The sequence below is a fragment of the Agrobacterium leguminum genome, assembly GCF_005144435.2.
In the GTDB taxonomy this organism is placed as follows: Bacteria; Pseudomonadota; Alphaproteobacteria; order Rhizobiales; family Rhizobiaceae; genus Agrobacterium; species Agrobacterium leguminum.
In genome coordinates, this window is record NZ_CP120212.1 from 1,225,001 (window position 1) to 1,282,671 (window position 57,671).

The 57,671-nt window shown below is 58.6% G+C and carries 51 protein-coding genes, 1 tRNA gene, 2 rRNA genes, 2 pseudogenes and 1 riboswitch (2 of these 57 running past the window's edge); of the genes and pseudogenes, 24 read left to right on the forward strand and 32 right to left on the reverse strand.

The window, feature by feature from the left end:
- The 3 genes from CFBP4996_RS20250 to CFBP4996_RS20260 form a co-directional block, all read left to right on the forward strand.
- A 23S ribosomal RNA gene (locus CFBP4996_RS20250) occupies positions 1-967 on the forward strand; it begins 1,830 nt to the left of the window's first position.
- 390 nt (positions 968-1,357) lie between these two features.
- A 5S ribosomal RNA gene (gene rrf / locus CFBP4996_RS20255) occupies positions 1,358-1,472 on the forward strand.
- A 100-nt stretch (positions 1,473-1,572) separates the two neighbouring features.
- Positions 1,573-1,649, forward strand: a tRNA-Met gene (locus CFBP4996_RS20260).
- A 315-nt stretch (positions 1,650-1,964) separates the two neighbouring features.
- Here the strand turns inward: CFBP4996_RS20260 and CFBP4996_RS20265 are convergent.
- From CFBP4996_RS20265 to CFBP4996_RS20275, 3 genes are read right to left on the reverse strand one after another with little or no spacing between them, the layout of a single operon-like run.
- Positions 1,965-3,086, reverse strand: coding sequence for a siderophore-interacting protein (locus CFBP4996_RS20265; RefSeq protein WP_080854040.1), 1,122 nt, complete (start codon positions 3,084-3,086; stop codon positions 1,965-1,967).
- Positions 3,087-3,104: 18 nt separating this feature from the next.
- Entirely contained in the window at positions 3,105-4,226 is a 1,122-nt protein-coding gene (locus CFBP4996_RS20270; RefSeq protein ID WP_205529283.1) for an ABC transporter substrate-binding protein, read from the reverse strand.
- 7 nt (positions 4,227-4,233) lie between these two features.
- Positions 4,234-6,381: a TonB-dependent siderophore receptor gene (locus tag CFBP4996_RS20275; protein ID WP_080854039.1), complete on the reverse strand. Its 2,148-nt coding sequence runs from the start codon at positions 6,379-6,381 to the stop codon at positions 4,234-4,236.
- Between the two features lie 162 nt (positions 6,382-6,543).
- On the opposite strand from CFBP4996_RS20275, the gene CFBP4996_RS20280 reads away from it, so the two are divergent.
- Positions 6,544-7,188: a TetR/AcrR family transcriptional regulator gene (locus CFBP4996_RS20280; RefSeq protein WP_233283578.1), complete on the forward strand. Its 645-nt coding sequence runs from the start codon at positions 6,544-6,546 to the stop codon at positions 7,186-7,188.
- Positions 7,189-7,669: 481 nt separating this feature from the next.
- Here the strand turns inward: CFBP4996_RS20280 and CFBP4996_RS20290 are convergent, their stop codons facing one another.
- A complete protein-coding gene (locus CFBP4996_RS20290; RefSeq protein WP_080854038.1) occupies positions 7,670-8,911 on the reverse strand; it encodes a Zn-dependent hydrolase in 1,242 nt (413 codons plus the stop codon).
- A 13-nt stretch (positions 8,912-8,924) separates the two neighbouring features.
- Positions 8,925-9,767: a BtpA/SgcQ family protein gene (locus tag CFBP4996_RS20295; protein ID WP_080854037.1), complete on the reverse strand. Its 843-nt coding sequence runs from the start codon at positions 9,765-9,767 to the stop codon at positions 8,925-8,927.
- A 24-nt stretch (positions 9,768-9,791) separates the two neighbouring features.
- On the opposite strand from CFBP4996_RS20295, the gene CFBP4996_RS20300 reads away from it, so the two are divergent.
- A complete protein-coding gene (locus tag CFBP4996_RS20300; protein WP_080854036.1) occupies positions 9,792-10,688 on the forward strand; it encodes a ribokinase in 897 nt (298 codons plus the stop codon).
- Positions 10,689-10,697: 9 nt separating this feature from the next.
- Here CFBP4996_RS20300 and CFBP4996_RS20305 read toward each other — a convergent pair whose 3' ends face one another.
- The 10 genes from CFBP4996_RS20305 to CFBP4996_RS20350 form a co-directional block, all read right to left on the reverse strand.
- Positions 10,698-11,468, reverse strand: coding sequence for a glutamine amidotransferase (locus tag CFBP4996_RS20305; RefSeq protein WP_080854035.1), 771 nt, complete (start codon positions 11,466-11,468; stop codon positions 10,698-10,700).
- A 24-nt stretch (positions 11,469-11,492) separates the two neighbouring features.
- Positions 11,493-12,560 (reverse strand): phosphotriesterase family protein, encoded by a 1,068-nt coding sequence (locus CFBP4996_RS20310; protein WP_080854034.1) that lies wholly within the window; start codon positions 12,558-12,560, stop codon positions 11,493-11,495.
- A gap of 4 nt (positions 12,561-12,564) precedes the next feature.
- Complete coding sequence (locus CFBP4996_RS20315; protein WP_080854033.1) at positions 12,565-13,569, reverse strand: ABC transporter permease; 1,005 nt, start codon at positions 13,567-13,569, stop codon at positions 12,565-12,567.
- Positions 13,566-14,369 (reverse strand): ATP-binding cassette domain-containing protein, encoded by an 804-nt coding sequence (locus CFBP4996_RS20320; RefSeq protein WP_080854032.1) that lies wholly within the window; start codon positions 14,367-14,369, stop codon positions 13,566-13,568. The genes CFBP4996_RS20315 and CFBP4996_RS20320 overlap by 4 nt, the downstream gene beginning before the upstream one ends.
- Positions 14,366-15,319 (reverse strand): ABC transporter substrate-binding protein, encoded by a 954-nt coding sequence (locus CFBP4996_RS20325; protein ID WP_080854031.1) that lies wholly within the window; start codon positions 15,317-15,319, stop codon positions 14,366-14,368. The genes CFBP4996_RS20320 and CFBP4996_RS20325 overlap by 4 nt, the downstream gene beginning before the upstream one ends.
- Positions 15,320-15,351: 32 nt before the next feature.
- On the reverse strand, positions 15,352-16,380 hold the full coding sequence (locus tag CFBP4996_RS20330; RefSeq protein WP_080854030.1) for a LacI family DNA-binding transcriptional regulator: 1,029 nt from the start codon (positions 16,378-16,380) through the stop codon (positions 15,352-15,354).
- 196 nt (positions 16,381-16,576) lie between these two features.
- On the reverse strand, positions 16,577-16,969 hold the full coding sequence (locus CFBP4996_RS20335; protein WP_080854838.1) for a GFA family protein: 393 nt from the start codon (positions 16,967-16,969) through the stop codon (positions 16,577-16,579).
- A 161-nt stretch (positions 16,970-17,130) separates the two neighbouring features.
- Positions 17,131-18,306 carry a glycerate kinase family protein gene (locus CFBP4996_RS20340; RefSeq protein WP_080854029.1) on the reverse strand — a complete coding sequence of 392 codons (1,176 nt, stop codon included), beginning with the start codon at positions 18,304-18,306 and terminating at the stop codon, positions 17,131-17,133.
- Between the two features lie 142 nt (positions 18,307-18,448).
- Positions 18,449-19,930: an SLC13 family permease gene (locus tag CFBP4996_RS20345; protein WP_233283579.1), complete on the reverse strand. Its 1,482-nt coding sequence runs from the start codon at positions 19,928-19,930 to the stop codon at positions 18,449-18,451.
- 521 nt (positions 19,931-20,451) lie between these two features.
- Complete coding sequence (locus tag CFBP4996_RS20350) at positions 20,452-21,855, reverse strand: S8 family serine peptidase (RefSeq protein ID WP_233283580.1); 1,404 nt, start codon at positions 21,853-21,855, stop codon at positions 20,452-20,454.
- Between the two features lie 113 nt (positions 21,856-21,968).
- On the opposite strand from CFBP4996_RS20350, the gene CFBP4996_RS20355 reads away from it, so the two are divergent.
- The 8 genes from CFBP4996_RS20355 to CFBP4996_RS20390 all read left to right on the forward strand — a co-directional run bounded on the left by CFBP4996_RS20355 (position 21,969) and on the right by CFBP4996_RS20390 (position 29,735).
- Positions 21,969-22,511, forward strand: a complete 543-nt coding sequence (locus CFBP4996_RS20355; RefSeq protein WP_080854028.1) for an RNA polymerase sigma factor — start codon at positions 21,969-21,971, stop codon at positions 22,509-22,511.
- Positions 22,508-23,263, forward strand: coding sequence for an anti-sigma factor family protein (locus CFBP4996_RS20360; protein ID WP_080854027.1), 756 nt, complete (start codon positions 22,508-22,510; stop codon positions 23,261-23,263). Before CFBP4996_RS20355 ends, CFBP4996_RS20360 begins: the two co-directional genes overlap by 4 nt.
- 460 nt (positions 23,264-23,723) lie before the next feature.
- A riboswitch (cobalamin riboswitch) is annotated at positions 23,724-23,916 on the forward strand.
- Positions 23,917-24,007: 91 nt separating this feature from the next.
- Positions 24,008-24,799 (forward strand): (2Fe-2S) ferredoxin domain-containing protein, encoded by a 792-nt coding sequence (locus tag CFBP4996_RS20365; protein WP_233283581.1) that lies wholly within the window; start codon positions 24,008-24,010, stop codon positions 24,797-24,799.
- Between the two features lie 16 nt (positions 24,800-24,815).
- Positions 24,816-26,312, forward strand: coding sequence for an ABC transporter substrate-binding protein (locus CFBP4996_RS20370; protein ID WP_080854025.1), 1,497 nt, complete (start codon positions 24,816-24,818; stop codon positions 26,310-26,312).
- Positions 26,313-26,317: 5 nt separating this feature from the next.
- Entirely contained in the window at positions 26,318-27,232 is a 915-nt protein-coding gene (locus CFBP4996_RS20375) for an ABC transporter permease (protein WP_272868920.1), read from the forward strand.
- Positions 27,232-27,993, forward strand: a complete 762-nt coding sequence (locus tag CFBP4996_RS20380; protein ID WP_080854024.1) for an ABC transporter permease — start codon at positions 27,232-27,234, stop codon at positions 27,991-27,993. Before CFBP4996_RS20375 ends, CFBP4996_RS20380 begins: the two co-directional genes overlap by 1 nt.
- Before the next feature lie 46 nt (positions 27,994-28,039).
- Positions 28,040-28,813 carry a class I SAM-dependent methyltransferase gene (locus CFBP4996_RS20385; RefSeq protein WP_080854023.1) on the forward strand — a complete coding sequence of 258 codons (774 nt, stop codon included), beginning with the start codon at positions 28,040-28,042 and terminating at the stop codon, positions 28,811-28,813.
- A gap of 91 nt (positions 28,814-28,904) precedes the next feature.
- Positions 28,905-29,735, forward strand: coding sequence for an ABC transporter ATP-binding protein (locus CFBP4996_RS20390; RefSeq protein WP_080854835.1), 831 nt, complete (start codon positions 28,905-28,907; stop codon positions 29,733-29,735).
- 7 nt (positions 29,736-29,742) lie between these two features.
- Here the strand turns inward: CFBP4996_RS20390 and CFBP4996_RS20395 are convergent, their stop codons facing one another.
- From CFBP4996_RS20395 to CFBP4996_RS20410, 4 genes are all read right to left on the reverse strand, one after another.
- Positions 29,743-30,741: a FecCD family ABC transporter permease gene (locus CFBP4996_RS20395; protein WP_233283582.1), complete on the reverse strand. Its 999-nt coding sequence runs from the start codon at positions 30,739-30,741 to the stop codon at positions 29,743-29,745.
- Positions 30,742-30,800: 59 nt separating this feature from the next.
- Positions 30,801-31,841, reverse strand: a complete 1,041-nt coding sequence (locus CFBP4996_RS20400; protein ID WP_233283583.1) for a FecCD family ABC transporter permease — start codon at positions 31,839-31,841, stop codon at positions 30,801-30,803.
- 5 nt (positions 31,842-31,846) lie between these two features.
- Positions 31,847-32,797: a Fe2+-enterobactin ABC transporter substrate-binding protein gene (gene fepB, locus CFBP4996_RS20405; protein WP_080854021.1), complete on the reverse strand. Its 951-nt coding sequence runs from the start codon at positions 32,795-32,797 to the stop codon at positions 31,847-31,849.
- A gap of 146 nt (positions 32,798-32,943) precedes the next feature.
- Positions 32,944-33,969, reverse strand: coding sequence for an AraC family transcriptional regulator (locus tag CFBP4996_RS20410; protein ID WP_137396276.1), 1,026 nt, complete (start codon positions 33,967-33,969; stop codon positions 32,944-32,946).
- A 176-nt stretch (positions 33,970-34,145) separates the two neighbouring features.
- Here CFBP4996_RS20410 and CFBP4996_RS20415 point away from each other — a divergent pair, with 176 nt between their 5' ends.
- Positions 34,146-36,302, forward strand: a complete 2,157-nt coding sequence (locus CFBP4996_RS20415; protein ID WP_162936055.1) for a TonB-dependent siderophore receptor — start codon at positions 34,146-34,148, stop codon at positions 36,300-36,302.
- A 74-nt stretch (positions 36,303-36,376) separates the two neighbouring features.
- Here CFBP4996_RS20415 and CFBP4996_RS20420 read toward each other — a convergent pair whose 3' ends face one another.
- Both CFBP4996_RS20420 and CFBP4996_RS20425 read right to left on the reverse strand, forming a co-directional pair.
- Positions 36,377-37,216 (reverse strand): alpha/beta hydrolase, encoded by an 840-nt coding sequence (locus CFBP4996_RS20420; RefSeq protein WP_162936054.1) that lies wholly within the window; start codon positions 37,214-37,216, stop codon positions 36,377-36,379.
- Positions 37,217-37,395: 179 nt separating this feature from the next.
- Positions 37,396-37,599: pseudogene (locus CFBP4996_RS20425) on the reverse strand (N-acetyl-gamma-glutamyl-phosphate reductase); the annotation flags it as partial.
- A gap of 44 nt (positions 37,600-37,643) precedes the next feature.
- Between CFBP4996_RS20425 and CFBP4996_RS29560 the strand changes: the two are divergent.
- The 4 genes and pseudogenes from CFBP4996_RS29560 to CFBP4996_RS20440 form a co-directional block, all read left to right on the forward strand.
- A complete protein-coding gene (locus CFBP4996_RS29560; protein WP_080854017.1) occupies positions 37,644-37,856 on the forward strand; it encodes a Wadjet anti-phage system protein JetD domain-containing protein in 213 nt (70 codons plus the stop codon).
- 572 nt (positions 37,857-38,428) lie between these two features.
- Entirely contained in the window at positions 38,429-39,433 is a 1,005-nt protein-coding gene (locus CFBP4996_RS20430) for an alpha/beta fold hydrolase (RefSeq protein WP_080854016.1), read from the forward strand.
- A complete protein-coding gene (locus CFBP4996_RS20435; protein ID WP_080854015.1) occupies positions 39,417-39,833 on the forward strand; it encodes a DoxX family protein in 417 nt (138 codons plus the stop codon). The genes CFBP4996_RS20430 and CFBP4996_RS20435 overlap by 17 nt, the downstream gene beginning before the upstream one ends.
- 37 nt (positions 39,834-39,870) lie before the next feature.
- Positions 39,871-40,019, forward strand: a pseudogene (locus tag CFBP4996_RS20440) (fasciclin domain-containing protein); the annotation flags it as partial.
- Positions 40,020-40,103: 84 nt separating this feature from the next.
- Here CFBP4996_RS20440 and CFBP4996_RS20445 read toward each other — a convergent pair.
- Entirely contained in the window at positions 40,104-40,892 is a 789-nt protein-coding gene (locus CFBP4996_RS20445) for a DUF4394 domain-containing protein (protein WP_080854014.1), read from the reverse strand.
- Between the two features lie 197 nt (positions 40,893-41,089).
- Between CFBP4996_RS20445 and CFBP4996_RS20450 the strand changes: the two genes are divergently transcribed.
- A complete protein-coding gene (locus tag CFBP4996_RS20450; RefSeq protein ID WP_170988585.1) occupies positions 41,090-41,641 on the forward strand; it encodes a sigma-70 family RNA polymerase sigma factor in 552 nt (183 codons plus the stop codon).
- A complete protein-coding gene (locus CFBP4996_RS20455) occupies positions 41,638-42,342 on the forward strand; it encodes an anti-sigma factor (protein WP_020812779.1) in 705 nt (234 codons plus the stop codon). Before CFBP4996_RS20450 ends, CFBP4996_RS20455 begins: the two co-directional genes overlap by 4 nt.
- A 109-nt stretch (positions 42,343-42,451) precedes the next feature.
- On the opposite strand, the gene CFBP4996_RS20460 is transcribed toward CFBP4996_RS20455, so the two are convergent.
- The 10 genes from CFBP4996_RS20460 to CFBP4996_RS20505 form a co-directional block, all read right to left on the reverse strand.
- Entirely contained in the window at positions 42,452-43,606 is a 1,155-nt protein-coding gene (locus CFBP4996_RS20460; RefSeq protein ID WP_080854013.1) for an iron-containing alcohol dehydrogenase, read from the reverse strand.
- 12 nt (positions 43,607-43,618) lie between these two features.
- Positions 43,619-45,370, reverse strand: coding sequence for a nitrilase-related carbon-nitrogen hydrolase (locus tag CFBP4996_RS20465; protein WP_162936053.1), 1,752 nt, complete (start codon positions 45,368-45,370; stop codon positions 43,619-43,621).
- Positions 45,371-45,397: 27 nt separating this feature from the next.
- Positions 45,398-46,093 (reverse strand): urea ABC transporter ATP-binding subunit UrtE, encoded by a 696-nt coding sequence (gene urtE, locus CFBP4996_RS20470; protein ID WP_080854012.1) that lies wholly within the window; start codon positions 46,091-46,093, stop codon positions 45,398-45,400.
- Entirely contained in the window at positions 46,093-46,842 is a 750-nt protein-coding gene (gene urtD, locus CFBP4996_RS20475) for an urea ABC transporter ATP-binding protein UrtD (protein WP_080854011.1), read from the reverse strand. The genes urtE and urtD overlap by 1 nt, the downstream gene beginning before the upstream one ends.
- Position 46,843: 1 nt before the next feature.
- Positions 46,844-47,983 (reverse strand): urea ABC transporter permease subunit UrtC, encoded by a 1,140-nt coding sequence (gene urtC, locus CFBP4996_RS20480; protein WP_080854010.1) that lies wholly within the window; start codon positions 47,981-47,983, stop codon positions 46,844-46,846.
- A gap of 1 nt (position 47,984) precedes the next feature.
- On the reverse strand, positions 47,985-48,878 hold the full coding sequence (urtB, locus tag CFBP4996_RS20485; RefSeq protein WP_080854009.1) for an urea ABC transporter permease subunit UrtB: 894 nt from the start codon (positions 48,876-48,878) through the stop codon (positions 47,985-47,987).
- A gap of 150 nt (positions 48,879-49,028) precedes the next feature.
- A complete protein-coding gene (locus tag CFBP4996_RS20490) occupies positions 49,029-50,279 on the reverse strand; it encodes a transporter substrate-binding domain-containing protein (RefSeq protein ID WP_059755234.1) in 1,251 nt (416 codons plus the stop codon).
- A 248-nt stretch (positions 50,280-50,527) separates the two neighbouring features.
- A complete protein-coding gene (locus CFBP4996_RS20495) occupies positions 50,528-51,136 on the reverse strand; it encodes an ANTAR domain-containing response regulator (RefSeq protein WP_020812771.1) in 609 nt (202 codons plus the stop codon).
- 12 nt (positions 51,137-51,148) lie between these two features.
- On the reverse strand, positions 51,149-52,300 hold the full coding sequence (locus tag CFBP4996_RS20500; RefSeq protein ID WP_020812770.1) for a transporter substrate-binding domain-containing protein: 1,152 nt from the start codon (positions 52,298-52,300) through the stop codon (positions 51,149-51,151).
- A gap of 183 nt (positions 52,301-52,483) precedes the next feature.
- Positions 52,484-53,446, reverse strand: a complete 963-nt coding sequence (locus CFBP4996_RS20505; RefSeq protein WP_080854008.1) for a LysR family transcriptional regulator — start codon at positions 53,444-53,446, stop codon at positions 52,484-52,486.
- Between the two features lie 232 nt (positions 53,447-53,678).
- On the opposite strand from CFBP4996_RS20505, the gene CFBP4996_RS20510 reads away from it, so the two are divergent.
- The 4 genes from CFBP4996_RS20510 to CFBP4996_RS20525 all read left to right on the forward strand — a co-directional run.
- Complete coding sequence (locus tag CFBP4996_RS20510; protein ID WP_080854007.1) at positions 53,679-54,770, forward strand: ABC transporter ATP-binding protein; 1,092 nt, start codon at positions 53,679-53,681, stop codon at positions 54,768-54,770.
- Positions 54,771-54,807: 37 nt separating this feature from the next.
- Positions 54,808-55,539 carry an HAD-IA family hydrolase gene (locus CFBP4996_RS20515; RefSeq protein ID WP_059755226.1) on the forward strand — a complete coding sequence of 244 codons (732 nt, stop codon included), beginning with the start codon at positions 54,808-54,810 and terminating at the stop codon, positions 55,537-55,539.
- A gap of 19 nt (positions 55,540-55,558) precedes the next feature.
- Positions 55,559-56,863 carry an NAD(P)/FAD-dependent oxidoreductase gene (locus CFBP4996_RS20520; RefSeq protein ID WP_080854006.1) on the forward strand — a complete coding sequence of 435 codons (1,305 nt, stop codon included), beginning with the start codon at positions 55,559-55,561 and terminating at the stop codon, positions 56,861-56,863.
- A gap of 61 nt (positions 56,864-56,924) precedes the next feature.
- Positions 56,925-57,671: the 5' portion of an ABC transporter substrate-binding protein gene (locus CFBP4996_RS20525; RefSeq protein WP_080854005.1), read on the forward strand. The gene runs 294 nt beyond the window's last position; only the first 747 of its 1,041 coding nucleotides appear in the window; it begins with the start codon at positions 56,925-56,927; the stop codon falls past the right edge of the window.

Genomic DNA, 57,671 nt, shown 5'->3' on the forward strand with positions numbered 1-57,671 from the left:
GTCCTAAGGTAGCGAAATTCCTTGTCGGGTAAGTTCCGACCTGCACGAATGGCGTAACGACTTCCCCGCTGTCTCCAACATAGACTCAGTGAAATTGAATTCCCCGTGAAGATGCGGGGTTCCTGCGGTCAGACGGAAAGACCCCGTGCACCTTTACTATAGCTTTACACTGGCATTCGCCAAGGCATGTGTAGGATAGGTGGTAGGCTTTGAAGCAGGGACGCCAGTTTCTGTGGAGCCATCCTTGAAATACCACCCTTATCTTCGTGGATGTCTAACCGCGGTCCGTTATCCGGATCCGGGACAGTGTATGGTGGGTAGTTTGACTGGGGCGGTCGCCTCCGAAAGAGTAACGGAGGCGCGCGATGGTTAGCTCAGACCGGTCGGAAATCGGTCGTCGAGTGCAATGGCATAAGCTAGCCTGACTGCGAGACTGACAAGTCGAGCAGAGACGAAAGTCGGTCATAGTGATCCGGTGGTCCCGTGTGGAAGGGCCATCGCTCAACGGATAAAAGGTACGCCGGGGATAACAGGCTGATGACCCCCAAGAGTCCATATCGACGGGGTTGTTTGGCACCTCGATGTCGACTCATCGCATCCTGGGGCTGGAGCAGGTCCCAAGGGTATGGCTGTTCGCCATTTAAAGCGGTACGTGAGTTGGGTTCAGAACGTCGTGAGACAGTTCGGTCCCTATCTGCCGTGGGTGTAGGAATATTGACAGGATCTGTCCCTAGTACGAGAGGACCGGGATGGACGTATCTCTGGTGGATCTGTTGTCCTGCCAAGGGCATAGCAGAGTAGCTATATACGGAATGGATAACCGCTGAAGGCATCTAAGCGGGAAACCAACCTGAAAACGAGTGTTCCCTATCAGAGCCGTGGAAGACGACCACGTTGATAGGACGGGTGTGGAAGCACAGCAATGTGTGAAGCTTACCGTTACTAATAGCTCGATCGACTTCTTCGTTCCCATTGAATATGTTCATCAAGCCAAGCTTGATGATCTGTTCTGTCCTGACGCCCGAAGGGCTCCGGACGGGCCGCGCCACAGGGCGCGACGACCTCTGGTCTGTATGGCTGCCATGCTCATTGTTGAGCAAAGGTGGAATACCGACAGGTCACAGAAAGACGTGTAAATTAAATAGAGCGTTCAGCTCTCCAGCTTCTCGAAACAACAGTTTCCATGTGAAAACATGGTCTGTGATCGCTTGGATCAGACGTTGCCTCATATGCGAGGTGACCGTATGGCCAATTGGTGTCCCCTGTGAGCGTCAAGCGAACAGGATAAGGTACACCAATAAACAAGCAATCATATGATCCATGCGAAACGCATGGATCATATGTTGCGTTTTGCCGACCTGGTGGTTATCGCGGGGCGGCTGCACCCGTTCCCATTCCGAACACGGCCGTGAAACGCCCCAGCGCCAATGGTACTTCGTCTCAAGACGCGGGAGAGTAGGTCGCTGCCAGGTCTGCAAAACGCAACACAAAATCTTCTCAATCACAAAAGGGGCACAAAGCCCAAATCAAAAGGCCGCAACAGCGGCCTTTATGCTATAATAAAACCATCAACGCGGGGTGGAGCAGCCCGGTAGCTCGTCAGGCTCATAACCTGAAGGCCGCAGGTTCAAATCCTGCCCCCGCAACCAAATATCTTCAAGACTGTCAAAGGGCTCCGAAACAACGCGGAGCCCTTTTTGTGTTTTGCGGAAATTGCCATTCAGCGCGGCCGCGCCCCAGGCAACACTCACTTCCTTGAGATGGATAAAACCCTCGAGGGGGAATTTTTGCACATCCATGAATGTTCCTAACCGCTGTTGCTGACCCAATGAATCGGTAAACAGCGACGCCGGTAAGACGGACTCCAGCCCATCTGGGAAGCACTCATTAGCGCTATCTAAGAAAAACGTTCCCTGCGTGAGGCCGGCCCGGTGTGTTTAGTTTTTGAATAGCAATCCTTGTCTTCACTGAGGCAGATAGGCATCGCCTCCTCTGGCAATGATGTCTTCCTCGCTGAGGGACCGATGCCAGTGCGAATAGAGCACGACGCGGTCACGGGGAAGCCCGACCTCCTTCCTCAGATGGCGATGAATTGCGCTGAATGCTTTGTGTTCGCATCCGCCCCAGAAGAAGATGCCCGCCGGACATTCCGGCCATTGAATGGAGCGAATTGCGTCCTGAAGCAGCGTCGTTGTGCCTGCACCCTTGCTGTTGCGATACAACCATTGGATCGAAACGGCGCTGGAAGAGGAAAGTGGCAGTTTATCGGCGGGTGTGTCGATTTCGACGAAGGCATGGCCGGTAGCCGTCGGCGGCAGATATTCGAGAATTCTGGCAATGCCTGGCAATGCGGTCTCGTCGCCGGCGAGAACGTAGAAGTCTGCCGGTGCCGGGCCATTCGCCGCAGGGCCCAGAATGCCGACGACGTCGCCCGCTCGTGCATTCATCGCCCACAGGGTCGCGGGACCGGGATGGGCATGGAGCGCGAAGTCGATTGTGATTGTCTGTCTGGCCGTGTCGATGAAGCGGATCGTATAGACGCGCGTCGGAACCGCAATATTGTCCTGCCAGACGACATGCCCGCGATGGTCAAGTAGCGGCCAGCGTGGCGCGGCGATGCCGCGTGGCTGGAAAATGAGACGACAGTGAAGCTGATCTTTACGGTCGTAACGTTCGAGGTTTTCCCCCTTGAAGACGATCCTGCGAAAGCGGGGCGACATGTCCTCAATGGTCTGCACCCGCAAAATGCGCAGATCGTCGGGTAAGGCGGGGTCCGCATGGTCGCCCTCCCATTGAATATCGAGATTTTCACGGGCGGCGATGAAACCGATCGGCCCGACCAGAGCATGTTTCAGCCGGTTCAGCCCGCCGGGATCGGCGGCTTCCGCCGTCAACCGAAAACCGTTTCCGGTCGCCTCGAATGTGGCGTCGCCGAATGGCGAATGGATATGATGAATGCCACCTGCCTTTTCGACGGTCATGTCGTGCGTTGCAATCGATTCAACAATCGGTTCGATATAGTCGTCGATCTTTTCAAACTGGACCGCGGCATGGGCGCGGTATCGGTTGTTGCTGGTCGATGGCATCGGGCGTGGCTCCGTGTCTCAGATCGCCGCCCACAGCGGTCCCTTTATGGGAAACGCCGCGAAGTCGCGATTGATGGTGTCGAGAATGGCGGTTGGATCGATATCGGCACATCGATCCGGATGCAGCCATCTGGCTGCCTGGGCGATAAACAGGACGTTGAGGGGCAAGTTGGTAATCAACCCGGTCCATATCCCGTAAACACGCTTTGAACGAACGCTCGGCAGATGTTCGAAACCCGGGCGCTCGATCAGGCGCTGCAATCCCTGTCGGCCAAGTTCAGTGTCGATTCCGGGGCCGATGGGCGGACGACCGCCCGAAGCCCAGCCACCGCCGGAGGCGATATAGACCTCATGCGGCGTTGCAACAAGATATTCGAGCGACAGCTTCTCGAACCACGGCGCGACCACGCCTGGAAGCGGCTGACCACCGGCCAGAGCCAGCAATTCGCCCCAGTTCTTTCTGCCCGCCGCCCAGCAGCAGTCGTCAAGCGTCGACTGGACCTCGAGATAGGTCGTGACGGGCTTCGCACCCGAAACGCGCCTGGCAATGCCCGCCAGTTCCCGCTCAACAAAGGCGATGTAGGCCTCGGCTTTGTCTGAAGCATCCAGAAGTGTTCCCCACATGCGCAGGGACGCTTTCATCGCATCAACCGGGCCGGTTGCCCGCTCCTCATCGGCCGCGTTTGAGGAGGCGTCGCTGAACACCACCGGAATGCCGATCTCCTTCAGCCTCTGCAGCAGGGAATTCTCATCACCCTGCGGCGTCATGAAGGCGGTGGTCACGATCAGGTCGGTAGACAGGGCGATCAGCCCTTCAAGGGAAAGCGTGTCCGGGCTCAGCGTCCCGACCGTGCTGACGGAATGGCCGTTCAGCAGGATCGTCTGCAATTCACCGCTGTCGAGCCGATCGACGGCTGCCCAGCCCACGACCAGCGAAGCAGGATCGCGATGCAGGAGCGACATCGTCAGCAGGTCATGCGCCTCCAGCAGAACGATCCTTTTCGGCAGGGCAGGGAGGTGCACCTCGCGCCCCGCCATATCCCTCACGGTAACCGGCTGCTCGGCTTCAGCGGGCTGAATGCCGGAAAGAATGCCGGCTGCCGCAAAGGAGATGCAAAAACCTCGTCTCGTTATGATCACAGCGACATCACCATTTGTATCTGAGGCCGGCGAGCACCGTGCGGCCGTTGCCGTACTGGCAATAATATTCGGAACTGCAGGAGGAGTAATAGTCCTTGTCGAGCAGGTTGGTGACGTTCAGTGTCGCCTGCAGCCCCTTGAGTTTCGGGTTCGTTGCTCCAAAATCATAACGAAGTGCAGCGTCAAGCAGGGTATAGCCATCGGCTTTCACCGTATTGGTATCGTTACTATAGCTGGAGCCGACGAAACGCATGCCGCCGCCGATGCTTAAGCCCTCCAGCGCACCGGATGAGACGGTGTAGTTCGCCCAGAGCGAACCGTAATAGCGCGGCACGGCCTGCGGCCGGTTGCCTATGATCGATGTGATGCCGGATTCGGAAACGTCCGTGTCGAGCAGGGAAACCGCAGCGATCAGTTCGAGATTGCTGGTGAGGTTTCCTCTCGCCTCGAACTCCAGCCCGCGGGAGTGGATTTCTCCCTGCTGTTCGTTGAAGCCTGATGAGGCGTTGTAATAGACCACATTCTGCTGGCGAATATCGAAAGCAGAGAGCGTGAAGATGGCGTCCAGCCCTGTAGGCTGGTATTTGACGCCCACTTCATATTGCTGTGCTTCCGTCGGCTTGAACGGACTGCCATTGGCGCCCACGCTGGTGGAAGGCTCGAACGAGGTGGAATAACTGACATAGGGCGCAATGCCGTTATCGAAAAGATAAAGCAGGCCGGCGCGATAGCTTGTTGCGCTGTCGGACCGTTTTACGGATGTTCCGGCGAGGAGATTGTCAGTGTCCTGACGGGCCCAATCGTGCCGCACTCCGAAAACACCGCGCAGCCCGCCGATCTCGATCTGATCCTGAAGATAGATGCCGGTCTGGCGAAGCGACTGATCACTGTCGATTGCCGTCATGAACGGGCCGATCGGTTGGCCGTAGACGGGATTCGCCACATCAAGCGGCGTTGCACCGCCCAGCAGATATTCCCAGCTGCTGCTTGAGTGCTGAATGTCGAGGCCGGTAAGAAGCGTATGACCGATGGCACCGGTTTCGAACTTGAATTCAGCCTGGTTGTCGAAGGAAAAGCCTTCGACGTCCTCGATGGAATGGACAGCCCAACGGGGAATAATACCCGTCGCGGACATTGGCCCGTTCATCTGGAGCGAACGCATATCGGTATCCACGCCGGAATATCGGAAGTTGGAGCGAACAGTCACCTGGTCATCGAACCTGTGCTCGAACTCGTAACCGGCGCCATACTGGGTACGCCTGAACGTGTCGTAGTTCGGGTCCCCGACATTCAGGTCCCGACTGAGGAAACCGGCATAGCCTGCGGGCGCCAGAAACTTCGGATAAAGCGAGTTGAAATAGCCGCCTTCCGGATCGCGCTGATAATAGCCGGAAACAACAAGCGAGGTATCCTCGTCCGGCTGCCACTTGAGGGATGGCGCAATGCCGAGACGCTTTTCATCCACATCGTCATAGCGTGTGCCGGAGGAGCGGCCAATAATGCCAATGCCATATTGCCATGTTCCATCCGTAGTGATGGGGCCGGTGGAGTAAAGACCGCTCTGAACCCTTCCATCGGTCCCGACTTCAAGTCTTGCCTCGTTCGACTGCACGCTCGATGGTTTCCGACTGACCTGATTGACAAGGCCGCCGGGGCTCACCTGGCCATAAAGAAGTGCTGCCGGCCCCTTCAGGACGTCGATGCGCTCAAGGAGAAACGGATCAATGGAAGGTGTTGCAAAGGCCTGACCACGTTGAAGTTTCAAGCCATCCAGATAATTCACATAATTGGTCGCCGTGCCGAACGCGCCGAAGCCACGCAGAAATACGGAATCGTAACGCGAGTTCGAGTCCCGATCTGATAACACACCGGCCGTGTAACGCAGCGCCTCACTGACCGTTTGCGGGTTTTGGTCGTCGATCTGTTTGCGCGTTACGACCGTAACGGATTGCGGCGTTTCCGCTAAAGGTGTTCCGGTCTTTGTTGCCGACCGAGTGGACTTGGCGACAATCGCTGCGGATGTCCCAGCGGCGCCGGCATTGCCCTGCACAACGATTGTTTCCAGTTGTGTGCCCTGCTCTTGAGCCAGGGCATGGGTTGCCGCCAGAAAGGTTGTGGCTGTCAGAATGTTTTTAAAGGAGAGACCTTGCTTCACTATTCGCCCCCATGGTCGAAGCTTGGGAAATCTGCTAGAGTGAATAAATCAAACGGGACCGTCCTGTCCAGTTAATATGAAGATCTTGGTCAACTTTTATGTTGGCAATCCTGCTTGACGTCTGCAAACAGGCCGGGCACGGGCAAGTGCGGAGGAAATCTGGTGTCGGAAAGAACAAACGTGACAGCGCGGGTGGGTCGTCCCTTGAAGGCGGAACAGAACGCCGCAGCCGAAAGGATAATCGACGCGGCAACCACGCTTTTTGCGACGCGGGGTTTTGCCGGCACGTCCATGGAGCAGGTCGCTTCGCAGTGCGGCGCAGGCAAGGATACTGTCTATCGCCGCTTTCCCTCGAAAGTCGCCCTGTTCGAAGCCGTGGTGGAACACGCACACGCCCGAGCGGTGGCGCGGCTGAAAGACTTGCCGATGGCACAGGGCAACGCTCTTGAGCGCCTGCGGACCCTGATGCGCGAACTGCTGCATATCAACATGGAGCCGGACCTCATTGCGCTGAAGCGCATTACCTTCAGTGAAGCTGTCGTGTTCGAAAAGAAAGCACCGATCCCGCCGCAACCCGATCCGATCATGAACCGGCTCGTCGATGCCGTGGGGGCAGCGCAGGATGCGGGTATGGTTGCAGCCGGGGATGTGAGCCTGATCGCCAATCATCTCATCCACTGTCTTGTCGCATTGCCCACCTCATCGGCGATGATGGGCAGCGCCGAATTTGATACAAGACAATCTGTCGATCTATATTTCGACAGGACCTGGAACTGGCTCTATAGAGGGATATCGATAGAAAGCTAATGGTCTTGCAATCGAGTTGCTATCGCAAACACCGCGAAGCAGCCTGCTGTTGATAAGTAACCGCAATTCCAGTCCGGTTCGTGAAAAAGGTCAGTTCGGTCCGGATCAAACCAAATGATACGTTTAAGCTAAGTTCCTGGTTGGCGTGAGGATCGCCTGCTTACGGAACTTTGTAGTAACAGGGTCACAGGTTCGAGTCCGCTCAAGTTGAATATCATCCGAGATTTGTCCGCCCTACGGAGTCGGCCCGTAAGGCGGAGGGGTACCTTTCAATCTTCTGAAGCGAGAGAGGATACGCCGCAGGATCTACCGTTCACGCGATGAAGCTCGCCAGGACGTGTTCGACCACAGCTGTCGCCCGTCGAGTTCGAGAAGCAGCAGAAAATCTAACCCGAGGGTGTCTACGAAAATCGGGGCTATTCAGAGGGTGTTGTCGTAACCTGTATTAACACGGCAATCTGTATGGTCTTCGGCGGCAGATCTAAGGCAATATTTGAAGAACGGAAGCTAAAAGCATGTTGCATCCCGCTATGCTATGTTCAGGTTCAACATGCTCTGCCTCGTTGTGACTGAGACCGTCGCGGCACGGAACAAAAATCATGGCTGACGGTGCGACCCTGTTCATGAAAAGCGCATCGTGAAATGCGCCCGACAACATGCGTTCGGTCGAAAAATCGCGCTCCTGTGCGGCGCGGCCCAATGCCGAGACGATGTCATCCTGGAAATTCGCCGGCGGCATGTCGAATATCTGTTCAATCGTCGCTTCGCATTTTTGGTCCATCGCAGCTTCGTGCACGATTGCGCGGATTTTACTCTCCATTTCGTCGAGTGTTTCTAATGATGGATGTCTGATATCGACGGTAAAAGTCACGGATTGTGGAATGGCGTTGACGGCACCGGGCTGCAACGCCGTTCGGCCGACGGTGAACCGGGCCGCAGGATCCAGCGGCATCATGGCGGGGAAAAGCGATCCCAGCGCATTGACCGCGGCATGAAAAGGATCACGTCTGTATGCTAGGGCTGTTGTGCCGGCATGAGCGGTCTGGCCGGTGATTGACACCTCCAGCCAGCGTGTACCCTGTATGCCCGTCACAATCCCGATGGGCACGCCTTGTTTTTCAAGGGATGGACCCTGCTCGATGTGAACCTCGATATAAGCGAATACCGGAAAACTGAGATCGCGCATGGTGGCTTCCGGCAGGCTTTTAAGGGTGGCGTCGAGCTCATCTGCAAAACCGGCTCCATCATCCGTTGCCACAAGATGAAGCCAGTTGTCCGGGATACTGCGAGAAGCAAAAGCCATGGACCCCATGCATCCGGGAGCGAAGCGGCAGCCTTCCTCATTGGTGAAGGCGACCACCTCAATGGGACGCTCTGTCTCAATTCCGAAATCTTCAAGTGTTTCGAGAACCTCGAACGCCGAAAGCGTCCCCAGCGCTCCATCAAACCTGCCACCTGAGGGCTGGCTATCCAGATGGCTGCCGATCAGAAGCGGTGCAAGGCGCTCGTCGCGGCCGCTCCTGCGGATGAAAAGATTGGCGACGGGATCCTGAAACACGGAAAATCCCCTATCAATGGCGAGTTTCGCCAACAGCCCTCTTGCCTCGCGATCCAGTCCGGTCAGGGCCTGCCGGTTGACGCCGCCCTTTTCAGTCGCGCCGATCGCCGCAAATCGATCAAGATTTGCCAGAAGTCTTTCGCCGTTGATCGAAAGTTTTGCCATTGCTGTCTCCTCTTCAGCCATCGAGGCCGGGCTGAGCCGCTGCAACGAAAGAACGTACCCGGGACAGTTCGACGGGGTTCCACCAGACGCCGCCTTCCTTCAACGATGACGCCACGATTACGCCATTGGTGCGTTTGAGGATTTCGATAATATTGCCTTCGTTGACCCCTGAGCCGACCAGAAGCGGCAGATGCGTGGCCGCGCCGATCTCCTCGATCTCTTCAAGAGGCGCGCTGTTTCCGGTGCGCTGGCCTGTCGCTATGACGGCATCGGCGTCGAAGAAGGCGAGATCGCGCGTCAGTTCATCGATGGTGCGATCCGCCGTGATGGCGTGGGCGCCGTGCTTGACATGGCTGTCGGCAAAAACCTTGATGTGCTCCGCCCTTAGCAATGAACGGTAGCGCATCGCCTCGGCTGCACGTCCCTCCATGAAACCCTCATTGGCCACATAGGCGTTTGCCCACTGATTGACGCGGATAAATTTTGCGCCGCCCGCCATGGCGATTGCAAGGGCAGGGATGGGAGCATTGGCCAGCACATTGATACCAACGGGCACGCCGGCGGCGCGAACGATGCGGTCCGTCACCACGCTCATGAAGGCTGAGGTTTCCGCTCCGATATCGTCTGGTTTGGAGAAGGGAACGTCACCGTGGTTTTCGACGATCAGACCGTGCATGCCGCCTTCAACAAGGCGTTCGGCGTCGCGCATGCACGCATCGTAGATCGCATCCATGCTTGCGTTCCGATAACGCGGCGCTCCGGGAAAGGCCGGGCAATGTATCATGCCGATCAGCGCCTTGTTGCGACCGAAAATTTCCTTGATAGCATTGGCCGCGTTGTCGGATATGGTCTGCATTTCAGTCCCTTTCGAAAGTTTTCCATGCGTGCCTTTGTTATCGGCAATATCGCACTTGATGAAACCTATTCCATTGCCGCACTGCCTGAGGCAGGCGCTTCAATCTTTGGCGAGCAGGCCTCGCGCAGTCTCGGTGGCAAAGGCTGCAACCAGGCCATTGTTCTTTCGAGATGCGGTGTCGAAACGACGCTCGTCGCCGCCGTCGGCAGCGATGAGCGTGCGATTGCGATCGAAAAGGCACTCACCCGCGAGCGCCTGACACCGAAGCTCATTTCCGTCGATAGCCCCACCAGCGATATCTCCATCATCCTGACCACCCCCGACGGTGAAAACTCGATCATCACTACCCGTTCGGCAGCGGCAGCGCTCGATCAAAAAGCTGCCTTGGACGCCCTTGCCGTCGCCGTCTCCGGTGACCTTCTCGTTTTGCAGGGCAATCTTTCGGAAGAAACGACCCTTGCCATTCTCAATGCGGCGAGATCGAAGGGACTAAAGACGGCTTTCAATCCGTCGCCGCTTCAGCCCTGGTTTGCAAGCGTCCTGCCGTTCATCGATATCGCCGTCCTCAACCGCCTCGAGGCCGAGGCGCTGACGGGTGAGAGAGGGTCCGATGCCGGAGCGTCCCTGCTGTGCGCCGGTGTCGGCCTCGTCATCGTCACACTCGGCGGACAAGGCTGTGCGCTCGTTTCCGCAGAAGGCGCTATCGAGGTGCCAGCTGCGCCCGCCACAATCGTCGACACTACGGGCGCCGGCGATTGCTTCACGGGTGTTGCGCTCGCCTCCGCCATGCTTCGCGGCGTCGCCGTGGATGCGCGTGCCCTTGAGGATGCCGCGAGGGCCGCAGCCATCACGGTTGGCCGTCGGGGCACACAGGATGCCTTTCCCAGCCGTCAAGAACTGATGACCATTTTGCAGGCGTAGCCGCTCTGGTCACGGCTTTTCCGTCAGCCAGCCGAGAATGTTCTTCCACAGCCGCCCATAGCCATCCCATTCGCAGAAGGCTGGAGAAAGCCAGTGCGGACCAATGTCGGATGTCCATGCGGCCGTGCGGCCCTTGCCGAACCGACCGGTGATGAGCAGCGGATGGGAACCCTGATCTTCCGGCAGACGGGCAACCACCTCGACATCGGCGCGGTCACGCACCTCAACCTCGTTCACCCCCAGCAGAAGTGGCCATTCGCCGGAAAGGCCCGCCACGGTCGGATGGTCGGGTTTCAGAATATCGGCCGTCGAGCCCTCAGGAATTTCCACGCGGTCGTCCCATGGAAGGCAGGTGACGGGCAACGTATCTTCCACCGGCGTGCGGCGCCAGCGGGCCTTGCCATCGATGCCCTGGAAAGAGAAGTAGCCGCCGACCATCAGCACGCCGCCGCCCTTTTCCACCCATGCCTTGATGAGCTTCAACCGGTTCGGCACGGTTTTGGACTGCAGCCAGACGGCCGGCGGCAGCAGGAGCGAATTCGCACCGATATCCGAGAGGATGATGGCGTCATAGACGTCAAGCCCTGCCATCTCGAAGGGAAACTTCTCCACCGCATCGTGGGCGGTCATGTAAGTCAGCTCATATTCGCTGCCGTCGAGCGCCTTCACCAGCGGTTCTGCACCGAGATGAAACGTCACGCTGCCAAATTGATCGAAGCCCTTGTAGTGGGTGGCGGAGCTGACCCAGCTTTCACCGACGAGGAGCACTTTTTTAGTCATGATCTTTCCATTTCCATAGGTTCGTCAGGTCTTTGCCTGGAAGGCCGAGCGCGGATTATCCCGCATGAGGGTTTGAAGAGTGGCGTCGTCGAGGCCATGCCGTTTCAGACGCGGCAGGAAATGCTTGAGAATGTAGGCGTAGCCATTTCCGCCATACCGCGTCAGCATCATTTTCAGGAAGACGTCATGAGAGAGCAGAATGCGGTCGAGGTAACCGCCCTCCACCAGCGTGACAATCGAACGGGCAGCATCCTCGTCGCTGGGGCACTGGACCTGCTGGTCGGCGTAGAAAAAATCCATGCCGATCATGTCGTATTCGATAAAGGCGCGGCGGTCTGCGAGTTCGCTCTGGTAGGCGATATCCGCATGGGACGGGTTCATATGGCAAAGAACCGTATGGTTTAGATCAGCACCTTCGTCCGCGACGATGTCGAGAACCCTGTGTCCCAGCCGAAGCCATCCTGGCAAATGAACCATCAGGGGAAGGCCGGTGCGAACCTGCGCCTGCGCCGCTCCCCGCAGGGACTTTTCCTCCGCTGCCGTGAAATCCGCAGAAACGCCGATTTCGCCTATCAGCCCTATGCGGACATCGGTTCCGTCAACACCATGGAGCGCCTCATGCACGATCTCGTCGGCTATGGCGCGGACCGTGAGCCCGGTCACCTTTTCAGGGTGAGACGAGGCAAGGTAATAACCCGCTCCCATGACGATGTTGAGCCCGGTTGCCTCTGAAATCCTCCGAAGCGCCAGAGGATTTCTGCCGATGCCCTGGCAGGTCGGTTCCACGATCGTATGCCCGCCGGCTGCAGCGAAATCCTTCAGTTCCAAAATGGCCAGCGGCTCGTCATCCAGCGTGATATTGTGCCTGTTGACGAAAGGGTCCTGACGCAGTTCGCCGAGGATCTCCATACAGACGAAGCCTTCGGCAAGATATTGCCGCTCCGGTGTCGTGGGAGCATGCCACCAGCAACGGCAATCGTTTAGAATATGCTCGTGCATCAGCGTGACGCCGAGTTGATCCGCAGCGATGGGGCCGCGCACGGTCATGATTTTCCCCGACCGGATATGCCCTTCAGACAGTTCCGAACTCATCGCATCAGCCCTTTCTCTTCGCGCCGAGGCGGAAGTTCGCGGTGAAGATGCGCGTATTGAGCCAGATGGCGGCAAGGATGATGGCGCCCGTCACGATCTGGGTGAAAAACGGCGAGATGTGCATGAGAATAAGACCGTTGCCGATAACGGCGATGGTCATGGTTCCAAGCACCGTGCCGAGGATGGTGCCTCGCCCCCCCATCAGCGATGTGCCTCCGAGAACCACGGCCGCAACCACCTGAAGTTCGAAACCGACAGCGGCATTCGACGAGCCGGATCCTAGTCTGGCGGCAATCATGAGGCCGGCAATTGCCGAAGCCATACCCGCGGCCAGATAAACCGAAGCGAGAATCCATTTTGCTGGCATTCCCACACGGCGCGCGGCTTCCAGATTGGAGCCGACGGCCACCACACGACGGCCATATCGCGTGCTTGAAAGGACGATATAGGCGATGATCGTGACGAGGATTCCGATCAGTGCCGGAACCGGCATTCCGAGAAGATCGCCTCGACCGAGGTAAAAGAACCCCGGCGCTTCAGGTATGGGAATCGAATACCCCTGTGTAATATACAGCGCCACACCACGCAGGATGGAAAGACCGGCGAGCGTTACGATGAACGCAGGAATACCCTGATAGGCGATGAACCACCCCTGCACCAGTCCGAGCCCTCCGCCGAGAACCAGCATAGCGACGATAACCAGCGGCCAGGGGTAACCGGCTGCGAGCAGGATGGCGCCGACGGCGTTGATCAGGGCGACCATCGAGCCGACCGACAGGTCTATGCCGCCCGTTATGATGACGAATGTCATGGCGACCGAGACGATCAGGATGGGAGCGGCCTGGCGGACGACATTCAAAAGGTTACCGGCGGTCAGAAACGTATCCGTCGTAACGGAGAAAAACACCATGCACAGGACAAAAAATGCCGTGATGGACAGGACTTGCGCGTTTTCGGCGAAGAAATCCGAAAGCGGCGAGCCTTTGGCGCGTTCAGTATAGACGGTCAATGGCGCTGTCCTCCCACGATCAGCCTGACGAGATCCTCGAGGCTGGTTTCGTTGATCTGCCGTTCCGCCACCTTGGTGCCCTCATACATGACGGCGATGCGGTCGCAGACGCGAAACAGATCCTGAAGGCGATGTGTGATGAGGATGACCGAGACGCCCTTCGCCTTGACGCGATTGATGAGCGAAAGCACCGCTTCCACCTCCGCAACGGCAAGTGCTGACGTCGGCTCGTCCATGATCAGGACTTTCGGATTAAAGGATGCCGCCCGCGCGATGGCGATCGCCTGGCGCTGACCGCCGGAAAGTTTCTCGACTTTGGCGGTGAGACGCGGAATGCGGATTTCCAGCGCGTCCAGCATCTTGCGGGCTTCCGAAAGCATTGTCGGACGGTCGAGAAACGGACCTTTGGTAATTTCTCGCCCGAGAAAGAGATTGCCCACCACATCGATATGATCGCACAGGCTGAGATCCTGAAAAACCATTTCGATGTTGCGGTTGCGCGCGTCTGCGGGACCTGAAAAGCGAATGGCCTCGCCGTCCATTGTGATCGTACCGTCGTCAGGCAGGTAGGTTCCGGAAATCACCTTGGTAAGGGTCGATTTACCCGCCGCATTGTCTCCGACGAGACCCAGGCATTCGCCGGGGAAGATATCGAGATCGACGCCGCGAAGCGCCTGATGCGAGCCGAATGTCTTGCGGATATTGCGCAGTGAGATACGCGCTTCACGATCGGGTTGCCGGGAGAGAACGTCTCCCCCGGCGCCGTCGACAGCGCCTGTGTGCTGTCCGGCCATCATCATTTGAAAACCGCGCGGTAGGGTTCGACATTGGCCTTGGTCACGATCGTTACTGGCACGGCAATGGTCTTTTCGACGGCGCCGCCGTCGGCAACCGTCTTGAGCGCCTTGACCGCAGCGGCCCCCATTGCAGAAGGATCCTGCTGGATGACACCTGCGACATAACCTGCATCGATGCCGGCGATCGCCTGTTTGGTCAGGTCCCAACCGAAGACCTTGATGTCTTTCTGCTTGCTCTGGCTTTCAACGGCAGCGACGGCGCCCAGAAGTGCCGGCTCACCGGTGGCGTAGATAGCAGTCATGTCCGGATTGCCGGTGATCAGGTTTTCCGCGGCCGAAAGTGCGGTATCCTGAACATTCTGACCATCGACGACGCCGGCGGCCGTGACACCGGCCTTGTCCTTGATGGTGTCTTCAAAACCCTTCTGACGGATGTTCTGGATGAAGGAGTTCAGCGCGCCGACGACGCCGATCTTCGCCTTGCCACCCATGTCCGACTTCACGTAGTCGAGGAAAAATTGCCCCATGTCGGCGCCTGCCTTGCCATTGTCGACGCCGATCTGCGCTTTTTGCGGGCCTTCCGGCAGAATGGCGTCGATCGCGACGACGGGAATGTTGGCGGCGTCCGCCTGTTTTACGGCCGGCATGATGCCGTTGACATCGATGGCGACGACAGCGATGCCGTCCACCTTCTGCTGGATATAGGTTTCGATCGCGCTGTTTTGGGCTGCGGGATCGTTATTGGCATTGAAGATCACCAGCTTGACGCCGGCTTCCTTGGCCGCTTTTTCTGCGCCCTCGTTCATCTGGTTAAAAAACAGCGCCTGCTGGTTGATCTGCACCAGGGCGATGGTTTTTTCGGCGGCGTTGGCAAGCCCGGCAGACAAGGTCGCACCGGCAAGAACGGTCGCAGCGAGCGCTGCAGAAAAATGTCGACGTTTAAAATTCAGCATTATCGTTCTTCCTCTTTTGGTTTCGTTGCTTTTTATTTGATCGCGGGCGGCGCAACGGATTCTCGCACGACGATTTCGACGGGTAACAACTCCTCCGATAGCGACGGAGGCTCCTGATCCCAATTGGTTTCAAGCAAAAGCGACAGGGCGCGCTGGCCGATGGCGCTGACGGGCTGGCGAATGGCGGTAAGCGGCGGCGCAAAGAGATGCAGCGGCCCGACGTCGTCGAAACCGATCATCGACACATCCTGTGGGATACGCACGCCTTCGCAACGCAGAACCTCGACAAACCCGATGGCGATTTCGTCCGAGCTGGCGAAAACCGCCGTTGCCGGGCGCCCCTCATCCAGAAAGCGGCGCGCGGCAGCCCGGCCGAACTCCACCGTATATGCGCCGCAATATCTGGAAATCGAAAGCTCTGCCTCCGCCACCCGCTCGGTGAGAGCAGATTTGAGGCCGTGAAAACGACGCTCCGTACTGATCATCTCCTCTGGTCCACCGACGTAAAGGACACGTTTATGCCCATGTGTCGCCAGATGCGCGCCGGCCAGGCGGCCGCCCTGCTCATTGTCGCAGAAGAGTTTCGGCACGGTGGCGCCAGGAACATCTTCATCGACCACCACGACCTTGCCGGTGGTGTTGATCAGTTCTGCCAGTTCATCGGTATTGGGGTGGTTCGTGATGAAAACGAGGCCGTCGACATGATTGCGGGCAAGCAGGCGAAGATAGGACAATTCCCGGCCTGTACGGTTCAACGTGGCGAAAAGCGAAAGGGCAAGTCCGCGCCTGTCGGCTTCTTCTTCGACGGCCGCAACGAGCATGCCGAAAAACGGGTTTCCAATATCAGGAACGACAAGGCCGATCGTGTCCGAGCGTCCCCGGCTCAAACGTCTGGCATGAGGATTGGGCACGTAACTGAGTTCGCGGATAGCGGCCTCGATGCGCGCTTTCGTTTCTGGCGGCAGCTCCAGCGTACCGTTCAGAAGCCGCGATACGGTCGCAACTGAAACGCCTGCCGCCCGGGCAACGTCTTTCAGACTGGTCGCATGGTTTCGCGCCATCACACTCCCGCTTTCTGTTCCACTTTATCGGGCCTTTCCGACCTCTGCTTGGCTTGTAAATCGATTTACTAAACCGCTTTACAAAGAAGTCTAAAAGCCCGGCCGAGTCAACATGGTTTTAACGCCTCTTTAAATTTGTCTGTTTCACCGGAGCCAGATCAAGGGGCCTGAAAGCCCGCGCCGGAGCCTCGAAGCTTCATCTCTCTCCAGGATCTCGAAAAGATAAGGAAACCCAAGTATGGCGGGTCTCCTCATAAACGCTCTGACTTGGTTCCATGGCACCTGAATCCTCAAAACAGCCCAGGGCGATGGCGACGAGATTGGGCCGAAATTCCGGCATCCAATAGACGGTCGATCCACAGGCGGGGCAGAAGCGGAACTCCAGGCTCTTTCCGCTATCTCCAGGGCGCATGTAGGTTTGGTATTCTCCCGACGCAGTAACTTGATCGGCTTCATAAAACACCGCGACACCGAACGCTGAGCCGGTACGATGCTGGCATGCACGGCAGTGACAAACGGAGACCTTGCGGGGTTCTCCGTTTGTCACCACAGTTAGCTGACGACATGAGCAAAGGGCCAAGCGCACAATATTGCTCCCAGTTCTAAATCCGGATTTTTCGACTCTTGATATGCCCGACCACAACCGTATCGGGGCAGTTGACTTTGATAAAGGTAACATTCGGGATGGATATTGAAACTTCTTCGCCGACGATTTTGGTCGTTGCTTACAGTTTTCCATAGGTTCCAGTATTAGCCCACCTTTCCCGTCGGTGTTCGCAGGGTTGTCCCGATCATGATCATCCTGACGGCATCTTCCGCTGCGCGCGCCAGAAGCTTCGGTGCCGATGAGATCGCGTCCTCCAGCGAGCAGGGTCGGGTCAATATTGAGGCGAAAGCATCGATCCCGCAATCGAAATTGAGCCTGACACCCTTGCCGATCGTGCCTGCAAGGGCAACGACGGGAACGCCGGCCGTCTTGGCACGGCGGGCAATTTCAGCCGGAACCTTGCCGAAAGGTGTCTGCCCGTCGAGGCTTCCTTCCGCCGTGATTACGAGGTCGGCATCGTGGAGATAATCGTCAATGGTGAGATATCGCATGACGATATCGTAGCGGGGATGAAGTTTGCCGCCGAGTAGTCCAAGAACGGCTGCCCCCAGTCCGCCCGATGCGCCGGCGCCGGGTGCGGAGCCGACATCGAGGCCGGTGGCGTTTTCGATGCAGGCAGCATAGGTTTCCATCGCCGCGGCAAGCTCTTCCACCTGCTCCGGCGTTGCGCCTTTCTGCGGGCCGAAAACGCGCGCGACGCCACGCTCGCCGAGAAGCTGGTTGTGCCAGTTGACCGCGGCATCGATGCGGACGTCAGACAGGCGCGGATCGCGTTTGCTGAGATCGATGCGTTGAAGTTTCGTCAATGCCGCACCGCCGCGGTCGATCTCTTTGCCGGAGGCATCGAGCAGTCGAACACCCAGCGCCTGGGCCATGCCGGCGCCGCCATCATTGATGCCGCTGTCGCCGCAGCCGAGCAATATCCGTCTTGCGCCGCCGTCGAGTGCCGCGCGCACGAGTTCGCCGACACCATAGCTCGTCGTCAGGCAGGGATTGCGGCGGTCGCGCGGAACAAGGCTGAGACCGGCAGCAGCAGCCATCTCGATGACCGCCGTCGGCTCAGTGCAGCCGCCGAGAAAGCCGACAAAGGCCGGGACGGGTTGTCCGACCGGGCCAGTCACCGTTACGGGGTGGATCGTGCCATTGGTGGCGCCGATCAGTGCCCGGGTGAAACCTTCGCCGCCGTCGGCCATGGGCGCCTTAATAACGACAGATCCGGGGAATGCGCGCAGAACACCTTTTTCAATGCAGTCGGCGGCCTGCTCCGCCGAGAGACTTTCCTTGAAGCCGGAGGGTGCAACAACAACGTGGAAGGGCATGGGACGATCCTTTCATGACAGGTATGTGACATTGGGGAAACGTGTTGGCCCGACGGTTATTCCGGTGATTATAAAATTTAGTCGGATAAATAAAAAAGGCCGCATTTCGCGGCCTTTCGTTTGTTGTAAGCCATTGCCTGTGTTAATTTTTCTGGAAGATTTCCAGCATCGGCCACAGCAATGTGGCCGACAGGATGAGCAGGAATATGAAGGGTGGCAGGAGGAAATAACCGAGCTTGCGCAGATCGGTGTGGGTGAAGGCCGCGGGCTCCATGCCACCGAACAGCACCACCGGTTTTGCCGATACCATCGTCATCTGGCAAAAGCCGCTTGCCAGTGTCACCACCATCACGAGGGTGGCCGGATCAACGCCGAGGCCGGACAAGGGCAAGGCAAAGGCCGGAACGAGAACCGTGACCCGCGCCGTGCGTGAAGTGATTATCAGGTGGGAAAAGGTAGCCGCGATCACGGCAAACGAGATGATGACTATTGGTGCGGTGATCAGGCTCTGGCGGAAAACCGCCACCAGCCGATCCGCCAGCATCTGCGCCGTACCCGTTTCGATCAATGCCTCGCCGATGACAAGCGTGCCGGCCATGAAAAGAAGCAGGTTCCACTCGACGGTTTTCAAGGCTGCCTTTAACGCCATGCCGGAAACATTCGGCATGCAAAGGACAAGGGTCGCCACCATGCCGATCAGCGCCATCCCGATGCCGTGAATGGACTGGGTGGCGAACATCAGGACGGTGCAGAAAACCACACAGGCGACGGCGATCTGTTGCCGTGAGAAGGGTGCAACACGGTCCGGTCCGGCTTTGCCGCCGGGGGCCATGTCGCGTTCCTCTTTCGTCAGAAATACGTGTAACAGTATGGCGCAGGCAATCAGGCAGGTGGCAAGCGAAAACGGGCCGGCCAGCACCAGCCAGCCGATGAAATCCGGTTGAGCCCCGGTGAGGCGGGACAAAAACCCTGCTGCGACCAGATGCGCGCCGGCGCCGATCAGCGATGCGCCGGCCGAGAGGAGGATGATTGTGGGAAAGAGCAAACCGAGGGCGCGTGCGATCCGGCTATTGTCGATCGCGGCGGAGAGCCCGAGATAGACCGGCATAAGGATCGCGGCCCTCGCAGAGGTGGAGGGAATGATGAACGCCGTGGCGAAAGTGAGGAGCGTCAGCATCCAGAACATGCGGCGTATGCTGCGCATGCCTGGCATCAGACGGGCTGTCACCTGCTCGATAAGGCCCACGTTCCGCAATACGCCGGCAATCACGAAGGCTGACAGAAGAAGCCAGATGATGTCATTGCCCAGCGACCGGTAAACCACATCCTCCGTTATGGCGCCAACGACGGCGAGCGCGATGGCTCCGGTCAGGGCAACCGGTGTTTCGGGCAATTCCAGGACCGTCCAGGCGACGATGGCGGAGAAGAAGATGAAAAGCGTTGCCCGCATCGGCATTGTCAGGCCATCGATTGCCAGAAAGATCAGCACGGCCGCAAAGGCAACCAGCAGCGCCGCAACAACCTGTTTGAGGCGTCGGACGGAAACCGTGGCCTCGGTTACAGCAACTGTCGTTAGTTCCTTCTTCGAATTTGTCATTGGCAGGGACATGAGGTGCACCACCACTTGGCCTCCTTTGAATTGCGCCGTCATCAGAGGGCAGTTTCGGATCGGGAGGCGGGCGGGCGGCCCGGATCTCCCCGTGTCCGGTTATGAACGTTCGATGACGATGGATATTCCCGGACGAGGTAAGTTTTTGGAATTGAGGAGGTGATCACTCAATAAATTCTCTTCATCCGGAATAAATCCGCACTGGCTGCGTTCTTCGGCAGGTATCGACGTTGAAACATGGAAGGAGAACAGCCGTGAGCCAGGTTTTTACCCCGGGCAAAGTGGCCTTACTTGCAAGCCTTACATTGACGGTCGCTGCGTCTCAGGCGCATGCCATACCCGTGCAGCCGCCGCTATCGCGGTGACAATGAGAGCTGGCCGAGGTTTCGAGGCAGTTCCCGCGACGACGATGATGGTGACGATGACGATGATTGATATCGCGTCGGCAAATTCGGATTGTCATGCCCGGCCTTGCGCCGGGCATTTTCATTGCAGGCATAGATGAACGGCGTCAGGGATGACCGATGCCGGCTCACTCAACTCTGACATAGCGCCCGGGCATTCAGGAGACCCCAGCCGAAAATCGCGTCCTTGCCCGGTGCGCCCATGTCGCTTGCCGACTGCGCCAGAGCATCTGCCACATCCTTCGGCAGCATGCCGGGATTGGCGCCCAGTATCAACGAGGCCGCTGCCGTTACGAAGGGGGCGGCGAAGGACGTGCCGTTCTTCTGTCTGCCGCCGGAAACGGAGGCGGCCGTCCACACGCCGACACCGGGGGCGGCGATGTCGATATGGTCACCGCGCACCGCGCGGCGATATGGTTTCATGTCTCTGTCCACGGCTGTAACCGCAATGACATCCGCATAGGCGGCGGGGTAGACCGGCCTGGCGTTCGGACCATCATTGCCGGCTGCGGCGACGAGGATCGTGCCCTTGCCTATTGTCGCGCCCACCGCCTTTTCGAACAGGATGTTGGGCGGTCCGCTCAGGCTGAGGTTGATGATCCGGATGTTGCGGGTGGCCAGCACGTCGAGCGCCCGAATAAGATCGTATGTTTCGGCAATATCGGCTGTCTTGCGATAACGCTGGAAGGCATCGATCGCGATCAGGTGGCCGCGGGGAAGGAGGCCCGGCGCACGGCTGCCTGCGGCTCCGACAAGAAGGGCGGCGACCGCCGTTCCATGCTGGACGCCGGATGGCGGTCCCGCACCGTCTTCAAGCTGCACGACCTCGATCATGGCGCCAGCGAGGGAGGCGTGTCCGGCGTTTATGGCGGTATCGATGAGGCCGATCGGCAATGGCGCTGCACAGCTTGCCGCCTGATCCCGGCCGCCATTGAGAGGCCAGCCGACAATATGTCTGACGAGCCTGCAGCCGTCACCCGAACAGGAAGAGGCTTCCCGTTGTTCCGGCCGATAAAAATGATTGAAATCCACGGATGCGGAAGGTGCTGTCGCGATCACGGCCTGTCGGGCAGCATCCAGCGTCATGCCCCGTGGTATCGTCAGCTTGACCAATTCGCTGCCGGTGAGCGCAATGGTCGTTCGTTCATCAACAACAAACCCGTCCTGCGTCAGGTTTGTAATCGATGCGTCATCGAGGCCGAGCGCCAGGATTTTGTCGGGTGCGTGATCCGGAATGGCCACGGCCCTTCGCTGCTGCGGCCTGCGCTCCGCACGCTGGAATGGCCAGCCGAAAAGCGAACGCAGATCGCCACGGGGGCGCCGGTCGTCGCTGCCGCGGTCTCCGCCACCAGACGAGCCATTATACCCGCCACCACCGTCGTCATCGCCGCCGCCATCGTTATCATCGTCGGCAAATGCCGCGGCGACGCCGGGCGCCATGCCCGCCGATTGCAGCAGCGGCAATGCGGTCAGTGAACCGGCGGCTACGAGGATGATGATGCAAAACCCGAAACGAAGCGGTGCAATCTTCGACAAATGGCTATCTCCGGTAGAAAATACACTCGAAACATTCCGAACATGTGTGGGGATGTTACCTCAGGTAGACGTTTGTCTCGACAGATTATTCCGTTCCATGTCAAACAAATGGCATGACGAATGATACGTTCACAGTGCCGCAGCGGCTGGTCGGGTTCCTGCCGAACCTGCGCCGATTTGCGATTTCGCTCTGCCATTCGCGTGAATTGGCCGATGACCTGGTGCAGGCTGCCTGCGAGCGGGCGATCATCGCCGCCGACAGTTTTGCGCCCGATACCCGCTTCGACGCGTGGATGTTCCGCATCCTGCGCAATCTCTGGATCGATCACCTCCGCCGCGTCCGGACCGCCGGCCCACAGGAGGAGATTGAGAAGGCTTATGACGTATCGGTCCCTTCGGGGGAGGCCGCAACCCATGCGCGGATGGAGCTGATGGAGGTGGTAACGGCCCTGCAGCAGCTTCCGGAAGAGCAGCGCGAAGTGCTGGTTCTGGTCTGTATCGAAGAACTGAGTTACCGCGATGCGGCCAATGTTCTGTCCATTCCCATCGGCACTGTCATGAGCAGGCTGGCGCGGGCACGCAAACATCTGGCGGAACTGACAGGAATAAGTCTCGGGGAGAAACGTTCGTCCGACAAGAAAGGCAGCGTTGCATGACTATGGAACATTTTGACGACGAGACATTGATGGCGTTTGCCGATGGTGAACTCGACGAGGCGACCAGTCTGCGTCTGGAGACGGCGCTTGAAACGGATGAAGCGCTTGCTGAACGGCTTGTGGTTTTCCTCGAAACCCGGGTCGCGCTTGCCGCCGCCATGAAACCGCTGATCGATGAGCCTGTGCCGGATGCGCTTGCTGCGTCGGTGCGCCGCATGGTCGAAAAAGCCGAAGCCGGTCCTTCCCGTGCGGAAGACGACAACATCATTGGGTTCCGGAGACGGGAAAAGCCGGAGGCTCCTCGTCCGGAGCAGCACTGGTTGATGCCTGTTGCGGCATCCATACTCGCTATCGTTACGGGTGTCGGCGGTTTCATGGCCGGGCGCAGCAGTGTCGAGCCCGGCTCATCTTTCGAGAGCGCACTATCTGCCGCACTCGACCGTCAACCTTCCGGTAGCGATATCGTACTCGGTCAATCCGAAGGGCTGCGCATCGTCGCGAGCTTTGTCGACAGACAGGGCGAACTTTGCCGCGAATACGAGTTGAAACGGCAGCAGGAGAGCACGGTAACCGTTGCCTGCAGATCCGGCGGCACGTGGGTCACGCGTCTCGCACTGTCGTCTCCAAGGACTGACGGTTACGTTCCAGCGTCTTCGCAAGAGACGATCGACACCTATCTGGCATCGATCGAAGCCGGCACACCGCTGTCCGCTGAGGAAGAACAACGCGTGCTGGCGCGCAGGCCCGAATAGCTTTCCTTGAAACGACGGATGTCAAAAACACGGCAAAATAAAGCCATCCCAGCGAAGCTGAGGAAGCTTGACGACCAGCCGTGCTCTAGCAAATTTGCTTGAATCTTGACTAAGTCTTACAAGTTTTTGGGCAGACAGAAAACGGATCGAAAACGCCAAAAGATATATCAGAAAACAAATGCTTGGATGCAGGGAACAAATATCTTCATTTGACGGAGAAAATTCCCATTCCGCTCAGCTCCCCGCTACCTCGCGGGTACGGCGCACCCCGACCCCTCCGCCGCCAAATATTATGCTGCTCCGGGGCTACAGGTTTTGATGCGGTCCGATAATCAGATTTTCTGTGACTGACCTATTGACCCCTTCTCCATAAATGATTTATCGTTATGTAATAACGTAACGAAAGGCTTCTTGCAGAGTTTTTACACCCGTGAGGGTAGTTGACAGTGACCGGCGGCAGTGTAGGGTCCATCCGTCATGGTTCTTCCGCCACCCGGCGGAGCTAAGAGGGAATCCGGTTAAAGTCCGGAGCTGTCCCGCAACTGTAAGCGGTGAGCCGATCGCCCACGATGTCACTGGCAGCGATGCCGGGAAGACGGGTGAGACGGCCTCGACCCGCAAGCCAGGAGACCTGCCTGACATCATGTAATTCCGTGGTCGGGGGGTGCCATGGGAATGATGGCTGTTTCCGGTCTTTCGCCGGAGACCCTGTCATTTTCGACGCCGCCTCGTGAATGAGGCAATGTGACAGACAGTATCCAACCAACCCAATACGAGCCGTCCGCGCCCGACGCCGTGCTGCTGGTCGCGAAGTCGGCCTTTGCCGCCGCGCCTCATCAGGACATGCAGCGTCTGGCAATGCAGGCTGAGGGGCTTTGCGGCGCAAGGACCGTTCGCATCGCCTTCACGGAACAGGGAACACCGTCACTCCGCGAAGCGCTGTTTAATCTGATCGATGAGGATGTCAGCCATATCCTGATCATTCCACTGATGCTGCCGCTGGAGCCCAGTTTTCACAACTGGATGACGAAGACACTGAAACGATGGCGGGCAGGCGACGTCAGGCCGTGGCCGTCCCTTTCCATAACAGCAAGCCCCACAGCGAGCAGCCTGATGGCGCGCCTGCTTGAAGATCTTACCGAAACGGCGCAGCCACTTGATCTTCCGGCGTCACTCCGGTCCGCCGGCGAGGGCTCTCTGGTGCCGGCACAGAAACGCCGCGTGCTCGTCTGCCAGGGTGGTCCATGCAATTCGGCGGGTGCGGATGCGATCTGGGGCCATCTGCGCAACCAGCAGGAGCGGCAGAAGCTTCGGATTGCGGGTGAGGGCACCATGACCGCCAAGTCCACCTGTCTTGGCCCCTGCAACCTTGCGCCCGTCCTGCAGGTCTTTCCCGAGGGCACCTATTATGGCGGCGTCACGGAAGAGGCAGTCGATCGCATCGTTGCCGAACATCTGCTGGGTGGCCGCGTCGTTGACGATTTCGCCTACCACCCGACCGGCCGCAAACAGCGGCTTCGTAATCTGTCCGAATAGCATGAGAGGAAATAGAATGTCGGCAAAGAGCTTTTCACGTCTGGCCGCGGCCGGGCTTGCGGCCTTGATAGCGGGTGTGGGCGCCAGTGCTCTCGCCACCGAGCCATTGCGCGTTGGCGCCACATACATCACGAGCGGTCTCGACCCGGCAAAGGGATCGAACGGCTGGGCGCTTGTCAGCCATGGCGTGGGTGAAAACCTCTTCACCGTGGACCGGGAAGGGCGACTTGTGCCCGGTCTTGCCGAAAAAGCGGAACGCACCGGCGATCTCAGCTGGACAGTGACGCTGAAACCGGGCCGCGCCTTTTCCGATGGTTCGCCTGTAACGGCGGCTGCGCTTGCCGCCGGTTTCGACCATACATTTGCAACCAACAAGGCGGCGCTGGCAACGGGTGGAAAGCTGGATTTCAAGGCGGCCGACGACCTGACACTGATGATTACCACGGAAAAGCCGGTGGCTTTTCTTCAGGCACTTTTCGCGGAATGGCCGCTGATCGCCTACAAGCCCGCCACCGACGGGAAGGCGCTGTTCACCGGTCCGTATCAGATTGCGGATTTCAAGGCGGATACATCACTGACGCTCACGCCGAACACCCATTTTGCCGATGCGGATGCCCGTTCTACAGTTGATTTCCGCAGGTTCGGCGATGCGCAAAGCATGACATTGGCGCTGGAAGCGGGGGAACTGGACCTTGCCTTTGGATTGCCTTCAGAAGTCGTAAGCCGTCTGAAAACCAATCCGGATCTGACGATCAAGTCTTTCCCTGTCGGTTATCAATATCTCGCTTTCCTGAACACAACGAGGCCGGTTACCGCCGATATCAAGGTGCGCCAGGCGCTCGATCTCGGCTTCGACCGCAGGGAACTCGCCGCTGCGATCAATGGCGGTGAACCCGCGACCGGCGCCTATGCCGCCTATTTCCCCTTTGCCGGGAAAGAGCAGCGACAGACCGATCTTGCGAAAGCCGAAGCGCTTCTCGACGAAGCTGGCTGGACGAAGAACGGGGCAGGGAAGCGTGAGAAGGACGGCACGCCGTTGCGCCTTCTCGCCATTACCTATCCGCAGCGCCCCGACCTCGTCACCATGCTGCCGGTGGTCAAGGCGCAGCTTGCCAGAATAGGCATCGAACTCGATACGAAGGTCGTGGAAAATATCCAGGACGTGGCGGCTGCCGGTGAGTTCGACATCGCGCTCTGGGCGCAGCACACCGCGCCGAACGGGGACCCCGCCTTTTTCCTCAATTCGATGCTGCGCAGTGGTGCCTCGCTCAATTATGCGAAATACGCCTCGCCTGACTTCGATGCCATTCTCGACCGTTTCGCGACGGCGGGCGACGCCGGCGAACGCGCCACGATCGCGCTCGATGCACAGACGAAGCTGTTTGCGGATGTTCCCGCATCCTTCCTGGTCTCACCCGTCTGGTATGTCGGACTTTCGAAGCGGCTGCAGAACTACGAGCCCTGGGGCTCCGACTATTACGTCCTGCGGGCCGATATCGGCGAGGTGAAATAGGCCTGATGCAATTGCTCCGGTTCGGCATATATTCCGTGTTGGGAATGGTTGCGCTTTCATTCGCATCCTTCACGCTCATTGCATGGATGCCAGCCGATCCGGTGCAGATTGCCATTCGGGTCTGGAACCTGGCGGCCACGAGTGAAACCGTCGCGGCGCTGCGGGAAGGGTGGGGCCTCGATCGTCCCCTCGTCCTGCGCTATCTGCATTGGCTTGCGGATTTTGTCGCTGGCGACTGGGGGCGATCCTTCCGCACCGGTGAAGCCGTTTTTGCCGAGTTTCGTGATCGCCTGCCCGTATCGCTTCTTCTTGGCGTTTCCGGTTTGCTCGTTGCCATTGCCATTGCCGTGCCGCTCGGATTCAGCGCTGCGGCGCGACCGGGCGGTATTGCCGATCGTACCAGCCGGGCATTGTCGGTCTTCGTGCAGGCCGTTCCCGGTTTCTGGCTGGGCCTTGTCCTGCTCTGGGTCCTCGGCGTCCAGTTGCGCTGGATTCGTCCCTTCGGAACGGACATGACAGCGATCGTCCTGCCCGTCATTCTGATCGCTTCACATTCGGCTGCCGTCTTCGCGCGCGTCTATCGCCGGGATATGATCGAAACCACGCGGCAGCCGTATTTTCGCACCGCTCTCGCCAAGGGACTTTCGTACCGGCAGGCGCTCTGGCGCCACGCGCATCGCGGCGCACTTTATGCGCTGCTTTCGGCGGTGCGCTCGGAAGCGGGGTGGGTGATCGGCTCGACGGCAACCATGGAAATCCTCTTCAATCTTCCCGGCATCAGCCAGTTCCTGGTACAGAGCATCGCGGTGCGCGACCAGATGGTGCTGCAGGCCTATGTGATGGTCATCGCGCTGTGGCTGCTTTTAATGAACCTGATCGTGCAGCTGTTTCAGCGCCTTCTGGATCCGCGGCTCGCCTGATGGTCCGGTATATCGCACTCGCCATCCTGGCCCTTTTACTGCTTCTGAGCGCCGTCTGGCAGCCACGTGATCCGGACGCCGTGGATATGCTCGTGCGCCACTCCGGTATAACGGTGCAGCATCTGCTGGGCACCGACCATCTCGGTCGCGATCTTCTTTCGCGCCTCATGGCGGGCGGATGGCGCACAGCGCTTGTGGTTTTGTCGGTCGGCGTCATCGCATTTACCGGCGGCACCTTGCTCGGCGCCGGCGCTGCGGTGCTGGGCGGCTGGCAGGAAAGGGCGGCGTTGCGCTGTTGCGAATTCTTCATCACCGTTCCGACGCTCATCATCGCCCTGACGGCGGCCGCGATTTTTGGCCTGACGCCCATCACGGCCGGGGTGGCTCTTGGTCTTGCCGGCATCGGTCCGACGGCTCTACTTGCCCATTCACTCAGCCGCCGCGTGCTTGAACAACCTTTTATCCACGCGGCCCAGGCACTGGGCGTTCGGCCTTTGCGGATGGTTCTGCGTCATCTTCTGCCGAATATCCTGCCATTGATGGCGACCCATACCGGCAATCAGGCTGGTTTTGCCGTCACCGCCTACGCCTCGCTGGCCTTCATCGGGCTTGGCGCAGACCCCTCGAAACCGGACTGGGGCTCCATGCTGTTCGAATATCGCGTTTTCATCTTCGATCATCCAAGCCCGATGATCTGGCCCGGAATCGCGATTGCCGTGACGGTTGCAACGCTAAACACCGTATTCGACGCGCCGGATTGAATCATTTCGTCGGCGCTTATACAGGGAACAGACGAAGGACGACGCAATGGATGGCGGCAATTTCGATCTCAAGGAGGAAATCCGGGATTATTGGTCTAAAAGATCGGAGACCTTCGATCTGGCATTCGGACACAGGATCGCCGCCGGTCCGGAAGCCGAGGCTTGGCAGAAACCGATCAGGGAGCTGATCGGTCCGGGGCCGAAACGGGTTCTTGAGCTTGCCTGCGGCACCGGCGAGGTGACGCGCCTGATCCATGATCTGGGTCACGATGTTACGGCGCTCGACTTTTCGGAGGCGATGCTGGCGGTGGCGCGCGCCAAACACGCCGGCAAACCGCGGCTGCGCTTCATCATGGCGGATGCCGAAAACACCATGGAGCCCGATGCATCCTATGACGCGATCGTCTGCAGGCATCTGGTCTGGACTTTAACGCAGCCCGAACAGACGTTCTCCGAATGGTTCAGGCTTCTTCGTCCGGGCGGCCGGCTTCTGTTTTTCGATGGCGACTGGGCGACGCCGAAACCGACCGGACGCCTTGCGAGCGTGCTGATTTCGCTTATTGATCATGTGATGGGTGCTGACAGGAATTATGACGGCGCTCTGGGCAGTCGCCATGCGGCGATCATGAAGGAGCTTCCATTCGGCCGGGGGCTACAGCCCCAGATGCTGACGCCGCTGCTGATCGCTGCGGGCTTTGATAAGATAGAACTCCATTCCCATCACCCGATAGCGAAAGCGCAGCGGAAAAATGCCAACCTGCGCAACCGGCTGCGCACCTTCGTCTACAGGCGCTTTATTCTGACCTGCAGCCGGTCTTGAAGACGTGCCGAGCAGTTTTGAGCTGCCGCATTTGAGGTTGACGTTACATCCTGTTCTCGGCCACAAGGTGCCAAGCAACGGTTATATGCAAATGAAAAAGTCGATTCCCGGCCCCCTAGATTTGGCAAACGCCCGGCTTGAAGCCCGCACCGTCAAGCTGACCTATGGCGATCGGGTAATTTCTGAGAATTTGAGTTTTAAAGTCCCTGACGGCCTTTTCACGGTGATCGTTGGCCCCAATGCCTGTGGCAAGTCCACGCTACTGCGCGCGCTCGCTCGCATCATCCGGCCCGAAGCCGGGAGCGTCGTCCTTGACGGCAGGGAAATCGAACGTCTGCCCGCGCGCGACGTCGCACGCACACTCGGCCTTTTGCCACAAAGTTCGGTTGCTCCCGACGGCATCACAGTAGCCGATCTCGTCGCCCGTGGACGTTATCCGCACCAGTCTTTTCTTCAACGCTGGAGTCGGGCGGACGAGGAGGCCGTCAACCGGGCGATGCAGACAGCGCGGGTCCAGGAACTGGCCAACCGTGCGGTTGACGAACTTTCCGGCGGGCAGCGGCAGCGTGTGTGGATCGCCATGGTCCTGGCTCAGGAGACACCGCTTCTGCTGCTCGATGAACCGACGACGTTCCTTGACATCGCTCACCAGATCGAACTTCTCAATCTTTTGCGCGATCTCAACAGGCGCCAGGGCAACACGGTTGTGGCGGTTCTGCACGATCTCAATCAGGCATGTCGCTACGCTGATCACATCGTCGCGATGCGCGATGGGCGCGTCATCGTGGAGGGTGATCCGCGCAGCGTGATGACAGCCGATCTCGTACAGACCGTCTTCGGGCTGGCTGCTGTCGTTATCGACGATCCGGTGACCGGCGATCCAATGGTCGTGCCGCTCGACGACCCTTCGCCAGTCGCTTGAGGTCGAATTAACTCCGCTTCGATCGGGTCAGAAGCCACAGAAGATAAATACCACCGACAAGTCCGGTCATGCGGCCAATCGGCAGCACCAGGTTGGTGGCGAAGAGCTGCGTCAGCAAATCTGCAGATACCAGCAGGAACGCACCCATCATGGCGGAACCGATAACCGGTATGCCGCGGCTTGCTGTCAGTCTGGTCGCAAGCTGCGGTGCGGCAAGGGCCAAGAATGCGATCGGTCCCGCAGCACCTGTTGCCACGCCCACAAGAAGGACCGCACATGCGATCATGCCGAACCGTGTCCGTTCGACGTGGACACCGAGCTGGCGGGCGATATCATCACCCATCTCGATCATGCGAAGTCTGTTTGCGGCAAGGGCGGCAATCGGTATCAGCAGCAAGGCGCCTGCCACGACGGTTAAGGCATGATCCCAGTTGCGTGCATCAAGCGAACCGGCGAGCCAGAGATTGGCGGCGATGGCATTGTCAAGGCTGCCCTTGACGAGCATCAGCCCGTTGAGAGCGTTGAGTGTCGCTCCCGTACCGATACCGGTTAACACCAGCCGGTAGCCACCCGTAACCCCCTGCTTGAAAGACAGAAGGTAGACGAGTGTTGCAGTCACCAGCCCGCCAAGGACTGCCGACAATGCCACGGCAAGCGGTCCGCCGCCAAAGATCACGATCTGTGCCAGTGCGCCCGTTGCCGCGCCGGTGGTAAAACCAATGACGTCGGGAGAGCCAAGCGGATTACGCGACACTGACTGGAACACGGCGCCTGAGACACCAAGCGAGGCTCCCGCGAAGACCGCAACGAGTACGCGCGGCAGACGCAGGTTGAAGACGATCTGCTCTCGCATGCCGCCCTCTCCATCTCCGAGCACCGCTGCGATGACGTCAATGAAAGGTACCGGGACACGGCCAAGCGTCATGGTAAAGAGTGCCGCGAGTACGGTGGCTGTTGCAAGTAGAAGAGAGATGGCGACCGGACGCATCTCGACGGCGAACGACACGCGCCGGCTTCGCCAGACAAATCGCCGAGGGGTCGAGGACCGAGGGTGTGCGGGGCGGGTCACAGCTTTGATATCCGGTGGCGACGAACAAGGGCGATAAAGAACGGCCCGCCTATCAGCGCCAGCATGATGCCGACGCTCACTTCGCCGGGTGGGGCAATCACCCGCCCCAGCGCATCGGCACTTACCGTCAGCAAGGCGGCGATCATCATCGCATAGGGTAACAGCCAGCGATGGCCAGGACCCGTGATCAGCCGGGCAATGTGCGGTGCCGTCAGCCCGACGAAACCGATCGGTCCAGCACCTGCCGTCGCCGCCCCTGAAAGGATAATGACCGCAAGTGCCGAAAGTCCCCAGATGCGCAGCGGATTGCCACCGAGTGCCTTGGCAAGATCGGCCCCGAGGGCTGCCGTATCGAGCGCCTTCGTAAGTGTGAACGCAATTGCGGCCCCGATGGATGAAAGAGCAAGGACGGGAAGCAAGACTCCATACCCTCGTCCCTGCAAGGAGCCGACGGACCAGTTGCGGAACTCGTCGAAGACCTGTTCGTCGCTGTTTACCAGAACGATCTGCGTCAGCGACATCAGGACGACGGAGAGTGCGGCGCCTGCGAGGACAACTCGAACGGGATTGCCGCCGCGCGATAGATTGCCGAGGAGATAGACAGCTGCGCCGGCAAGAGCAGCACCTGCCATGCCAAGCGCCATATAGGCCGTGACGGAGCTGATCCCGAAAAGGGCGATGGCGCAGGTGATTGCCACCGCCGCTCCCGCGTTGATGCCAAGGATGCCAGGATCCGACAGTGGATTTCGCGTCAGCGCCTGCATGATGGTGCCCGCGACACCAAGTGATGCTCCGACCACGATGGCGAGCAGCGTGCGCGGGATGCGCAGCAGGCGCACCAGGAGATGATCGCTGTTTGCCGGATCAAAATCGACGATCGCATCCCAGGAGGTCGAGAGAGGTATCGGTCGCGCTCCGGCGACGATGCCAAAGATGACAGTCACAGCAAGCAGAAAGGTAAGCGCCCCGAGCCCGATCAACCGGTTACGGTCGATCCTGCGTGTTGGCGTCGCTGTGCCATCCAGCCGGTTCCGCAAGGGTGTCAGTGTCCAAAATTGGCAACGATGCCATCGACGATTTCCTTGCCGCTGTAATAGTCGATGCGGAAGGAATTGACGCCAAGCCCATAGACATGACTGCTCTTTACAGAGGGAACGTTGGCGAGAACCGGATCGTTGCGGAAGGCTGCTGCCTTGCGGTCATCCACCCGCAGGATGAAGGTGGTGCCCGCTTTAAGGTCGACCAGATGCTCGTAATTTGCCCAGACGAAGTCGTCGCGGCTTTCCGCCTGGGTGTGCCAGGCCGGATCGGGATCTTCGATATCGAAACCGAGCGCGGACAGAAGGGCGGCATGCGGGCCTGTTGCGCGGCCAATGGGGTTGCTTTGGCCCGCGCCATTGAAACTGATGATGTTGGCCTTCCCGTCAGGGATTTTGATTTTTGCGCGTGCTGCCGCAACGTAAGCATCGAAATCCTTGATCGATGCGGCCGCCTCCGACTCAAGGCCGGTTGCACGGCCAAGTTCTGTCGCCAGGCCCTGCCAGGAAAGTGCTCCATCGTCGACAAGAATGGTCGGGGCGATCTGGCGGAAGGCGCCGAGCTGATCCTTGACCGAACCGGCCCCGCTTGTCGTCACGACGATCAAATCGGGTTGTGCTGCATAGACGGCTTCGAGATCGACCTTGCCGGCTGGCCAGGCGTTTTCAACCTTGCGTTCGCTGGCCACTGCCGCCCATTGCGCGAAGAACTGGCCATTCGCTGCCGAACCGCTGGCAACAACCGGTGCATTGATTGCGAGAAGCGTGCCGGTCAGCGATACCGAAGTTGAAAGGATTTTTCGGGGCTTGGCGGGTATTTCCGTTTGGCTGCCATCGACATTGGTAAAGCTGCGCGGCCAGTTCTCCTCGGCGTTGGCGGCGGACCAGAACAGCAGGAAAGCAATCGCCGCTGTGATGATTCTCGCTGCGAATCGGCCGATTATCCCAATGCTCATGGCTGAATTCTCCGCTGACGACGTGGAAAAAGCAGGGGCTTCACCGTCTGCTTCTTGCCCGTGCGGGCGGCAGCATTAGCATCGCTGACTGGCGCTCGCCACCAAAAATATGAGTGCAGCGCACAGGATAATTCTGGTGGCCCCGTTCAGCCTCCGGCTGGACCGGCATGTCTTCGAAGCGAAGACGGTGGATAACCGAACCGCTTGCGAAAGGCTGCCGTGAAGTTAGAAAGGTGCACATATCCGGCTTCGAAGGCAATCTCGGAGATGCTGCGATTGCTGAAGAGAAGCGCCTGACGGGCCTCATCCAGCCAGCGGTTTCGGATGAACTCGTTCAGGGAGCAATTGTGCGCTTTGCGCACCAGGCGCTGCAGTGTTGCCTGGCTGGCGCCAAGCTCGCTCGCCATGGCGGTCACGGCAAGCTCCTGAGCCGAGTGGCGATCGATATAACGGACCAGTGCATAAATCCGCTGCTGTTCGGCCGCAGTCAGGTTGGTCGGCGGCATCACCGCCTCAGGGCTCGTACCGAATGCGGTCGTCAGCGCCTCATAGACGATGGCAAGCGTGTGGCTCTCCAGCAGCACGGACGAAAACGGCGGCTTGCGGGCAGCGATATCGAACATCTGCCTGGCCAGAAACTCGACCTTGCAATTGGGTCGCCATTGCCAGAAGCCCGGCTCCCCGCCCAGAAGCGCCCGGAAATTCGCTGGGGTTTCCGCACTTTCGGAAAACCGCTGCAGCCATTCGCGAGACATGCCGATGACCATTTTATCGAGATATTGGCCCTTGCGTGCCCGCCGGCGCAGGCGTGCACCACTCCCGTGCGAAACGATAATGGCCGATGACTGCCAACGCCCCTGTTCGGTCCGTTGCGGCATTGGCATCGGCACGCCGTTCAACGACGCTTCAACAAAGCCTTCGAGGAAAATCTTGATGCATACCTGCGCATCAAGCGCCACTTCCATATCGAGGTCATCGACCTGCATGCGGCGGCCGAAATTGGCGTGAATGCCGTCCATCCTAACCTTTCCGACGAGGCCGCAGGCAACGACTGCGTCGCCCTGATCACCACCGTCGAGCACGCGCACGCCGTTTTTGCGTAACTCGCGTCGGGTCAGGATGGGGTTCGGATCTGCTGCCACGGGCGGAAGAGGGGCGATGGCTCTGTTCACAGAGGTCTCCTACATAAGTTTATGCGCGGTTAACGAAAGCAGGCGCTTTCAAAACCTCTTATACGAATACATGAAATAAGCACTCAAGAATAGCCGCGACGGGGGACGTCCGGCACTGTTTGGCGCGTAACGAGCGACAATCGTGTGGAAATAGCCAGTCGTCCGGGGGTATGGAAATGAACGGAACTGAGATCAACCTGCAACGGCCGGCGATGAAGCGGCTGGCTCATATTCTGCTGGCAACCACCGTGCTGACGGGTATGGCGGCAAGTGCCAGGGCTCAGGATGCCACAAGCACCCGGAGCGATACCACGGAACTTGCGCCGATCGTGCTTGAGGGCGCGACCTACGAGACCGAAGGCACGAACAGCTATACGACCAGGCAGATAAGCGTTGGCGACAAAGACACGCGCGCGCTGCGCGAAGTACCGCAATCGACCACGGTAGTCACCCGCGAACGCCTTGAAGACGGAAATTTCTCTTCCCTCGATACGGTTATGCGCAAGACGCCCGGCATCGTTGTCCTCACCAACGATGACGGTCGTTCCAGCCTCTATTCCCGCGGCTTCGAATTCGACACGCTTTATATGAACGGTCTGTCGACGCCGGTTTCCTCGATTTACGGCACGCAGCCGGACATGGCTGTTGTCGACCACATCGAGATACTGCGTGGCCCCTCCGGCCTGTTCGGCGGTGCGGGCGAACCGGCCGGTGCCGTCAATATGCGCCTGAAGCAGGCGTCGGACGAATACAAGGCAAGCATCAATACGATCATGAGTTCGTGGGATGGCAAGCGCGTCGAGGGTGACGTTACCGGGCCGCTGACCAAGTCTGGCCGTGTTCGCGGTCGCCTTGTTGGCGTTCTCTCGGGCAAGGACAGCTTTGTCGATGGCGTCGACAACAAGGTTGGTGTTGTCTACGGGACGATTCAGGCCGATTTGACGGAAAACACGACCGCAACGGTCAGCATCAACCATACAAAGCGCGATATCTCACCGTTCAACGGTTTGCCGACGCTTGCAAACGGCACGCTGCTCGACCTGCCCACCTCGACATATACCGGCGCTGACTGGAACACCTTCGAAAACAATGTCACGCAATATATTGCCGAACTCGAGCACCGCTTCGAAGATGGCGGTCACGCCAAGATCTCGGCCCTTTATTCACATGTCGACGTTGATTTTCTGTATGCATATGCTGCCGGCGCGGCAAACGCGTCAGGCGTGGTCACAAGTGGAACACGGTGGCTTGCACGAGACTATGAGCAGGATTCGGTATCGCTCGACGCTCACATCAGCCGACCGTTCGAAATCTACGGCCTGGAAAACAACATTATTGCGGGCGTCGACTATCGCGGCAGCGATGACAGCCTGCGATCGGCAACAGGCGTGATTTCCGGCGCTCAAAGCCTATACAACTGGAATACACACCTCGCCAGGCCAACTGTGACTTTCGGCAGTGCGACGGAAACCGAGTCCGACCAGTACGGTATCTACGGTCAGTGGCGCATCAAACCATTCGATAAGCTGACCTTGATCGGTGGCGGGCGTTTCACCTGGTATGACGCCCAGTCCGGCAGCAGCGAAGTGAAGGTCAACGGCGAATTCACGCCTTATGCCGGCATTATCTACGATCTGACAGACCGTTTGTCCGCTTATGCCAGCTACACCCAGATTTTCCAGCCGCAATCGGCGGTCGATTCCTCGGGTGCGATCATCGATCCGCGCACCGGCGAGCAGTATGAGGTTGGCCTGAAGGCGGAACTGACCGATGGCCTGAATGCTTCGCTTGCGTGGTTCGATCTGACCGACGAAAACCGTGCTGTCACCGACCCGAACAATACCAGCTATTATCTCGCGCTTGGCAAGGCGCACATGCGTGGCATTGAATTTGAGGTCAATGGCGAAATCCTGCCCAACTGGGAAGCAACGGCCGGTTACACCTATACGGACACGGAATACAAGAACACGACCCGTGCGGCAGGATCGGAATATTACACGCCTGAGCATATGGTGCAGCTCTTCACCAAATACACGTTCGAAGATACTGGAAACTGGACCGATGGCTTCTTTGTCGGCGGTGGTGTGAAGCTATTCTCGTCATTCAAGAATGTTTCCCGTACTGCAGCAGGTGGCGCCACCACCATCAATGCGCCGGGCTACGGTGTGGTTGATCTGCAGGCCGGATACAAGTTCAACGAACATGTAACGGCCAGCCTTACGGTCAACAACGTCTTCAACAAGACCTATTACGAACGCGTCGGCGGTACTTCGGTCTTTAACTTCTACGGCGAACCACGCAGCTTTGTCTTCAAGATCGGCACGACGTTCTGACTTGATCAAATATGGGCTTGAATGAACGCGACCCGGAGCATCTGCTTCGGGTCGCTGGCATTTCAGTCGGCTTGTCAGTCACATGGTTCCAGTTCGTCGAAGGCCATCGCCCGTACGCGCCTGGCGCCATGCATGAGCATGTCAAGATGGTCATGGTCGGCCGCAACGGTCAGATCGACCCGCAGGTCTGGATTGGCGCGCGCGATAAGTCCGGCCGCTTCCACTGCATTGTCCACCATCGCCCGCCGCGAAAGGTGCTCCTGCCGTCCTGCCGGCAATGCATGCTCAGCGTATTGTTCGTCCTTACCGACAGTAATGACCAAACGCTCGGCTGAACCGGTCACCGCGTTACCCCGCATCTGGCGCATCATCATGAAATCACTGAACCACAGTGACGGGCTTGCTGCCCAGTAGCGCTGGAAATATTTCGGACAGGAAAGCAGTGTATGGACGGCAAAAAGGCCGCCATAAGAAAAACCGAACAATGTTTGTCTTGTGGGATCAAGGGGGTAGAGTTCGGACAGGCTCGCACGGAGTTCCTCGGCAATGAAATGAAGGAAATCCTCCGAGCCACCGAAATCGACCGATACCATGTCGCCGGTCTCGCGATCCGGCCGCGGCGTGTAGTTGCGTGCACGGGCAGGTGCATCGAAAGGCGAGCCGCCGGGAAAACCTATCGCGATCGTCAGCCCCGCGCTGCTCGCCGCCGGCACCTGAAAAAGCCCGTGTGCGGGCTGGCTGAAAATGAGCGGAAAGCTGGCGTCTCCATCCAGCATCCACAGCGCAGGATAACCTGCTTTGGGGGGTGGTCCGGGAGGAAGTCGGATCAATATCCTGTAGTTTTCACCGGTACGCCGGGACTGAATTTCGAAAGTCCGCGCAGCCGGAAGTTCTACCGGTTGCCATTCGCTCATTCGCTTTTCCATCATGTGATCTTCAACCGGCGGCTCATTATGAGGTCATCCGGCAGCCTGTAGCCGAACTGACATAGATTCTCGCCGAAAACTATCAGATATCAGTGGGTTATGATACTGGGCCAGTTCATCGCAATAATTGTCTTGTCGGCAAACCCTGTCGCCGCCGCCCGCCTTCGTCAAGGCCAAACAGGTGCGCCGTCCAATCCCGCGGTTTCTGGCAGGCCGCAGATCAGGTTCGCATTCTGCACCGCCTGGCCTGCCGCGCCTTTGCCGAGATTGTCGACCACGCCCATCGCGATTACCAAGTTGCGCTCCGGGTCGGCCGCATAGCTGACGAATGCGAGGTTCGATCCGGTAGCCCATTTGGTCTGTGGCGGCTTGTGGCGGTTTCCCGTCGCGACCCGTGTTGTACACGATAGTAAATATGGCAAGGCAGGCAGGTGCGCCGGCCTACCATTGGGGAGACATGGATGGGGGCGGGGTGTGCATCTTTCGCTACATTGAGCAACATCTTGAATGGATCGGAGTAAGCTTGCAGCCGCATATGATGAATGTAGATCTTCTTCGGCAAATCGCTTTGTCAGCGACATGGCGGAGAGCGCGATCGCAGAGCTTGCTTCGTTTATTGAGCAGGTAGGTCTCGTACACGAACAGGAGGAATTTGATCCCAAAAGTCCCCTTGCAACTTCACGGCAGGTCCGGCCGTAATATTCTTGGCGACATCAACTATGGCGAACGCCATCCCTTGGTGCGCTCTTTTTCTTGAAGAACTGTTGTGAGGGAGGGATAGACGATTCGTAGATTGGCGATGGCCCTGAATTTACCAGTCTCTGTTTGCTCAGCCCCCCGCAACCAAAATCTTCAAGACTGTCAAAGGGCTCCGAGGAAACTCGGAGCCCTTTTTGCATTCGCTGTGGTTGCTCACAAAATCAATCGCGCTACCTACGCCACGACCAACTCCATCTTCGGCATTGCCATGAACCGCAAAACCGTGATGATGCACAATCATTCCACTTCGGACAAAAAACCGCCGTGACCACTGATCCTTTGCATATCCTCAAGACCGTCTATGGCTACGATGCGTTTCGCGGAAGGCAGGCCGACATTATTCGGCACGTAATGGCGGGATACAATGCCTTCGTTTTGATGCCGACGGGCCTTCCGACAGGCCCGATCTATGCCAGTGGCACCGCGGGGCAGCTCTAGGATATGCCGGATCGAACTCTTTGCTTGACCGCCGTGTTTCTGATGATCGGCTGCTTCGCGTTGATTGCTTCTAAAGCGGTTGCTGCGCCAAAGCGGGACGATCAAGTCCGTACCGATGTCGGTGGATTCAAGCTCAATAGCGTCCTGGTCGAGAATGGTCGGAAGCCAGACTTGCCACCAATCGTCTTTATTCATGGCGCCAGCGCCAGCCTTTACGATCCGATGTTCTCGTTTCGGAAAAAGCTCCAGGAACGGGCCAAGCTGTTGTTCGTCGATCGCCCGGGTCACGGCAATTCCGACGTCGGTGGTGAGCAGAACATTTTGCCCGACGGTCAAGCCGACTCCATTGCCGCCCTCATGCAGAAGCGAGGCATAAACCGCGCTATTATTGTCGGTCACTCCTTCGGGGGAGCAATTGCCGCGTCCTTCGCCGTTCGCCATCCGGATATGGTCTTAGGCCTCGTCTTCCTGTCTCCGGCGGTCTACCCATGGAATAGCGGGATCGCCTGGTACTACGAGGCCGCCAGCGCCCCGATCACAGGCACTCTATTCAGCACTCTTATCGTGCCACCTATCGGGCTTATGGCGATCGATAATGCCACGAAAGGCGTCTTTGCTCCGAACCCGGTTCCCGCCGACTACATCGACAAGACACGTGCCCTGCAAGCGTTGCGGCCGCTCGCATTTCGGCACAACGCGAGAGAGGTTGCGGCTTTGAGCGATTGGGCCAGAGCGGCTTCGGTGAATTACCACAAAATCAAAGTGCCTACGGTCATCATCACTGGTGATACTGATAGTATCGTCTCCCCTGAGGTCCACTCCCGTCATCTCGCCCGCGATATTCGTGGTGCTCGTCTGATCGTCGTGCACAATCTCGGGCACAAGTCGGATTTCGTCGCCAGCGATCTGGCAATCGCGGCGATCGAGACGGTTGCGGGCCGCAAGTCGGACCTCAACGCCGTAAAAAGGGATGTCGAGCAGAGGATAGCACGTGACGGCAAGGATTGATGTCTGGCAGCGGCGCTGCCAGTGGGGACTATCCGGCGTCTATGGTCTCGCGGGCATTCTGCATCTCGTCCTGCCCAAACCTTTCCTCGGTATCACGCCTGCCTGGGTTCCTGAGCCGGAGGCCGTTATTTTCCTGACCGGTCTGTGTGAGATTGCCGGTGCGGTCGGACTTCTGGTGCCACGGCTGCGGAAAGCCGCCGGCATTGGCCTGGCACTCTATGCAATCTGCGTATTCCCGGCCAATATCAAGCATGCCATCGACAGCCTTGGTGCAGCGACTGTTTCGCCATGGCAATGGTCCTACCATCTCATCCGATTGCCTTTGCAGCCTTACCTGGTGTGGTTGGCGCTCTTCGCGGGAAACATCGTCGTCTGGCCATTCAGGCGTGGCGAAAAATAACTTTGATATCGTCTGACGAAATTCGCAAAGTTTCATCGTCGGCGGATGCCTTCTGAAGGCCAGGGAAAGCATGGGCACGATCACGCTCACCGACGAAATGGGTGTGTTGCGCACGTGACGATCGCCGACGTCAAACAATCCAACGGCGTCATTTATGTCATCGACAAGGTTCTTCTGCGCAAGATGTGGTCCGGGGCCATTCCATCATCAGAAAGGCCGGCGACACTTGAGGGCCGGCCGTTTCAGTTTCATCGTTGAACGTCTGCCGAATTACATGTTCGGCAGAACGGCGATGTCTCGCACTTCGTTGTCGAGCCCTGTGATCGGGCCGACTTCGGTTGCCGCGCCGGTTGCGAGGTTAACCGTGTAGAGCGTCTTGGATGCGGCGAGATAGGCCACGTTCTTGCCGTCCGCCATGCCCTGAATATCAAAGGCATAGGTCGCAGGCTTATCTTTGAGGCCGAGCTTGCCGATTGCTTTCAGCGTGCCGTCATTCGGCTTGGTCTGCTGGATCAGCGCGCCGATCGTGGCATCGATATTATACATGGCGGTCTTTTCAGGCTTGCCGACGGAGTTGGTATAGGCAGCAGCGACGATGTTCGGGGTCTCGCCCTTGTGCATGTCGCCCTCCTCGAAGGCAAGCACACCGTCAACCGTTACAGCGCCAGTATCCGGGTGGACGCGATGGTTGGTCGTTCCGGTCATGAAGCGCAGCCGATCGGCCATAGGGTTGAAGTCGACCACGACAGGGGCTTGCGTCATGGTCAGCATCTTGTCCATCTTGGCAACATCGGTGGCGACGCCTGTTTCGAGATTGATCGAGACGATGCGATGATCCGGGGTGATGCCGATCACCGTCTTGTTGCCGGGGCGGAAGTCGATGCCGACAAGCTTGTCGACGCCAGTCACGTCCATCTTTTTCGTCACCGCCGGTTTCTCCGTATCGAAGATGACGAGCGTCCTGTCGCCGGTCAGGCCGAGGACGGGGGCCGCGAATGCGGTCGATGCCACTGCGATGGAAGCAGCGGAGGCAATCAGTGCGAAACGAATGATCTTCATGTCTTTCTCCCGTGTTGAACCGTTCGGAGGTCGTGTAGCGCTCGGCTCTCGACGCTTCCTGAACTGAAGACACGCCAGCCATGCCGTTTGGATGCAGCCTGCGAAAAAATAATTTCGACTTGCATCCATTCGTCGATCCAGCGGGTATAGCTTTCAAAGCCGACAGTCTTCTTCGTCGGTGTTGGGAGAAGGTATTGATGCTGATGGACTCTACGCCGGACGATCTCGATACGGCACTCGCTGCCTGCGCCAAGGGTGATCGCAACGCCCTGCGTCTGATCTTTGATCGGGAGGCGGAACGCCTGATCGCGGTCGCCGAGCGCATTGTCCGGCGTCGTGAGCTTGCCGAAGAGGTGGTGCAGGACGCCTTCATCCGGATCTGGACCCATGCGCATCAGTACAGGGCCGATCACGGCTCCGCCCGAGGCTGGATCTATGCCATCGTCCGCAACCGGGCACTTAATCTCCTGCGGGACGGAAAACGCGAGCATACAGTCGAGGAGGTGGAGGCCCTGCGCGAAAGCGAGCAGGCGGATGAGGTCATGGCGGCGTGGCACAGGCTGGACCGCAATTCCCGGCTCTACGCTTGCCTCGGCGGTCTCGATGAGCGCAAGCGGAGCGGCATTCTTATGGCCTATATCGGCGGCTACTCGCATGGCGAGATCGCCGGGAGGCTGCGCATTCCGCTCGGTACGACCAAATCCTGGATCAGGCGTGGCCTTGCAGCTCTCCGGGAGTGCATGGCATGATCTACGATCGCAAGGATATCCCTGCTATTGCCGATGAATATGTCCTGGGCCTGATAGAGGCCACGGATGCTGCGGAGCTTGAGGTTGTCATGGAAAGCGATGCTGAACTGCGTGCCGCAATTGCTGCCAGCCGCGAGCGCTTTCTGCCACTCGACATGAGCGTGGCACCTGCTACCGTCACCGAGCAGCTTTGGCAGCGCATCGAAGCGGCCTTGCCGCTCCAGGATCATACCGGCGTTATGCCTCTGATCTCAAATGCCAATGATAACCGCAGGAACGGTTGGCGAATGGCCGCGATCTCGGCCGTCGCCGCCGCCTTTTTGCTCGCGATCGGTCTCGCTTACAGCCTGACCCGGACGGTGGAGCCGCTAGTCGTTGCGGTTCTAATCAATGATGCTGGGGAGGTGCAGGCCGTCGTCGAGGATTTCGGCAACGCGCAGGCGACGATCCGTATACTGGCCGATTTCAACATCCCCGGGGACAAGACGATCCAGGTTTGGACCCTGCCGTCCAAAGACACAGGGCCCGTATCGCTTGGCCTGATCGACGGTGCGCGCTCGGCGCATCTGGCTGTTCCGGAATTGCCAACACCAAGGGGGGACCAGCTCTACGAGATCACCCTGGAAGACGCTGGCGGATCTCCAACCGGGCGTCCGACTGGACCGATCCTCGCTAAGGGCCTCGCGAAGTTGCTGCGATAACAATCGCGCCAGATATCTCCGTTTGGTGCCTGTATGGTAGCTTAATATTTTGATGATGTGAGTTATAGAAAGGATGGCTATAACTCATGTGACGTGTGTACTGGCATGCTTACCAGGCAACCTCGTAGATACTGGCGGCATCCGATAGCGACATGGTACGCGGGTTGTTGACCAGCAGGCGGGTTTGCTCCATCGCACTTTCCGCGAGCAGAGGAATTCCCTCCTTTGGAATTCCGACATGCCTCAGCCTCACGGGAAGATTAAGGCGCACTGGCAGCATCGTTAGTCCGTCGATGAAACCGGAAAGCCGTCCGTTCTGATCAGCAGGCTCAAGGTGAGGAAAGAGACACGGTGCCAGTTCCGCGTAGGCATCACCACACACCGTCGCGTTGAAGCGCAAGACGTGCGGCAGTACCAGACTGTTGGAAAGACCGTGGGGAACGCCGTAGCGGCCTCCGATCGGATAGGCGAGAGCATGAACGGCGGCGACAGGCGAATTAGCAAAGGCCTGCCCCGCCAACATTGCACCCAGCAGCATCGACTGTCTGGCGGCAAGGTCGGTTCCATCCTCGACGGCGATCGCGATATTCGCTCCGAGAAGCCGCAGGGCTTCTTTGGCAAGGGCACGGGAAACGGGATTGTTGTTTGCACTGGCGGACGTGAATGCCTCGATGGTGTGGACCATTGCGTCAATTCCCGTCGCCGCGGTCACGGCGGGAGGAAGTCCGATGGTCAGGTTCGCGTCGAGAAGCGCCACGTCTGGCAGAAGTACGGGTGATACTACGCCCTTTTTCTGGTGTTCGCCCGTGGTGATGATCGAAATCGGTGTGACTTCCGATCCGGTACCGGCCGTTGTCGGCACGAGCGCCAGCGGCAGACGCTCCCCCGTCACCTTGCCAACGCCGTAGATAGTGTCGAGCGCTTCGCCGCTTTTGGCAATAAGCGCCACAAGCTTTGCGACATCGAGCGACGAGCCGCCGCCGATGCCCAGCACACCGGTTGCGCCAAACGTCACCGCCTGTGCCGCAGCCGTATGGATGATGGCTTCCGGTGGATCAGCGACAACGCCGGTGAAGATCGATGTTTCGGCGCCGGCTTCTGTAAGACTGGCAAGCGCCGGCTGAACGAGCCCTGCCTTGACGACCCCATCGTCCGAAATCACCAGAACGCGCGGACCGAGCATGCTCCTCAGCTCCGAAAGCTTTGCGATACAGCCCGGTCCCGCAATGATCTGCGGGACGGTTGCGAATGTGAATGCGGACATCCTGCCGACCTTTTACTGATGCCATTTGACGAGAGGCTGATAATGATGCGGCTGACGCATGACAACAAGGTCTTTTCGCCGGACGATGTTCGTTGGATAGGGCGTATCGAGATTGGTGGTGTTGACGGTCGCACCGGCAATCCCTTCCTCGTCCAGTATCACCGATTCCTGACGCGGAAAGGCAAAGGAGTCCGGCCCGAACACGGCACTCTTGCCCAGATATCCCCGTGGCTCATCAAGTACATTGGCGAAGGCGAAATAGACGTTGTTCTCGCCGCCGCGAACCCGCAGAGCGTGCCAATGAAAGGGGTCTGCTCCCTTCGGGATGGGATAGTTATGCGGGATTTTTGTTCCCCCGTGGCTGCCGGTGAAGGTACCGGCAATAGCTGAAGGGCAGGCCACCAGATCGCACCCCATAAGCGAGAGCGAACGAATGGCTTCCGGATATAGCGCGTCGTGGCCAATCGCCAGGCCCACTCGGCCGATGGCAAGATCGTATATTTTCCATTCGTCGCCGGCCGTCGCCCAGCTATCGGCCATACCGAGATGCGTCTTGCGATAGCTGCCCACCAGCCCCTCGGGACCGGCGAGCACTGCTGTGTTATAGACTTTGTCTCCGTCCGCCTCGGCAAATCCGGCGACGAGATAGAAGCCGAGCTTCATTGCCAGGCGCACGAAGGCGGAGACCGTTGGGCCTGAAAGCGGTTCCGCCCGGGTGTGGGGAGCCTCAAGCCCGGTCAGCGACAGTTCCGGGAAAACCAGAATGTCCGGCGCTGTCGTCGCCTTTGCTTCTGTGGCCAGTGCGGTGATGCGGGCGATGTCGTCTGCGATCACGGAGGAGGGGGCGAACTGGGCAACGGCCGCGCGCGATTTGCGCCCGCGCGGGATGGGCTGATAGCCATAGAGGCGGAAGTAGTCGCCCGGATTCCAGGTGAAGCTGTTGGTCATCATGTTCATGTAAAGCTCGGGCCGGCGCGATTTGAAGACCGGTTCGCTCAAGACTTCGCGACGGCGTGCGCGGGCAAGATCGACCTTGCCATAGGCAATTCCGTCGCCTGTATCGATGGATGCGGCAACCGTTCCGTCGGGCTCGATCAGGCAGCTTCCCCCGGAAAACTGCACGGTTCTCTCCAGCCCCCACCGGTTGCTTTCGATGAGATAGCATGCGTTTTCGAAGGCACGGTTGATCCAGTAGGGCGCCGGCGCGCGTTCCTGCAGCCAGTTGGAGATGTGGCAGATGATGTCCGCACCGGCCAGAGCCTCCAGCCGTGCCGTCTCGAAGAAGTGCAAATCCATGCAGACCAGCATCGAAATCCGGCCGATCTCCGTTTCGAAGACCTCATGGACGATATCGCCATTGGCGGCCCATTTGGGCTCGGCGATATAGGGATGCGACTTGCGATGCCGACCGATAACGCCATCGGGACCGATCAGAACGGCGGTGTTGTAATAGAGATCGCTCGCCGGTTCGACTTCCGGCATGCCGATGACGATATAGCAGCGGTGTCTGCTGGCAATGGCCTGAAAAACATCGGTTGTCGGTCCGGGAATGGCTTCCACGAAAGGCTTTACTTCGGCCCTGTCAAACCAGCAATAACCTGTCGTGCCCATTTCCGGCGTGACGATCAGGCGCGCACCTGCTTCTGCCGCTTCCTCGCAAAGGGCGGCCAGCCGCGCGATATTGCGCGCCTTTTCGAACATGGTCGGCTCGAACTGGATGGCGGCAGCGGTGTAGCTCTGTGTCGATGTCATGATGGTCCCCATTTTCTTTACCAAGGATTTCAGTCCGTTTCAGACAGCCATATGCCGATGAACAAGTGCATCGGAGAGCGTGTCGATGGCGCCCGCCGCGACCACGGTTCCCTTCTCCAGCATGGCGAACTGGTGAGATGCGTGCCGTGCAAATGCGACGTTTTGCTCAACGAGAATGATCGTCATGCCGATCTCGCGATTGAGCCGTATAATGATCTTTTCGATCTCCTCGACGATGGAGGGCTGAATACCTTCGTTTGGCTCATCGAGAAGCAGCACTTTCGGATCTGCGGCCAGCGCACGTGCGATGGCGAGTTGCTGTTGCTGGCCGCCTGAAAGCACGCCACCCGGTCGATCGAGATTGGCCATCAGATACGGAAAAAGTTCGGGCACCAGCGCTGGAATTTCGCGTTTGCGATCGGCACGCGCAAAAGCGCCCATCAGGATGTTTTCGCGGATGGTAAAATCGGGAATGATCTCCCTGCCCTGGGGGACATAGGCGATCCCCGCCCGTGCTCTCATATGCGTCGGGGCGGTGGCGATATCTTTTCCCTGCAGATGTATTTCACCCGTCACCCGGTCGGTCAGCGCCATCAGGGTTTTCAAAAGGGTCGTCTTGCCGGTGCCGTTCCGGCCGAGGATGCTCGTCACCTTGCCGGCCGGTACATCGAGGGTGATGCCGTGCAAGATGTGGCTGCGGCCGTAATAGCTGTGCACGTCTTTCAATGTCAGCATCAGGATATTCCTTTCGAGCCGAGATAGGCTTCCCGGACTTTCGGATTGCGCTCTATATCCCCGACGCTTCCTTCGGCCAGAACCTCTCCCAGATGAAGGACAGTGATGCGTTCGGCGATTTCACGCACGAACCCCATATCGTGTTCGACGACGAGGATCGTATGTCGGCCCTTGAGATTGTTGATGATCTGCGCCGTCTTGTGGGTTTCGGCCTGGGTCATTCCCGCTGTTGGTTCATCCAGCAAAACCACCTTCGGGTCCTGCACGATGAGCATGCCCAGTTCCAGCCATTGCGTCTGGCCATGACTGAGATAGGCGGCTGTCGTCTGCTGTTCCGTTTCAAGCGCTGTGAGAGCAAGCACGTCATCGACGCGCCTTGCTTCCACCCGCGAAAATCCGAAACGGAGATTTGCAAGCACCGATGGATTGCGGCAATTGGCCACCTCCAGATTCTGCCGCACGGTGAGATCGCGAAAAATGCTGGGAATCTGGAATTTTCTGCCGATTCCGGCGCGTGCGATCTTATGTTCGGGCCAGTTTGTGATGTCGGTATCGTAGACGAAGACCTTGCCCTGCGTACTGCGCGTCTTGCCGCTGACCAGATCCATCAGGGTCGTCTTGCCGGCGCCGTTCGCGCCAAGCAACACACGCAACTCACCATCGCAGACGGTGATGCTGACATTGTTTACAGCTCTGAACCCGCCGAAATCGACACCGAGACCGTCGAGGGTCAATGCGATTGCACTCATATCACGATGCCTCGCTCTGTTGTTGCAATGATGAAGACGCCGCACCCGGTTTGAGCCTGCGGATAAGCTGTCGCAGCACATCATGCGCGACGCCGCCGAGACCGCGCGGCATGAACAGGACGACGAGCACAAAGATGAGACCGATGATTGCTTTCCATGCTTCGACAAGGGCTTCGGTCTCGCTGACCTGAGCTTCGATCATGTTGATCAGGATCGCGCCGATGCAGGCGCCGAGCAGGGAGGAACGGCCGCCGACGGCCGCCCAGACGACCATCGTCACCGAGAAAGACAAATCCATGAAGGTCGGAGAGGCGAACTCGGCGACGACGACGTAGAGCATGCCGGCAACGCCGGCGATGCCTGCCGAAAGAGCGAAGAAGAACACCTGGTAGAGCGAGACGTCGAAACCGAGATATCGGGCGCGAACATGATCGTCACGGATCGCTTGCAGGATCATGCCCGCGCGGGTTTCCACGACAAGACGGGCGGCGATGAGTGACAGCGACAGGCATATGGCGCACAGATAATAGGTCGCCCTGCTGTAGGGATCGAACTCTATGCCGCCAATCGTCAGCCAGCCAATATCTGTCAGGCCGTTAAAACCGTTTGTCACCGGTTGAGCATCGACCACGACGAGACGTACGAGCAGAACAAGCGCCAGAGTGATGATCGAAACGAATACGCCGGAAATACGCTTGCGGAAAACCAGCATGCCGAGCGCGCCGGCGATCGCCACGGGAAGCACGAGGCCGAATACGAGACCGACAGACTGGCTTTGAAACGGAAGCCAGAGGAAAGAGCCCTTGTTGATACAGCACAGTTCCGTGGGTGCACCGGGTTCGGCGTTCCAGAGCATGAAATCAGGAACGGGCTTGTCGGAGCCCTGTTGCAGACTGGTCAGGCTCGACAGTTTAAGAGACATGGCGAGCATGTAGGCGCCGAGACCGAAAAACAGTCCCTGGCCAAGGTTGAGAATGCCGGCATATCCCCATGTCAGCGCGATGGCGACGCCCAGCATGCCGTAGACAAGATATTTTGAAATACGGTTCAGCCAGAATTCGTCACCGAAAACGGGCGCCGCAAAAAGTAATGCTATGAAAATGACGTAAGCGGCGATCTGGAATTTTCGTTGGATACTCATGTCAGCGCCCCTTGAACGAAAACAGCCCGCTGGGCTTGACGAGAATGACGAGGATGACGACGCCGAAAACAACCGCGCGCGCCAGAATGTCGTTCGTGCCGATGGCCACCAGCGCATTGACCTCCCCCAATAACCCCGAAGACAGGATGGTGCCGAACAGGCTGCCGACGCCGCCCGTGACCACGACCATGAAGCCGTCAACGACCATCGTCGTGCCCATGTCCGGGAAAACGGTCTTAAAACCGGACATCATGACGCCGGCGACGCCCGCAAGACCGGACCCGAAGGCGAAAGTCATGGCGTTGACGCGTTTCACGTCGATACCGCAGGCTGCGGCCATTTTCGGATTGCGGATGATCGCGCGAACCTGCATGCCTGCCGTCGTGCGATAGAGAATGAACCATGTCACCAGCGTCAGCGCGGCGGTAACCGCGATGATGAAAGCGCGGTAAGCATTGATCTCCGCGCCCGCCAGGCTGAATGTACCCTGCAGATACGAAGGCACGCCGACGTTTTGCAGGCCGGCTCCAAGGCCTTCGATATGAATGCCGAAAAAGGAAAGGCCGAATTCGAGCCTCACGGCCTGCTGCAGAAGGATGGCGATGCCCCAGGTAGCGAGAAGCGTATCCAGCAAACGACCATAAAGTCGCCGCACGACCAGCCGTTCGATCATCAGGCCGAGCAACGCGGTCACGATGAACGCCAGCGGTATCGCGAGCAGCAGGCTTGTCTTGAGCCATATGCCGGAGAGGACGGCGACATAGGCGCCGATCATGACCATCTCGCCATGGGCCATGTTGATGACGCCCATGGCGCCGTAGGTTATGGCGAGACCGAGCGCCACCAGGAGAAGGATAGAGCCGAGACTGAGGCCGATAAAAAGAATGTCGAGCATGAAGCCACCGTTCGTGAGAAGGGCGGGTCGGGTTTTCCTGCTTCTTGCCAATCCGAAAGCGGATTGGCGTCGCGCAGAAGAAAGCGCAGATCCGCCTTGCCGAGACATGGTCCCGCCAGGCATGGCTGGCGGGACAACGCGGAGGATGGGTCAGCCCTTGAGTTTTGCTGCGTCGAGACCCTTGACGGTGCAGAACAGGTTGCTCTCCGTTTCGCCATAAGCCGAATAGGGAAGCGGCTTGATCGGTGCCGGATAGGCGTTGACCACCTTGCTCTGGCCGTCCGGCTGCCACTGTCCGATGCGTGGCGTCAGCCAGCAATGCAGGTTGTCGGGGTCGGTCGTCACCTTGCCGCCGGGCGCGTCATAGGTCTGGCCGCGAATGCCGGCCCGGATCGCGTCGGCTGACAGATCACCGGACTTCTCAACTGCCTGCTTCCACAGAAACACCTGAAAATAGGCGGCCTCCAGCGAATGGTATGTCACGGCCTTGGGATCGTTGACGAAGGTTCTGAAACGGTCGATGAAGCTTTTGTTCGCCGGCGTTTCAATCGACATGAAATATGGGAAAGAGGTGTAGCTGCCTGCCGCGTATTCAGCCCCCATGGCCGCGATCTCGATTTCGGAAGTTACTGTCGCGCAGATTGGGATAACGTCCTGCGAAAGGCCCTGGTTCTTGAATTCGCGGTAAAAGGCGATGATCGAATCGCCGACCACGTTGGAAAGAACCACGTCCGCGCCCGATTCCTTGATCTTGCTGACCATCACGGCCCATTCCGAGTGGCCGAGTTCCAGATATTCGTCCGCCACCCATTCCGCGCCGGCTGCCTCGATCAGTTTTTTGGAAACCTTGGCCATCTCGCGCGGATAGACGTAGTTCGAGCCGACGATGAAGAACTTCTTCTTGCCCAGTTTCTCGACGATCCAGGGAATGTAGTTGGAGAGCTGCTGGTTCGGAACGGCGCCGGAATAGACGACGTTGCGCGAGCACTCGAAGCCTTCATAATGCGTCTGATAGAACAGCATCGCGCCGCGCCGTTCGAAGATCGGCAGCACGGCCTTGCGGCTGGCGGATGTGTGGCAGCCGAATACGGTTGAAATCTTGTCCTTGAGGATCAGCTTCGAAGCTTTCTCGCTGAAGATCTTCGGATCGGAGGCTCCGTCTTCAACGACAACTTCGACCGGACGGCCGAGAACGCCGCCGGCCGCATTGATCTCTGCCACGGCCATCATGACACCGTTGGCGAGAAGTTTTTCGGCGACGGAAAGCCCACCCGTCTGGGAGTAGAGCGCACCGACCTTGATTGCGTCGGCTGCAAAGGCCCGGCCGCCCAGCGCCGGCAGCGTGAGTGCGGCAGAAGCGGTGGCTGCGGTTTTCAGAAATTCACGTCTGTTGAACACCATCTTGGTTCCCCTTTTTTGATTGGCGCACGCAGTGGCACTGCCCGGTTCAACAGCCAGGCTTTCATGCCGACAAAATGTTGGAAGGCTGACGACACTGTCAGCAGACAACAAAAAACCCGCTAGGCCTGTCACAGCCTGCGGGCACCTTTGCCATCACAGCATCACGGCCTCGCCGCGTGCAACAGCGGCACATGGCTTCGCAAAAGGAAGGGATGTGCCGGAGGTGTTCCTTTGAAACACATGAAAAACTAATCATGTTTTTGGGGGCGGCGCAAGAGCTGTTCGGCATTGATAATCGAATTGGCGATTTCATCGATCGGTACGCGCCGGGCCATCGCCTGCTCCCGCATTTCGCGGTACGCCTCGTTTTCGCTGGTGCCGAGATTGGCCATCAAAATCGCCTTGGCGCGGGCGAGCTTCTGGTCTCCCAATACCTTGCGTTTATATTTGCGCGCTTCTTTCACGAGCTTTTGGCGCTCCAGCCACAGGCTGCGGGCGATGGCGAGATTGGTCAGCAGACCGAACGGCTTGATCGGCCTCTCGACAATGGCGAGCGCGCCGCTTTCCAGAACGATCTGCAACGTCGAGGGATTTTCGTAACCGACGATGGCAAGCATGGTCGGAGCGGGGTTTGGAAAACACTTCAGCAGACGTTCGATTTCCGGTCGCGCCTCGTCTTCCATGGCAAGAAAGACGACGTCTGTGCCATGCGGCAATTCGGCAGGCACCGGCCAGAGGCAACTGACCGTGCAGCCGATACGGCGCAGGTGATCGACGAGGAACTCTCCCTCCGATGTCCGGGGATGAATAACCAGGACCTTGAGATCCCGCAAATCTCTGAGAAGGGCGAATGACATCGTCGCTCCTTCTCAGACCCGGACGCGATGCGGGAAAGTTTGCGTCAGATCCGGTCGATATTCGCGCATGAACGGATCGGGCGCCACCCGCAGTGACGGATCATAGACAATATCGTAGCCGCCCTGCGCATTCACCTTTGCCACTCTTGGCCACAGATGCGTGTGGTTTGTCAGCCGGTCTATCTTCACCGCGCCCTGTGGAGCATCGTATTCGACCTCATAGAGTGCCGGCAGAAGCTGCTCAAGCCCGTCGCCGCCGGCAAGCTTTAAAGCCGCCGCATAGAGATATACCTGAAAATAAGCCGCTTCGGCTGGCGCAGTTGGCAGCATCTGCTGGCCGTACCGTTGTTGATACGCCGAAACGAAGGCGCGGGCGCGGGGAGTGTCGAGAGAAGCGAAAAAGGGAGCAGCGGTTATGTGCCCTTCCGCCACCTCCGGGCGCATGCGTATCACGTCGGCCTCGCTTGTCGATTGACTGGCGATCGGCATCTTCTGTGCGTTGAAGCCCGCTTCCTTGAACGCCGTGTAGAAAGGAATGATACCGTTGCCAACGATCGTTGAATAAATAACGTCCGGCTGCGCTGCGCGAATGTGTCGGATGATCTTGGCGACGTCCTCGTCTTTGAGGTTCAGCGGAACATATATCTCGTCCAGGACCTGTCCCCCCACCTGAAGAAAAAGGTCGCTGATCGTCCGGTTCGATTCGTAAGGATAGACGTAATTCGACCCCACAAGAAAAACCCGCTTTCCATAGTGCTTGGTAAGGAAATCGACCAATTGGACGGAGTTCTGATTGGGAGCTGCACCTGTGTAGATGCAATGCCGGGAGTATTCGAACCCCTCGTATAAAGTCGGGTAAAACAGCAAAGCATCACGGGCCTCAATGACGGGAAGAGCGGCTTTGCGGGTGCTCGACATGTGGCAGCCGAAAACGACACGGACCCGATCTTCGTCGCAAAGTTTGACCGCGAGCTCCTTATAGAGACTGGGAGTTGATTGCGGATCGTAGGCCACCGGCTCTATCTCTCGGCCGAGCACGCCACCGGCTGCGTTAATTTCATCGATCGCCAGCAAGGTAGCAGCTCTCTGGGTTGTTTCCACGGCTCCGGTCACGCCCGTTTCGGAGAACAGCACACCGACCCGCCAGCTTTCTGAATGCATCATCGCCCACCAAAAAATAAAAAAAGCCCCCGCCCGTTTCCGGTCGAGAGCTACCCTGCTCATGGAATATCAGCGGCTCATTTTGAGCCTGCCAGTCAATGATGTCAGTTTCTTTATCTGGTGACAATAGCGGAACGACGGGCCGTTATGGCTATTTCGGTTCGAGCGTGTTCAAAATTTCAGTTTTTAGTTGATGGTATCGCTTCCCACGCAGCCGATGTTCAGGGATGGATAAAGCGCGCTCACCGCATCGACATCCGCCTTCAATTCACGGATCATCCATTCCTTGACCTGCGTGACGATTGGTCGGGCGGGTTTAGTTCGCAGCCGGATAAGATGGCAGCGCCGGCCGGTGACCATCAAATGTTCGCTTGCTGGAACCAGTGTCCGCGTCCGTAGCCAATGGGCGACGACGTTGAGCCAGCCAAGCGCCACGCCCTGGCCCAGGAGAGCAGCCTGCACGACGATGGCGTAATCGGAGAAGATCATCGAATTCTGTGGGTCGCTACCGCTGGCCGGTGTGAACAGTGTCGACCAGTTGGGCTGCGCATCGCTTAAATTGATGGTCGTATCCGGCACGCGATCAATATCGTTGCCGGCAATGGCATGGCTTTCCCTGTAACCCGGACTGCAGATCGGCAGCAGGATTTCGGGCATGACGAAAGCTGCCTCGTGATGCCTGTCCGGTCCATCGACGAAGCGCATCCCAAGATCGACGTCATTGACCGGCCCCGACAGGGCGCCCATCATGAGCTGAAACCGAAGATCGACATTGGGAAATTCCCTTTTGAATTCGGCCATTCTCGGCATCATCCAGTGCGTAGTGAAGCCGGTCGAGACGGAAAGGGACACGGTTTCGATACCGGTTCGGCGATCCTCGATTTCCCGCAGGGCGCTTTCTATTCCGGCGAAGCCTCTGGCGATCGCATCGAACAGCAGCTGGCCGGGTTCCGTCAGCATCACGCCACCGGGCTGCCGAAGAAACAATGTCGTATCAAGATGTTCCTCCAGCCGGGACATCATGCGGCTCACAGCCGCCGGCGTCACGTTCAATTCGTCTGCTGCCCTCGAAAAACTGCCGCAGCGTGCAGCCGCCTCGAAAGTAAAGAGGCCATTCATGGAGGGCAGGGAACGGCGAAGGAATGTCATTACATTTTGTAACATCGCATAGATTTTTTTTCAATTGCTTATCCGCCTTTTGTTTGGTCTCTTTGCTGTCAACGAAGGCGAGAGACCTTCCATGAATTGAGGGGAACGCGACAGATTGGTTTCAGGCCGGCGCTGGGCGTCACAGGCTGAAAACCTGCTCTTCGTTCCGCAAAAACGCGCTGCCATACGTCGGAGCACCACCGAACGTACTGGGATTTTTTAGTGGAATCATATGATTGAGCAGCCAAATACAGAGCGGGTAGGCGTTTCCATCAAAGAGGCGGTCAAGTGCTACGGAACGTTTCGTGCGCTGGACGATGTCAATCTCGATGTCGCTCCCGGCGAATTCGTTTCCATTCTCGGGCCTTCGGGGTCAGGCAAGACCACGTTGCTGGGAATTCTCGGCGGCTTTGTCCAGCCGACATCGGGGTCAATTTGGTTAGGCGATCGGGATATTACATTTGAGCCGCCGCATAAGCGGGATATCGGTATCGTCTTTCAGAACTACGCGTTGTTTCCGCATATGAGTGTAGGCGAAAACATTACCTTTCCGCTAAGGGCGCGGCGGCTACCGAAGGCGAGCTGGCCGGCGAAACTCAAGGCCGCGCTCGAGATGGTCGAACTCACCGGCTATGAGAACAGGCGTATCCACGAATTGTCGGGCGGCCAACGTCAGCGCGTGGCGCTGGCGCGCGCCATGATCTTCGAGCCGGGCCTCATTCTCATGGACGAGCCGCTTTCGGCGCTCGACAAGCAGCTGCGCGAGACCATGCAGATCGAACTCAAACGGCTGCATAAGCGGCTCGGCGCCACGATCGTCTATGTGACGCATGATCAGCGCGAGGCGCTGACGATGAGCGACCGCGTGGCGATCATGCACAGGGGACGTCTGGTGCAGGTCGATACGCCGGAGCGCCTGCATGACCGTCCCGTCAACGCCTTTGTCGCCCGTTTCATAGGCGAGGCGACCCTGCTTGCGGTTCGGCGCGAAAGCGAAACGGCGGTGCGGCTGGGAGACCGGCTGCTGCACACGGCGCATCGCGTGCCGGAAGGCGAAAACCTGCATCTCGTGGTTCATTCGGAAAAACTCGTGGTGGTGGATGGCGCTCAAGCAGATGGCGGCAACAGGCTGACAGGCACCGTCACGGATACGCTTTATCAGGGCGAAAGCATTCGGGTTTTCGTGCGGCTGGACAGCGGCGACGATCTGAGTTTTCGGCTTCCCAGCAACCATGCCGGCCGCGCGCTCATGAAGTCGTCGGGTGAGGCGATCGCGCTTTCACTTCACCCCGAAGACACGGTGATCGTTCCCGAAGCGGGTTGAGACATTCCATTCCATGCAGTCAACAAGGATAAAGACTATGCAGCTTACGCAATTCAAGGTCATGACCTTCGATGTGGTCGGCACTTTGATCGATTTCGAAACGGGTGTGCTCAATGCGGTGCGTGCGCTCGGCGGCGAAAAGGCGGCCAGGGCCACCGACGACGAGATTTTCGAACCGTACAAGCGCGGCCGCGACAAGTTCTATGGACGGTCTTCCTTCGCCATGAAAGACGTCTATCTTTCTCTCGCCAACGAACTCGGTTTCAACAATGATGACGCCACGGCGGAAGCCTTCCAGCTTGCCGTGCTGCGCTGGCCAGCCTTCGCAGATTCCGTGGAAGCGCTCGCCCGCCTGCGCAAGAACTTCCGTCTTGTCGCCATGACGAATGCCGACCGTACGGCATTTTCCGCCTATTCCGATACGCTTGGCAATCCGTTTCACGACAGCGTCACCTGCGATGAGGCCGGGTGTGCCAAGCCCAATCCGCAGTTTTTCGCCTTCAACAAGGGGCGTCAGTCGGCTTTCGGTTTCAAGCAGTCGGAAATCCTGCATGTCGCCCAGAGCCAGCATCACGATATCGGCGTGGCCCGCGAACTTGGCTACACGACCTGCTGGATCGAGCGTCGCCAGGGCCAGCAGGGGTTCGGCGGCACGCCGGCTCCGAAGGTGGTGACCAGGCCCGACTTCCACTTCTCCTCACTCAAGCAACTGGCCGATGCGGTGGACGCGGAGCTTGCCGCCGGCGTCAAGACGGCAACGGCAGCCTGAAAGCGAGAGAGCCGTACCGATGGCCGCACGTCCCCCTTTTCCCGATATCAAATCCCTCTGGCAGGAGACGGCTTCGAGCCGTCCTGCCTTCGACCGGCTCTCGGGCGATCGTCGGTTCGATGTCGCGATCATCGGCGGCGGCTATACGGGCCTTTCCGCGGCGCGCTATCTGGCCCGCCGCGGCCTGTCTCCGGTGGTGCTGGAGGCAAGCCGGATCGGCTGGGGCGCGAGCGGCCGCAATGGTGGCGTGGTGTCGGGCAAGTTCCGGCTTTCCTTCTCCGACATCGCTGCCCGCTACGGGCTGGAGACGGCGCGGCGCATGCATGATCTTGGTATCGAGGCCATCGATCATGTCGGCGAACTGGTAGACGATTATGCAATCGCCGCTGCCGATTATCGCCCAACCGGTTCGCTGCGCTGTGCCCACAATCAACTGTCGCTCGATGGCCTGAAAAAAGAAGTCGAGTGGCTGCGTGGATCGCTTGGCGACCACGCCTGCACCATTCTCTCTCCGGAGGAAATGGAAGCGGAGACGGGCTCACGCGATTTCGTCGGCGGCATGCTCAATGCCCATGGCGGCGTCATTCACCCCTTGAATTTCGTTTTGGGCATGGCGGCCGGATTGAGTGCCGCAGGCATCGCGATCCACGAGAAGACGCCGGTGGCGGCATTCAGGCGAGATGGCGCCGGCATCGTTCTTGAAACGCCTGACGGTGTCGTTTCGGCCCGCCAGGTGGTGATCGCCACCAATTCCTATTCCGATCTGACGCCGGCCACGTCGGCGGTCCGCAAGTCCATCATTCCCTTCCGCTCCGCGATGATTGCGACCGAGCCGCTGACCGGCAGACCGGGTGCTTCCCTCCTGTCGCAGGGACGCAGCTATACCGAGACGCGGCGCATGATGCGTTGGTTCCGCAAGGCTGGAGACCGTGTGATGTATGGCGGGCGCGGCGCCTTCGGCAAGGCGGATTCCGAAAGCGCGTTTGCGGCACTGCACAAGGCCATGGTGCGGCAGTTTCCAGAACTCGCAGCCGTATCTGTCACCCATCGTTGGTCCGGCCTCGTGGCCATGACGATGGACAGCATTCCACATCTGGGCCGGCTGGACGACCGGGTCGTCTATGCAGTCGGCTATAATGGAACCGGGGTGGCCATGGCCTCCAACATGGGCCGCTACGTTGCGGCCATGGTTGCCGGGCAAAGCCCCGATCTCGGGCTCTTGACCGCGGAGCCGCTCAAACCCGTGCCTTTTTATCCCATCAGGGAGCCAGCCGTCCGGCTCGTCGCCGGCTGGTATCAGTTCCTCGATGCAATCGGGCGCTAAGACCCGACAGTCGCATGCCAACAGGGGCGACAGCGCCTCGCCATAAAGAGGAGAACGACGAATGAAATACAGATTTTCCATGCTCGTGCTTTCCGCATCCGCCGCCGTCTTTTCGGCTGGCCTGGCGTCGGCGGAACAGGTCATCTTCGTCTCGCAGGGCGGCGCCTATCAGGAGGCGCAGACGAAGGCGATCCTCGATCCCGTCGCCAAGCTGCTCGGCATCACTGTCAATCAGGACAGCGCGCCCGATGCCTGGCCGGTGATCAAGACTCAGTCCGCATCCGGCAAGATCGTCTGGGACGTCATCGACACGCCGGCGAAGGATTGCATACGCGGCGGGGAACAGGGAATGATCGAGAAACTCGATTTTTCCAAAATACCCAATGCGGAAAAGATGCCGGCCGAATACAAGAGCCCCTATTCGGTCGCCTATGAATTCTACTCGAGCGTGCTTGCCTACAACAAGGACAAGTTCGGCGGCAACCCGCCCAAGAGCTGGGCGGATTTCTGGAATGTGAAGAAATTTCCGGGCACGCGGGCGCTTCGTAACCATCCCCTGGCGACACTGGAGGCCGCTTTGCTTGCAGATGGCGTGCCAGTGGACAAACTTTATCCGCTCGATGTCGACAGAGCCTTCAAGAAACTCGAAGAGATCAAACCCTATGTCACGGTGTGGTGGACCTCCGGCGCCCAGTCGGCGCAGCTTCTGGCCGATGGTGAAGTCGACATGGAGATGGCCTGGAACGGCCGCGTTGCTGCGGTAGTGAAGGAAGGCGCGCCGATCGGTTATTCGTTCAATGAAGGTTTC

Excerpts from the sequence above, each read along its gene's own strand:
- CFBP4996_RS20265 (WP_080854040.1), bottom strand. The coding sequence starts at position 3,086 with ATGCCATCGACCAGCAACAACCGATACCGCGCCCATGCCGCGGTCCAG.
- CFBP4996_RS20290 (WP_080854038.1), bottom strand. The coding sequence starts at position 8,911 with ATGGCAAAACTTTCGATCAACGGCGAAAGACTTCTGGCAAATCTTGAT.
- CFBP4996_RS20295 (WP_080854037.1), bottom strand. The coding sequence starts at position 9,767 with ATGCAGACCATATCCGACAACGCGGCCAATGCTATCAAGGAAATTTTC.
- CFBP4996_RS20300 (WP_080854036.1), top strand. The coding sequence starts at position 9,792 with ATGCGTGCCTTTGTTATCGGCAATATCGCACTTGATGAAACCTATTCC.
- CFBP4996_RS20305 (WP_080854035.1), bottom strand. The coding sequence starts at position 11,468 with ATGACTAAAAAAGTGCTCCTCGTCGGTGAAAGCTGGGTCAGCTCCGCC.
- CFBP4996_RS20310 (WP_080854034.1), bottom strand. The coding sequence starts at position 12,560 with ATGAGTTCGGAACTGTCTGAAGGGCATATCCGGTCGGGGAAAATCATG.
- CFBP4996_RS20320 (WP_080854032.1), bottom strand. The coding sequence starts at position 14,369 with ATGATGATGGCCGGACAGCACACAGGCGCTGTCGACGGCGCCGGGGGA.
- CFBP4996_RS20325 (WP_080854031.1), bottom strand. The coding sequence starts at position 15,319 with ATGCTGAATTTTAAACGTCGACATTTTTCTGCAGCGCTCGCTGCGACC.
- CFBP4996_RS20330 (WP_080854030.1), bottom strand. The coding sequence starts at position 16,380 with ATGGCGCGAAACCATGCGACCAGTCTGAAAGACGTTGCCCGGGCGGCA.
- CFBP4996_RS20340 (WP_080854029.1), bottom strand. The coding sequence starts at position 18,306 with ATGCCCTTCCACGTTGTTGTTGCACCCTCCGGCTTCAAGGAAAGTCTC.
- CFBP4996_RS20355 (WP_080854028.1), top strand. The coding sequence starts at position 21,969 with ATGACGAATGATACGTTCACAGTGCCGCAGCGGCTGGTCGGGTTCCTG.
- CFBP4996_RS20360 (WP_080854027.1), top strand. The coding sequence starts at position 22,508 with ATGACTATGGAACATTTTGACGACGAGACATTGATGGCGTTTGCCGAT.
- CFBP4996_RS20370 (WP_080854025.1), top strand. The coding sequence starts at position 24,816 with ATGTCGGCAAAGAGCTTTTCACGTCTGGCCGCGGCCGGGCTTGCGGCC.
- CFBP4996_RS20375 (WP_272868920.1), top strand. The coding sequence starts at position 26,318 with ATGCAATTGCTCCGGTTCGGCATATATTCCGTGTTGGGAATGGTTGCG.
- CFBP4996_RS20380 (WP_080854024.1), top strand. The coding sequence starts at position 27,232 with ATGGTCCGGTATATCGCACTCGCCATCCTGGCCCTTTTACTGCTTCTG.
- CFBP4996_RS20385 (WP_080854023.1), top strand. The coding sequence starts at position 28,040 with ATGGATGGCGGCAATTTCGATCTCAAGGAGGAAATCCGGGATTATTGG.
- CFBP4996_RS20390 (WP_080854835.1), top strand. The coding sequence starts at position 28,905 with ATGAAAAAGTCGATTCCCGGCCCCCTAGATTTGGCAAACGCCCGGCTT.
- fepB (WP_080854021.1), bottom strand. The coding sequence starts at position 32,797 with ATGAGCATTGGGATAATCGGCCGATTCGCAGCGAGAATCATCACAGCG.
- CFBP4996_RS20415 (WP_162936055.1), top strand. The coding sequence starts at position 34,146 with ATGAACGGAACTGAGATCAACCTGCAACGGCCGGCGATGAAGCGGCTG.
- CFBP4996_RS20420 (WP_162936054.1), bottom strand. The coding sequence starts at position 37,216 with ATGAGCGAATGGCAACCGGTAGAACTTCCGGCTGCGCGGACTTTCGAA.
- CFBP4996_RS29560 (WP_080854017.1), top strand. The coding sequence starts at position 37,644 with ATGGCAAGGCAGGCAGGTGCGCCGGCCTACCATTGGGGAGACATGGAT.
- CFBP4996_RS20430 (WP_080854016.1), top strand. The coding sequence starts at position 38,429 with ATGCCGGATCGAACTCTTTGCTTGACCGCCGTGTTTCTGATGATCGGC.
- CFBP4996_RS20445 (WP_080854014.1), bottom strand. The coding sequence starts at position 40,892 with ATGAAGATCATTCGTTTCGCACTGATTGCCTCCGCTGCTTCCATCGCA.
- CFBP4996_RS20450 (WP_170988585.1), top strand. The coding sequence starts at position 41,090 with ATGCTGATGGACTCTACGCCGGACGATCTCGATACGGCACTCGCTGCC.
- CFBP4996_RS20455 (WP_020812779.1), top strand. The coding sequence starts at position 41,638 with ATGATCTACGATCGCAAGGATATCCCTGCTATTGCCGATGAATATGTC.
- CFBP4996_RS20460 (WP_080854013.1), bottom strand. The coding sequence starts at position 43,606 with ATGTCCGCATTCACATTCGCAACCGTCCCGCAGATCATTGCGGGACCG.
- CFBP4996_RS20465 (WP_162936053.1), bottom strand. The coding sequence starts at position 45,370 with ATGGGGACCATCATGACATCGACACAGAGCTACACCGCTGCCGCCATC.
- urtE (WP_080854012.1), bottom strand. The coding sequence starts at position 46,093 with ATGCTGACATTGAAAGACGTGCACAGCTATTACGGCCGCAGCCACATC.
- urtD (WP_080854011.1), bottom strand. The coding sequence starts at position 46,842 with ATGAGTGCAATCGCATTGACCCTCGACGGTCTCGGTGTCGATTTCGGC.
- urtC (WP_080854010.1), bottom strand. The coding sequence starts at position 47,983 with ATGAGTATCCAACGAAAATTCCAGATCGCCGCTTACGTCATTTTCATA.
- urtB (WP_080854009.1), bottom strand. The coding sequence starts at position 48,878 with ATGCTCGACATTCTTTTTATCGGCCTCAGTCTCGGCTCTATCCTTCTC.
- CFBP4996_RS20490 (WP_059755234.1), bottom strand. The coding sequence starts at position 50,279 with ATGGTGTTCAACAGACGTGAATTTCTGAAAACCGCAGCCACCGCTTCT.
- CFBP4996_RS20495 (WP_020812771.1), bottom strand. The coding sequence starts at position 51,136 with ATGTCATTCGCCCTTCTCAGAGATTTGCGGGATCTCAAGGTCCTGGTT.
- CFBP4996_RS20500 (WP_020812770.1), bottom strand. The coding sequence starts at position 52,300 with ATGATGCATTCAGAAAGCTGGCGGGTCGGTGTGCTGTTCTCCGAAACG.
- CFBP4996_RS20505 (WP_080854008.1), bottom strand. The coding sequence starts at position 53,446 with ATGACATTCCTTCGCCGTTCCCTGCCCTCCATGAATGGCCTCTTTACT.
- CFBP4996_RS20510 (WP_080854007.1), top strand. The coding sequence starts at position 53,679 with ATGATTGAGCAGCCAAATACAGAGCGGGTAGGCGTTTCCATCAAAGAG.
- CFBP4996_RS20515 (WP_059755226.1), top strand. The coding sequence starts at position 54,808 with ATGCAGCTTACGCAATTCAAGGTCATGACCTTCGATGTGGTCGGCACT.
- CFBP4996_RS20520 (WP_080854006.1), top strand. The coding sequence starts at position 55,559 with ATGGCCGCACGTCCCCCTTTTCCCGATATCAAATCCCTCTGGCAGGAG.